Here is a 41,435-nt window from a genome sequence, read left to right on the forward strand (position 1 = left end):
AGAGCGCATTGGCTCCGCTTCTTCTTCATAGGTAAGCCATCAATTGACTTACACTAGTTCTTCACTGCATTGCGGCACTGGTTGACGGAAGCTCCGCGTCACAAACGCCAGATATAACAATCCGATCGTTGCCCACACCAGACCCAGCGTCATCGAGCTGGCTTCCAGATTGACCCACAGCGCGCCTACCGTCAACGCGCCCATCACAGGCAGTACGAGGAAGTTAATGGTGTCTTTCACGGTACGGTTACGGCGTTCACGAATATAGAACTGCGAAATCACCGACAGATTCACGAAGGTAAATGCCACCAGCGCACCGAAGTTAATCAGCGCCGTGGCCGTCACCAGATCGAACGAAACCGACGACAGTGCAATCACGCCAACCAATAAGACGTTCAAAGACGGCGTACGCCATTTCGGGTGGATATAGCCGAAGAAACGTTCTGGGAACACACCATCGCGTCCCATCACATACATCAGGCGAGACACGCCCGCATGTGCAGCCATACCCGATGCCAACACCGTGACACAGGAGAACACCAGAATAACGGACTGGAAGAATTTACCCGCGACATACAGCATAATTTCTGGCTGAGACGCGTCCGGCTCTTTAAAGCGCGAGATATCTGGGAAGTACAGTTGCAGGAAATACGCGACGGCAACAAAGATCACGCCGCCGATCAGCGCGGTTAGGAAGATAGCTTTTGGAATCACCCGACCTGCATCCTGCGTTTCTTCCGACAGTGAGCTGATGCCGTCAAAACCGAGAAACGAGAAGCAGAGAATGGTAGCCCCAGTGATCATGGGCACAACGTGGGCATTCTCAGACCAGAACGGACGCATACTGGTCAGCGTACCCGCACCTTCACCCAGATAAACACCGTGGATCACCAACCCCAGGAACACCGCCATGATAGCAACCTGTACCACCACGATGATGGAGTTCAGGTTAGCAACCAGATTGATGCCTCGCAGGTTAAACAGCGTCATCAGCCCGACCAGCGCCGCCACAAAAATCCATGACGGAACACCGGGGAAAATCGCTTCCAGATAGATTTTCGCCAGCAGGATGTTGATCATCGGCATGAACAAATAGTCCAACAGTGACGACCAACCGACCATAAACCCAACGTGTGGGCTGATCGCTTTCTGTGCATAGGTATAAGCCGAACCGGCGGATGGAAAACGTTTTACCAGTTTGCCATAGCTCAACGCCGTGAACAGAATGGCGACCAGCGCAAACGCGTAGGCAGTCGCCACATGACCGTCGGTCAGGCCAGACACGATACCGAAGGTATCAAAAATGGTCATCGGCTGCATGTACGCCAGCCCCATCATGACAACGGGCCACAGCGTGAGCGTTCTTTTGAGCTGAGTACGTTTGGTGCCAGTATTAGGCAGATGAGTATCAAGCGACATGACGCACACCTCTGTTCATCACGGCAGACGCAGCATTATCGTACTCAAACGTACTGAAAATAAGGGAGTGGATACAGGTCTCGCCTGAATCACGATGAGAAGAGGTGGCTGTAACAGCACCAGAGATAACCTGCGACTGCGTCGCGCCATAACCAATACCATTGCAGCACAAACCGGCGGGCACCGGTGCAAAACTTGCTAATTGACCCATCTTTCCTTTCCTCACTGTGCTCACAGGCACACACAAAATTATCTATCCGGATCGTTGTCCGGCCTCTTTGGTTGAAGACCCTATACCCAGCAAACCTGAGCGACAGAGAAAAGGTAAGAACCACACCAATACCCCTGTAACCTGAAGTATGACGAGCATAAATGTAAAAAAATAACCGACGCTATTAGACGTCGGTTATTTGCAAGGCGCGTATTCTGCCCCAGACGATCTCATCTGACAAGGCTCTGAGAACGTTGGAAACAATTTATTTATCCCATGATACTTCAAGCCGCCTATACGCGGACTTTCGTATTACCTATGGGTAAATAAGTCAGGTAATACGTTAATACTCGTAATGAAATACGTTGCTGTTATGTGTGAAGCCCAAAAAAAGGGTTGCACTTAAAAGTTACAACTCCTGAAACCGCTTTTTCTTTTCGTTTTGTAATCTTTCCAGCTCAAAAATAACCTGCTGAAGATCCCGTTCCTGTGTCGCGTTTAGTGACGGGAATTTGAAGCTCAAACGTTGCGTCAGTTTCAATTCGCCTTTGTTATCGACAATCTTCACCATTGCCTGACCGACAAACTGCAAATCCACGCAGAAGAAACCATGGTCAGCAAGATCCATTTCCACGCTCTTAATAATGTCGCCGTCGGTCAACAGCCCCGTGGTATCACGGTCGGTATAGAGGCTCAATCCCCCCAGAGAGAGATCTTTGATGGTGAACGTGAAAACACTCTCATCCGGCAGTTCACCACGGCACGTCAACGGCGGCCACAGTGGCGTATTGATACGAAAATAGGTTCTGCGTTGGATAAGATAAAGGAGTTCAGGAATCTGCGCGCTAAAAGCTGGCAGCCCGTCGTGATTCACCGTTTTCGCAATTTCAGCATTAAATTCAACTTTCGCGCCAGCAGGTTCGGCCACGAAAGACAACGCGCCCGCATACAGCGCACGGTTATTTTCACGCTCAATGCCGCCTAAATCGAAGACAAACAGGTTGTTATCGGGTACGACGTCAAGAATTTTACTGATGAACTGTCCGTGAGAATGATGTACCAGTAGAGACGTATCATTCTTCTTTAACTCGCGCAACGTTGCACAGATAGCCAGTTTGTTGCGCTTAACAAACTGCTCTTTTAAATTTTCATTCACCGCTCTCATCTCCACCATATTTACATGGATTATGTGTCAATGGCTTATATTGATGCACGCCTCTCCGTTATCTTTCAAGTCCCATGTGTGCCACATACGATGCCACAGCACTGGCTGCATATTGAAAACGATTACTCGGAGTACCTAAATAGCATGATACATACCCTAAATAATTCGAGTGACAAGATGATTGCAAGCCAAGAGCAAATTCGCCGAGAACGAATTTGACTAGCCAGCACATAGGTAACTCGAAGTATGACGGGTAGAAGTTGGTGAAAACGATATCGGCAATTTTCTCAATAACTTTAGTGGAACAATCGGAAAAGTGTTAACGAGCTGTCAAATGATGAAAATCATCGACGCTAACCATCACAAAGCCAGCTCGCTGTTTTACAACATACGTTAACTACTCAGTAGGATAGTGATACAGCAGCCAAGTCAAGGCCAATAAATCGGCACTACCACCTGGGCTAAGGTTTTTGGCAATTAGCGCTTCATCCATTTTTATCAACGCCTGACGATCCAGCGGGCCAGCCAGCAATCTCTGCGCATAGTCTTGCACAAACGCTAATCCGTCCATTCCGCCGCGCGAAACGACATTGGTGTCAGGATTGTGGGCCATCAGCACCAGCAGCGTCCGCAACAGCGCCGTTTCGTCGTCCATCCCCGCAGCAATAGCCTGCTGCAAAGCGGGCAAGGCGTGCTGGCATACGGTATTGAAACCGCTGGCGGCCTCTCCCCTCGCGCCCGTTAAGCCATGGCGCTGATAGAGATGTTCACCCGCCGTTGCAGCTCCAGAGCACGTCTCCAGCTCATTACGCACCAAATCGTGACACATTGTGGCAACGCTGTCGCACAGGCTACGCTGCGTCACCCGTTCTCCCCGTCCTGCCAGCCAACCAGCCGCGGTACACAGTAGACCAAACGCGAAAATCCCACCTTTATGGGTATTCACGCCTTTCGTTGCTGACAGCATAGCCTGCTCACAGGCGATACCAATAGGGCGAACCTGAGACAACAGCTGTGCGAGCGGCACGCTAGCATGCTGATAGCCCGCATCGGTAAAATGTCGGAACCAGGGAGAAATAGCCTGAATGCTGGTTTGAAACAGCGCGACATCCATATCGCGATGAGATCCGTTATTGGCGCAATCCACCAGTCCAGGTTTCGGCGTCAACATGACTTCCATCGTCAGCGCGTGCGCTACCCGCTGGTCGATATCCGGTAACGGGTAACGTTCCTGAGACTCGCAGGCAGCGGAACGAGAGACCGCGACCGACCGCACACCGTCAGGCTGGCGTAAAGTAGGCATTGACCTTGTCCTCAATGTGCTCAAGCAGTTCAGGCAGTGAATGACGACGCGAACGACTACAGGCATGTGCCATTTGATCGCACAACAGACAGGTGCGCCCACTGTGCGCAAGCATTGATCGACCAATCGATCCTTCGTCCGGGCTGAAGATATCGAAATCCCATAACCGCCCCAGTTCGTGGTTATCTTCCAGCACAATGGTCGCCGCTTTCACCGACAGCGCATCCTTGGTGATGGCCCACATCCCTTCCGCTCCTGTTGCCAGCCAGAATGTTTGCTGCTCCAGCACCGTCCAGCCGCGCGTCTGGCACAACAAGGTGAATGCCTTGACGGCTTCCGTCATCACCTGCCGATAGCTTTCACTATCTTTTACCGGCCCTGGCGTGACCAACGTCAGCGACACCAGCGTCGCACCGTGCCGAGCAAGCCATTCTTGCTGGCGAACTGCGCGGCGTTCCTTCGCCGCGAGTAAGGTTTCCAGAGTGATGGAAACAGCATTTGTCATCGTCGATTCCCTCATGCGTTTAGCGCTTATTCGTTGGCTTCTTTAACCTGACGAACAACGTCAATCACGCTACCATCGCGATAACGAATAACGCCGACGATGCGATCGTGAAATTCGATAGCGCGTGGTTCACCAACAAGCGCAATCGCACGTTGATAAAGTGCCTCAATCGTCATCACATTCAGCCCCGCCTGTTGCAGACGTTCAGCAACCTCTGGACGAGCCGGGTTTACGGCAATGCCGTGATCGGTCACCAGTACGTCGATGCTCTCTCCCGGCGTAACGCGCGTCGTCACCTGACGCACTACAGTCGGGATACGGCTACGAATCAGCGGCGCAACGACGATGGTCAGGTTCGCTGCCGTCGCAACATCACAGTGTCCGCCGGACGCACCGCGCATCACGCCGTCTGAACCAGTGATTACGTTAACATTGAAATCGGTGTCAATTTCCAACGCGCTGAGGATCACCATATCCAACTGATCGCAGCAGGCTGCTTTAGAGCTTGGGTTGGCATAGACGTTAGTGGAAATTTCAACATGATTCGGATTCTTCGCCAGCGATGCGGCCGCATTGGCATCGAAACACTGGGTGTCGATCAGCTTTTCGATCAGCCCTTTTTCATGCAGGTCGACAATACCGCCAGTGATACCACCGAGCGCAAAACGCGCCACGATGTTCTGCTGACGCATTTTATCTTCGAGGAAACGTGTACAGGCCGTAGAAGCCGCGCCGGAACCTGTCTGGATCGAGAAACCATTTTTGAAATAACCCGCATGTTCAATCACGTCCGCAGCGGAACGAGCAATCAGCAGTTCACGCGGGTTGCTGGTGACACGCGCCGCGCCTACGCTGATTTTGGCCGGATCGCCCACTTCATCGACCTGAACGATATAGTCCACCTGATCTTGCACGATACTGGCAGGCATGTTCGGGAACGGCACCAGTGCTTCGGTCAGCAACACCACTTTGCGGGCAAACTGCGCATCGACCATGGCATAGCCCAGCGAACCACAGCTGGATTTCCCAGCGGTGCCGTTGGCGTTACCAAATTCATCGCTGCACGGTACGCCCAGGAAAGCGACATCGATATTCAGCTCACCGCTTTGCAGCAGATGGACGCGACCGCCGTGAGAGTGAATCTGTACCGGTTCTTTCATTAATCCGTGGGAAATGGCATCGGCCAGCTTGCCGCGCATCCCAGAGGTGTAAATTCGGCTAATCACGCCCGCTTTAATGTGCTCGATCAGTGATGCGTTACAGCTCATCAGCGAGCTGGATGCCAGCGTCAGATCGCGAAAACCCATGCGCGCCAGCGTATCAATCACTCGGTTAATGACCTTATCGCCTTCGCGAAAATGGTGGTGGAAAGAGATCGTCATCCCATCTTTCAGTCCGCTGTGACGAATCGCATCTTCCAGATCGGCACACAGTTTGCGTTCATGTTTTTGTTCAACGTCATTCAGCCACGGCGTATTTTGATTGGCGTTGACGAAGGGTTGCAGATGACGTTTTTCCGGGAACTGCTTTTGCAGTGCTTCAATAAAATGACTCATTGTCTAATCCTGTGATTCCTGAGAGCGGCAATTGCGGTGTAATCACGCAACGGCTATTTGCGAACGCCGGAGGCCTGAGCACGTTCCAGCACTCTTCTTGCATGGTCGATAATTGGCCCGTCGATCATTTTTCCGTTCAGGGAAATGACGCCCAAACCAGCACGTTCGCCCTCTTCGGCGGCTTTGATCACCAGATGGGAATAGTCCACTTCATCCTGTGTAGGAGCATAGGCGTTGTGTAACAGCTCAATCTGGCGTGGGTTAATCAGGGATTTACCGTTGAAGCCCAGTCTGCGGATCAGATCGACCTCTTTCAGGAAGCCCGCATCGTCATTAACGTTGGGATAAACCACGTCAAAAGCATCAATTCCGGCAGCGCGAGCCGCATGCAGCACGGCGCAGCGAGCATAAAACAGCTCCGTACCATCGCCGCGTTCCGTTTGCATATCCATCACATAGTCAAACGCCGCCAGCGCAATCCCGATCATGCGTTCGGAAGAGCGAGCAATGGCAACGGCGTTAATCACGCCCACCGCAGACTCAATTGCCGCCATAATGCGAGTGGAACCGACTTCTCGGCCGCAGGCTTTTTCGATACGAACCAGATGGCGTTCCAGCTCATCTACATCATCGGTGGAATCGGTTTTTGGCAAACGAATAACGTCAGCACCACCGCGTACAGCAGCCTCAAGATCGAGCAGGCCAAACGGCGTACTGAGCTGGTTGATACGCACCACGGTTTCAATGTCGCGATACATCGGATGCTGGAGCGCATGGAAAACCAGCAGGCGCGCGGTGTCTTTCTCCCGCAGGGAAACCGCATCTTCCAGATCGAACATGATGGAGTCAGGCTTGTAGATAAACGCATTGGACAGCATGGCGGCGTTCGCGCCTGGGAGGAATAACATACTGCGGCGAAGTTTATTCATTATAATTTCTCCCATTCAATCTGCTGTCCGTCTGTGGCGCGCAGCACCGCGCTTTGCACGCGGGCACGGATGACACAATCCAATGCGCCTTTGTCATCCACAATGATCGTCCCTTCCTGTACGCCCAGTTCTTGCAGCGTGTCATTCACGACCTGTTTGATTTGATGACCGAACTGTTTAATCACTTCACTGTTGATGACCACGGTGAGCTTCCCGTCTGCCGGTGCCACTTTGACCAGCAAATCACTGGATTCAAAGGTACCCGCCAGGGACTCCTTAATAATCTTCATAGACTTATCCTGATTAATTTTAATTACGCGTATTCAGGTTCGTAATAGCGCTGTAAATGCTCAAAGGTTGAGGCTGGCACGATGTCCTGAATACGGCTGTACTGCCGAAGTTTGAGTAATTTCCTGACTTCCGAAGCGGAAATTGCCAGTCCTGAGGTTTGCCGTTTACGTTCAATTTCAACCACGCTTAACGCAGGGGAAGACACCGTCTGGTCTTTCTCCAGCCAGTAGTGCATGTCCTGATTGTATTGATACGTCACCGGGCAAAAGGGTTCGGTGCCGACGAAGCGCTGGGTAATACCGAGCGCTGGCGCGATATATTTCCTGAAAATGATTAAATCCAGCGCAGCATGAGCGCGGGTGATCAGTTTTTCTTCCTTCAGGAAATAAGCGGGGAACGTCGCTTTAGAGATCATGTAGTTCGAGCCAGCATGCACCGTTAGATTGGGAATGTGCTCCACGCCGCGTTGTACCATCTCCAGACGTTCGCTGAAGGGGAAAAACGAAACGTCTTCGCGCACCACGAATACGTGTAGCCAATCGCACGACTGCGCCGCGTGTTCCGCCAGATAGCGGTGGCCCAACGTGAAAGGGTTCGCATTCATGACAATAGCGCCAATCTTTTTATCTGCCCGTATCGCGAGCGCTTCGGGCTGCGCAAACGCCGCCAAAGACTGACAATACTGCTGAATACCAATCGGTGTGTTTTCCATCAGCACCGCGCTGTCCTGGAAGCACGCCAGCGGGTAGAACCCACATCCCCGGAAGATGTCGACATTTTCCGGTCGGGTATAAAGAAACAGATGGAAGTGGCCGCGCTGTGCCGCCTGCTGCATCACTTCATTCACCACCTGCACGCCTAGGTTGAGGTGTCTGAATTCAGGATCGACCGCAACACATTTAATGGTGTTGGAGGCAAGCCCCGCACAGGCGATCAGCCGCCCGCCCAGTTTGCCAACAACAACGATGTCAATATCGTCATCCATGCCGAGCTGGCAGTGTGCAAGGAACTGCCGCACAGCGTCCCTCTCCTGCTCCCGAAGGCGCACATCCAGCGTGTCAAAAAAGACGGAATCATTGGCATACATCACGGTTCTTCCTGCAACTCGAATTATTTAGGGCAATCATTGCAGGCTTGCCGGTTTTAACGCCGGCAGCCTTGTACTTACCTGGTACTTAGTGCACAGCGGCTACCGGAATCGACTTCAACGGCGCTGCGGCATCCACGATCGTGTTGCGCAAATGGCCAATGTTTTCGATTTCAACTTCAATGCAGTCACCCGCTTTCATAAACAGCGGCGGATTGCGTTTTTTACCCACGCCACCCGGTGAACCGGTAATGATCACGTCACCCGCACTCAGCTCGGTAAAAGTACTGATGTATTCAATCAATTCAGCAACTTTGTGGATCATGCTGCTGGTATTGTCGTCCTGCACCATGCGGCCATTCAGATACGTGCGGATTGCCAATACATGCGGATCGGGAATTTCATCCGTGGTGGTCAGATGCGGACCGAACGCACCGGTTTTCTGCCAGTTTTTGCCAGCAGTAAACCAGCTGTGCTGCCAGTCACGCGCCGATCCATCCATGTAGCAGCTGTAGCCTGCGACATGAGACAGCGCCACATCCCGAGAAATATTCTGTCCGCCTTTACCGATAATCACCGCCAGTTCGCCTTCGTAATCAAACTCGCTGGAATAATGCGGTTTGATGACGGGGGTAGCGTGTCCGGTTTGCGAATCCGCAAAGCGGACAAATAATGTTGGCGCAGGATTCTCTTCATTGAATTCCTGACGCTTAGCGGCATAATTCATCCCCACACACAGTATTTTCCCTGGTGCCGTAATAACAGGTAAGAACGTGACATCCGCAACCGCAATATCCGGCGTGCTCATACTGAATTCATGCGCGACGTGTAATGCATTCTGCGCCAGCAGCGTTTTCAGGTCAGGGTAACGATGGCCAACTTTACCGCCGAGATCGATTAATCCCGTTGGTGTATAAATGCCGTAACTGTCCTTACCGTTATAACGATAGCTTGCAAGTTTCATAATATTTCCTATGCAAAATAAACTCATGCCGATGGCAGTTTTATTTCGTTAATTCAACGCAACTTCTCTCAACACTCTATTTCTCAAGACACTATTTATTTGGTTCAACCGATTTTTATTTTCTGAATGACATCAGACTAAAAAGTTGGCGAGAACCAGTAGTGAAATAGAAACATTAATGGCACCGCCGATACGCGTGGCAATCTGCGCAAATGGCATCAGCATCATACGGTTACCTGCCGTCAGAATCGCGACATCACCCGTACCGCCCTGTCCACTCTGACAGCAGGAAATAATGGCCACATCAATCGGATGCATGCCAATCTTTCTACCCACTAAGAAACCGGTCCCAACCAGCGTCACTACAGTAGAAATAATTACCAGCAGGTTTTGAATCGTGAAGGCGTTCACCAGTTCCTGCCACGGCGTAATCGCTACCCCAACAGCAAACAGAATCGGATACGTCACCGAGGTCTGGAAGAACTTATAAACAACCTGAGAACCTTCCAACATTTTCGGTGAAACACCGTGAGCCAGCTTCACCAGTACAGCGGCAAACAGCATGCCAACCGGTGCAGGCAGGCCAATCATTTTGTGGCCTAGCATACCCACCATATACAGCAGGATTGCCAGCAGAGCGCCAGAGGCAATGGTCGTTACGTCTGCTTTACCGCTAAAGCCAGAAGCTGGGGCGCTGCTTTCGCTGCCACCTAGGCTATTGCCTTTATTCGGCATCAGTTCACCTTCGCCGGTCAGGTGTGGATAGCGTTTACCCAACTGGTTCAGAACACCAGCAAGGATGATCGCAGTCAGACTGCCCAGCATGACGATAGGCAAAACGCGCCCCAGAGCAACACCCTGATCCATATGCAGAATCGTGGCATAGCCGATAGACAGCGGGATTGCACCTTCACCCACCCCACCCGCCATAATCGGCAGAATCAGGAAGAAGAAGATTTGGAACGGATCCAGGCCCAGCGCAATACCCACACCCATGCCCACCAGCATCCCGGCGACTTCACCGCACAGCATAGGGAAGAAAATACGCATAAAGCCCTGAATCAGCGTCTGCCGATTCATACTCATGATGCTGCCGACAATAATGCAGCAGATGTAGAGATACAGAATGTTGGTACTTTTGTAGAACTTGGTCGTAGATTCAACGACAACGTCCGGCAGCAGGCCGTAATGCACCATCGCAGAAGGGATAAAGGTCGCACAAATTGCCGCCGCCCCCATCTTGCCGATAATCGGTAGACGCTTACCAAATTCACCACAGGCAAATCCGAAGAATGCCAGCGTCGCGACCATCACGACGATGTCGCTCGGCAACTTGCCACTCAGGCAATCAATGCCGATTAATACACCCGCTAACACGAAGAGTGGCACAGGAATAATACCTACTTTATAGGTATCCAGAACATGCCACCATTTTTCCTTTAATGAGGCCTTCCCAGCCGCCTCATTATTTACCACAATATATGAATCATCAGTCGTACTCATAACTCAGCCCCCGTTTTATTTTGTCCGCACATCATAGGGAACAGGATCATATTATTATGTGATTCCCTTCAAATTAAAAAACGAGTTTTAAAGGCGTTTATGGTTTCTATGGTTTATATTCAAAAATCGTTTATTACGCAGGCTATTAGCTGATTTTACGCTCAAAATAAACTTTAAGGTTTTTATGGCGTTTATGGTTTTTATTTCCTAAACATGATCATGTTGATAAAAAGTAATTAAGTTGTTTATTAAAGAAAGCAGAGTCGTTTAATTTTATCTATTTATTTTTATGGTCGTATTGGTAACAACATATTTAAACGTGTTATTGCTCACAAGTTTTTTTCTCTCAGTCCATTCTTATTACCATTCGTGATAAATTCAGCAGCTATTTTCGTTTATCCGCAGGCTACCGCATATCATGAGATTGAGACTTTCCTTTCATATCAAATTATTTATCTATTTGATCGTCTTCTTCTCTTCACTACTGCTAATGACGGGTATCTATTATTATCATGATATCGATAAGCAGCTGTATTCCGAGCTGGGTACACGAGCACAGGTGCAAGCCAGAGAAATCGCCATCATCCCGACGCTGATTGAATCGGTAAAAAATAGAGATATCAAACAGATATATTCTCTTTCGCAACAATTGAAACAGCGCAGCGATGCCAGCTATATCGTCATCGGCGACGATCAGGCGCGTCATCTGTTTCATTCTGAATACTCAGAAAGTGACAAACTCGTCGGTACACAGATGGTTGGCGGAGATAATTTCGACGTATTAGCCGGAAAAAGCGTGATTACCGTTCGCCATGGCAGCATCGGCATATCTCTCCGCAGCAAAGCACCTATCATCGCAGATGGTCAGGTGATCGGCATTGTCTCTGTGGGCTATCTGAAGACACACATCGACAACCTAACGTTCAGTAAACTGGCGCATATTCTGCTGGCGATTGTCGCGATGTTCGTCGCGCTGTTTATCTTTTCCTGGTGGTTCTCACGTAATCTGAAGAAACAGATGTTTGGCCTTGAACCCCTTGAAATCCGCATGCTGGTCAGGCAGCAGAAGGCACTGCTCGAATCGATCTATGAAGGGGTCATCGCCATCGATAAACAGCACCGCATTGCCGCCATTAATCATGCAGCCAAAGAGATCCTCGGGCTAAATGAACCTTCCCACCTGCTACGTGGCAAACCAATTGATACCGTGATTAAACCCGTGCCCTTCTTCTCCGGCGAAGCCATGTGGAGCAGCGACACCCACGATGAGATCTGTCGTTTCAACCATGCCACCGTCATTGCCAGTCGGGTACGGATTATGCTGGAAGATGAACTTCAGGGCTGGGTCATCAGCTTCCGTAGTAAAAACGACATTCATACGCTCAGTATGCAGCTCAGTCAGGTGAAGCGTTACGCGAACAGCCTGCGCATTCTGCGTCACGAGCAGTTGAACTGGACGGCGACGCTGGCTGGGCTGTTGCACTTAAAGCGCTATGACGAAGCCATCAAGTATATTGAGGCGCAGTCGGAAAGCGCGCAGGTGGTGCTGGACTTTGTTTCCAGTCGCTTCTGTTCACCCGCGCTGTGCGGGCTACTGCTGGGCAAGTACGCTACGGCACGGGAAAAAGGCATTGAAATTGTTTTTGACCCACGCTGCCAGCTCACGCATATTCCGGCCGCACTGAGCGAAACAGAGTTGATGTCCATCATTGGTAATTTGCTGGATAACGCCATGGAAGCCACATTGGCCACCACCGCGCCACATTATCCTGTCGAAGTGTACATCTATAACAGCGAACAAGAGCTGGTCATTGAAGTCGCCGATCAGGGAACAGGAATCGATCCAGCGATTGCCGATAGTCTGTTTGAGATGGGCGTGACCAGTAAAACACAAGGCGATCACGGACTGGGGCTGCATTTGGTCGCCAGCTACCTTAATCAGGCGCAGGGAATCGTTGAAGTCTCGGCCAATCAGCCGAATGGCAGCATATTTTCCCTATTTATCCCGCTATCCCCCCAATAATTTGCGTTGTCGCATGCTGAGCAACGCATAGGCAGCATGAGATATGACGGGTATAACGGATACGAGATCTTTTTTTATGCTTCAGACACTAACAGGGATTCACACCATGCCGCACACTGAACATTTCGATGTCTTAATCGTTGAAGATGAAAGTAAGCTGGCCACTATTCATGCTGAATTTATTGAAAAACATTTCAATCTGCGTGTCGTAGGGATTGCCGCTACGCTTTTTGAAGCCAAAAAACTCCTTCAGCAACACAAACCTCGTCTCATCCTACTTGATAACTATTTGCCCGACGGCGAAGGGGTTTCGTTGATTGAGAGCCAAGTACTCAAAGGAATGGACTGTTCCGTTATCTTTATTACCGCCGCCAGCGATATGAATACCTGCGCTCAGGCGATTCGCTGCGGAGCCTTTGACTACATAATCAAGCCGCTCTCTTACCCACGGCTGCGTTCTTCGCTGGAGCGATTTATTCAATTCGTGAAAACCCAGCACACGTACAAAATTGTCGATCAGCAGAACGTCGATATTCTCTACCAGCTGCAATCGTCCGGCTCGGCTTCCTCATCGTCCACAAAAGGCATTGAGGAGAACACGCTCGGGTTGATCAAACAGATTTTTGCCAGTGATGGTGGCGATACGCTCTATTCTGTCGATGATATCGTCGAAAAAACCGGACTCAGCAAAACGACGGCGCGCCGCTATCTGGAGTTCTGCGTTGAAAACCAGTTCCTCGATATCGAAATGCGTTACGGAAAGATTGGCCACCCACGTCGGCTGTATCGAACAAAGAGCAACCACTAGGTGCCGCAGCCCATACCCTATGGCGATGACATTAGCCGACATAGGGTATCCGGCACAGCCAGACGACAATGCACGATAAAAAGTCCGACAAAGTAATAACGTCATTAATTAATTTTTCAGATGTGCCAATATTAAGACTAAAGTTAACTATTCATGTTTTTCATCTCATTTATATTTCAATTTATTTCTAACAATAGTATTTTCCTTCCTTATTTTTTAAAGATTAAAAAAATAATCATAATCTCCTGTGTTTATTCCTAATTCAATTAACACTTCCGCTTATTGGTAATTCAACCGGCACCTGCTGTGCAGTTGTCCAACAGCGAGAGATAACCCTCACAAATTATTATTAGTTTCTGCACCCACACTAAAAAAAACCACCATGAATCCGATAAGCACTATGGGTCATATCGTTATTAATATCCGACACCAGTAATTTATCCCCGGAGAGACGTCATGTTCTTAGCCAAAAAAATCAGAAATCTTAAAATATCCCAAAAACTTTATCTTGGGTTCGGGGTCATCCTGCTACTGGTCATCATTGCATCGCTGCTCAGCGCAGGTCGCTTCAGGGAAATTCGTGATATCTATGAGAAAACCAACCTGATTTACAACATTAATATTGAGGTCTTTCAGGCAAAAATAAACCGCCTGAAATATTTTTATTCCTATGATGAAAAGTCACGCGAAACGATGGCAGGCTTTGTTAAACACGCCTCAGAATTAACTACTGAAGCAAAAACGCTCTCATGGAGTCCGGAAGGGGCAACGCTCGTCAATGATCTCGGCCAGCACCTGACCGAATTCCAGAACGCCATCACCGATATGGGCAAAGCCACGCAGCGCGTAGTCGAAAACAGAGACAAAATCAGCACCGCTAACGGGCAGAACATAACAACCGATTTTTACGCCAAACTGCGCCAGCAACCTTCGGATAGCGCAACGCTATATCAGGCAGAGGATCTGGCAACGCAGGTTTCAGAACTGAAGCAGGCATCCTATGAATTGCAACTGAAGCAAAATGCCGATGCGGCGAAGCAGTTCGATGCGGCTTTTAGTCGCTTTGACAGCAGCTATCAGGCCACCGTTCCGGCGTTAACGCCGGAACAAAAGGCGGCGGTAGAAAGCCTGGTCAGCTATGTCACTGGCTATAAAAAGCTCAACAACGACTACTTCCAGAGTATCAACGACCTGAAAAAAGCAGAAGACGGCGTGAAGGTCGGTGGAGACAAAAGCAGCGCTTCCATTAAAGCGATTATCACTATCGTCAAAGAGAAGAATGACGCACTGGCATACGGTTCTGCCACGATCACGATGATCATTGGCCTTATTGCTGTGGTCATCGGCATCATTATCTCACTGCTGATTACTCGCCAAATTACCCGTCCTGTCATTTATAACCTCTCTCTGGCGGAAAAAATTGCGGCTGGCGATCTGACCTCAACCATCACCCTTGACCGTGATGATGAACTGGGACAGTTAACGGCCGCCATGGGGAGAATGAACGAGAAGCTGCGCCATATGATCAGTGATGTACGGGACAGCGTGGACAGCGTTTCAACCTCTGCGGCCAAGATTGCTGCGGGTAATAGCGATCTCTCCTCACGTACCGAACAACAATCTGCTGCCGTAGTCGAAACCGCCGCCAGCATGGAAGAACTGACGTCGACTGTGAAAAACAACGCCGAGAATGCCAAACAGGCGAGCCAAATCAGTACCGAAGCCTCACAAAATGCGCACAAAGGCGGCGAAGTGGTACGAAATGTGGTGGATACGATGTCAGGTATTTCAGACAGTTCACGGAAGATTGCCGACATTACTGCCGTTATCAATAGTATTGCTTTCCAGACCAATATTCTGGCGCTTAACGCCGCAGTAGAAGCCGCGCGAGCCGGGGAACAAGGCCGTGGATTCGCCGTGGTAGCCAGCGAGGTACGGACACTTTCTCAACGCACGTCTCAGGCCGCGAAAGAGATCGCCAGCCTGATATCTGAATCGGTATCACGTATCAACGTAGGGACACAACTGGTGGCTAATGCGGGAACGGCAATGGATGAGATCGTCTCTTCCGTCTCACGGGTTAACGACATCATGGGGGAAATCGCTTCCGCCTCCGACGAACAAAGCCGTGGCATTGAGCAAATTTCCCGCGCCATCAGCGAACTTGATACCACTACGCAGCAGAATGCGGCGCTGGTGATGGAATCGTCAATCTCTGCGAACTCTCTGGAAGAGCAGTCGGCCATATTGGAAAGTATGGTCGCGAACTTCCGCCTGTCTGATAACGAGGGGCGTAAGCCAAAAACGAATGTCCCTGGTTTACCATCACAGCAGAAGCATCTACCACCTGCATCAAAGCAAACACAGGATTCCGGCTGGACAACATTCTGATAGTTAATCGCCCCGCCCTGATATTACGTCAGGGCGGGATTTAATGACCTAATGATATCTCGGCAATAAATAAATCGTTAAATAATCAGTACGCTACGCTATTTTGGCAGTATTACCATAAAACACTATGCATTTGCACAGCTCACCTTGATATCCATCACAGAATGTTATTATCTCCGATATCGACACTAACATAGCGATAACAAAATCCGATAACGCATAGGAGGTAGTAATAAAAGCCGTTGGCAATGAAATCGTGATCGTTATTTTTATTAAAAAAAGAGTCATACATGGAGAGTTATAATGCAGCATCTTGCTAGTCGAATTCGTAACACAAAAATCGCACATAAACTGTATGCTGGGTTTGGCATTATCTTATTGCTCGTTATTATTGCGTCATCGCTTAGCATGAATAGATTCGTTGCCATTCGGGACATTTATGAGAAAACGAACCTTATTTACAACATTAATATTGAAGTTTTCCAGGCCAAGATTAATCGCGTTAAATATTTCTACACCGCAGACGAAAAAACCAAAGACATACTCGCCGATTTTGTCAAAAGTGCATCAACGTTAACCAACAGTGCCAACACCCTCTCCTGGAGTGATGAAGAATTAGGTTTTATTAAAAACTTACATAATAACTTAGAAGATTTTCAACAGTCGGTGACTGCAATGTCTACCGCGACGCAAAAAATGGTCGGAACACGCGAAGCTATTAATACAGAAAATGCAAAAACAGTGATTGATACCTTCCGACAAACGCTCAACGATGCTCTCATCGACGGTGCAACCTATCATCACGCAAGCGACATTGCTTTTCTGTTAACCGATATACAGCATCTATCCTATGAGCTACAGATGAAAGGCACCGATAGCGCCTTAGCCGCTCTGGACTCGCGTTATAAGGCCGCAGAAAAAACCTATCAGTCATTATCGTCTTCAGTACTACCCGCCGACGTTAAAACACAAACTGATACGCTATGGCGTTACATTGGCCAATACATGCAACTTAACACGGCCTATTACGCGGCATTGAATGATGTAAAAAAAGCAGAAAATGACGTGATGAAAGCCGGTACTCGGAGCAGCGCCGACATCAAATCACTCATTACCGTCGTAAAAGCGAAAAACGATGAATTGGCCTATAACTCTGCCACGATTACGATGATCATCGGTCTCATCGCCGTCATTATCGGCATCATCATTTCAATCTACATTACTCGGATTATCACCAGACCCATTATCCATAACCTGTCGCTGGCGGAACGCATTGCCAGTGGCGACCTGACCACGACGATTCATACCGATCGCAATGATGAACTGGGAAGACTCACCCACGCAATGGGCACGATGAATGAACAGTTACGTCACGTTATTTCCGAAGTGCGGGACAGCGTAGGCAGCGTCAGCCAATCGGCGAGCAAAATTGCCACAGGCAATAGCGATCTGTCGTCACGCACCGAGCAGCAGTCAGCGGCAGTCGTTGAAACCGCAGCCAGCATGGAAGAGCTCACCTCAACGGTGAAAAACAATGCCGACAACGCCAAGCATGCCAGCCAGATCGCTGCCGATGCATCCAAAAACGCGCTTAAAGGCGGTGAGGTTGTGAAGCAGGTCGTCACGACGATGGACAATATCGCCGCCAGCTCCAGGAAAATCGCCGATATCACCACCGTCATCAACAGCATTGCCTTCCAAACCAACATTCTGGCGTTGAACGCCGCGGTAGAAGCTGCACGCGCCGGTGAACAAGGCCGTGGTTTTGCCGTTGTCGCGGGCGAAGTGCGCAGCTTGTCACAACGCAGTTCTCAGGCCGCCAAAGACATTGAGGCACTGATCGCAGAATCAGTCGAACGCACCAATGCAGGTAGCCATCTTGTTGCGGTTGCCGGAGAAACCATGGAGCAAATCGTCGATTCCGTTTCCCGTGTGAACGACATTATGGGGGAAATTTCATCCGCCTCTGAGGAACAGAGCCGAGGAATTGGGCAAATCGCGCAGGCCATCAGCGAACTGGACACCACCACACAACAGAACGCCTCGCTGGTAATGGAATCGTCCATTTCCGCCAATTCGCTAGAAGAACAAGCGGTGCTGTTGGAGAAGCTGCTTGAACACTTCCGCGTGTCTCAGTCTGACAACCACACAGCCCGACGGACATCATCCTCTACGCAACAGCACGCACTGCCAAAACGTGTGCAGACGGCAGACAAAAAAGCGGCTTCATCGGAAAGTGATTGGACGTCGTTTTAACACGCCCCTCCGCCCGGATAGTCTCACGCTCATCCGGGCGTATCAGAACCTTCTCGACGTAAAATCTTGTGGCCGCGCACTGCGGTTAGCCCTACGCTCCCTCGTTCAACGGCATCGTCGAGGGATTGGGATACTGATAGTCAAACCCAAGCTCATGGCAGATGCGCTGTCCATCCACAATCCGGCCCAGAGAGCTATCGGTTACGGGTGCAAACTGCGGCGGAGACACGTGTAATCTGCGCGCCTGTTCAGGATAGAAGTCCTGTCTGGCAGGATGTTCTGTCGCACACAGATTATAAATATGCCCACCGTTAGGTAGCTTAAGTAGCAGCAGGATCGCCGACAGCACATCTTCCTGATGCACCAGATTCACGCCATGATTGCCGCGCGGCAGATTGGTTTTACCCGCCAGGAAACGGCCGGGATGGCGATCGCCCCCCACCAACCCCGCAAGACGCAAGATATCGACAGAGGTATCGGGTAAATGCTGCAACCACTGTTCGAGGGACACCAGCGTCTTCCCTGCTACCGTTGTCGGTTGTAGCGGCGAGGTCTCTTTTACTGTACCGTCGTTATCGCCATAGACCGAGGTTGAACTGGTGAAGATAATGCGCGGAACATGAAACACACGCGCCATATCCACTAACTGTTGCACCGCTTGCACATATCCTTCACCGCCTTCCGCCGTTCGGCTAGCGGGTAACGTCACGATTAATACGTCAACCTGTAGTAATGCACTAAGCTCGTCAGAATCACATTCCAGCTCAGGCGTCAGCGTTAATTGATAGCATTCAATCCCACTCATCCGCGCCGCCTCAACGCCATCCTGAGTCGTTTTCGTTCCCGTCACATGGTAACCGTGTCCATTCAGCGCCAGAGCCAGCGGCATACCCAGCCAGCCCAATCCCACAATCGATACCTTTTTCATCTGCCGTTCTCCCCTGCAAGGAGCTTGTGATAAACACCCATGCCTACAGAGTAAACGGCTTTTTCCGCCATCGCTACGGAGCCTGCCTGATTTCAGCAGACTTTTCTGCCTATCAAGAACCGATATCCAGCGCGATTATGCTGGCGCATCGCCCAACCAAAACGAACTTCCCTTATCTGCTAAAAAAATGTTGCACAACGGGCCAGACATGGTTTAGGTTATTCGACAGATAAATCGCTATTGATTTAATAAACACTGACACCACAAAGAGACATTTTATGACACGCGTTCTGTTTAACCACCATCATCACCATCATCCTGATTAGTCTTCGGGCAGTTGGTGCTGGAAGACGTTCAGATCTTCCAGTGGCGCAGAACACAAAGAGAGCCCTCGGAAGATCACCTTCCGAGGGTTTTTTTATGCTCGCTATATTTCTAGAAATTTAAATTTGACAGGTTAATGAGGTTTCCATGCTGGATAAAACACGTTTACGGATTGCAATGCAGAAGTCAGGCCGCCTGAGCGACGATTCACGCGAGCTGCTGGCACGCTGCGGTATCAAAATCAACTTACAGCAACAGCGCCTGATCGCGTTCGCAGAAAATATGCCAATTGATATCCTGCGCGTACGTGATGACGATATCCCCGGTCTGGTGATGGATGGCGTGGTCGATCTGGGTATCATCGGTGAAAACGTGCTGGAAGAAGAGCTGTTAAACCGTCGTGCTCAGGGCGAAGATCCGCGTTACTTCACGCTGCGTCGTTTGGATTTTGGCGGCTGCCGCCTGTCGTTGGCAATGCCGCTGGACGAGGCTTATACCGGCCCTGAATGCTTGCAAAACAAACGTATTGCCACCTCTTATCCTCACCTGCTCAAACAATATCTCGACAGACAATCCGTTAATTTCAAATCCTGTCTGCTCAACGGTTCCGTTGAAGTGGCACCACGCGCGGGTTTGGCTGATGCCATCTGCGATCTGGTATCAACCGGTGCCACGTTGGAAGCCAACGGTCTGCGTGAAGTCGAAGTGATTTACCGCTCCAAGGCCTGCCTGATTCAGCGCGACGGCGAGATGCCTGCAGAGAAACAACAGCTAATCGATAAACTGCTGACCCGTATGCAAGGTGTGATTCAGGCGCGTGAATCCAAATACATCATGCTGCACGCACCTAGCGAACGTCTGGACGAAGTCATTGCCCTGCTGCCAGGTGCGGAGCGCCCAACCATTCTGCCGCTGGCTGGCGACCAAAGTCGTGTTGCCATGCACATGGTCAGCAGCGAAACGCTATTCTGGGAAACCATGGAAAAGCTGAAATCGTTGGGTGCCAGCTCCATTCTGGTCCTGCCCATTGAAAAAATGATGGAGTGATGACAATGGCTGACAACACCAATAGCACCGGCAGTTTCAGCACGCTTGTCGACTGGCAGCGCTGTTCGACAGAAGAACAGCGCCAGTTGCTGACTCGCCCAGCCATTTCTGCGTCAGACCGCATTACCGCCGTCGTAAGCGATATTCTGACCAACGTGAAAAGCCGTGGTGATAGTGCCTTACGCGACTACAGCGCACAGTTCGACAAGGTTCAGGTGGGTGCGATTCGCGTCACCAATGCCGAGATTGCCGCCGCCTCCGCCCGTCTGGGTGATGAGGTAAAACAGGCTATGGCAATCGCCGTGCGTAATATCGAGACATTCCACAACGCGCAAAAGTTGCCGATTGTCGATATCGAAACGCAGCCGGGTGTACGTTGCCAGCAGCTTACTCGCCCTATCGCAACTGTCGGCCTGTATATTCCTGGGGGCTCTGCCCCGCTGCCTTCAACCGTACTGATGCTGGGAACACCGTCACGCATCGCTGGCTGCGGTCGCGTGGTGCTGTGTTCACCGCCGCCGATTGCCAATGAGATTCTGTATGCCGCACAGCTGTGCGGTATTAAAGAAGTCTTTCAGCTCGGTGGTGCGCAAGCGATTGCCGCGATGGCGTTTGGCACCGATAGCGTGCCGAAAGTCGATAAAATTTTTGGTCCGGGCAATGCCTACGTCACCGAAGCCAAACGTCAGGTCAGCCAGCAGCTTGATGGTGCCGCCATTGATATGCCGGCAGGACCATCCGAAGTGTTGGTTATCGCCGACAGCGGTGCAACGCCTGCGTTTGTTGCGTCCGATCTGCTATCGCAGGCTGAACACGGCCCGGATTCACAGGTCATCCTGCTTACGCCCGATGCCGCCATGGCCAAAGCCGTCGCTGACGCCGTTGAAGAGCAGCTCACTCAGTTGTCTCGTGCAGATATCGCGCGTCAGGCGCTTGCCAGCAGCCGCGTCATCGTCGCGCGTGATTTGGCACAGTGTATTGAAATCAGCAATCAATATGGCCCTGAGCACCTGATCATCCAGACTCGCGATGCCGAATCACTGGTTGATAGCATTACCAGCGCCGGTTCGGTGTTCCTTGGTGACTGGTCGCCGGAATCCGCTGGGGACTATGCCTCTGGCACTAACCATGTTCTGCCGACCTATGGCTATACCTCGACCTACTCAAGTCTGGGTCTGGCCGATTTCCAGAAGCGAATGACCGTACAGCAGCTCACGCCGCAGGGGTTGCTGCAACTGGCACCAACAATAGAAATTTTGGCACAGGCTGAACAGCTGACCGCCCACAAAAACGCCGTTACCCTGCGAGTTGCAGCACTGAAGGAGCAAGCATGAGCAGTATTGAAGAACTGGCACGCGCCAACGTCCGTGCATTGACACCATATCAGTCTGCCCGCCGTCTGGGTGGCAACGGCGATGTCTGGCTGAATGCCAATGAATATCCTCAAGCGCCAGAATTTCAGTTAACGTTGCAGACGTTGAACCGCTACCCAGAATGTCAGCCGGTCATGGTGATCAACCGCTACGCCGAGTATGCAGGCGTAACGCCGGAACAGGTTTTGGTCAGCCGTGGAGCCGATGAAGGTATCGAATTGCTGATTCGCGCATTCTGCGAGCCGGGGAAAGACGCCATTCTTTTCTGTCCCCCGACCTACGGTATGTATGCTGTCAGCGCCGAGACGTTTGGCGTCGAACGCCGCACGGCGGCAAGCAAATCAGACTGGCAGTTGGATCTTGATGCGATTGAAGCACAGCTGGATGGCACGAAGGTCGTGTACGTTTGTAGCCCAAACAATCCGACCGGTAACCTGATTGCACGGGATGATTTACGCCAGTTGCTTACGCTGGCACAGGGAAAAGCGCTGGTCGTTATCGATGAAGCCTACATTGAATTCTGTCCGCAGGCTTCCACTGCAAGCTGGCTGGCTGAGTTCCCTCATTTGGTGATTCTGCGTACCTTGTCCAAAGCCTTTTCACTTGCTGGATTGCGCTGTGGCTTCACCCTGGCGAACCCTGAAGTGATTCAGCTTCTGTTGAAAGTCATTGCGCCTTACCCGCTGTCCACCCCCGTAGCGGACATCGCAGCTCAAGCATTGAGCCACGAAGGGATCGCAAAAATGAAGGCGAATGTTGCAGAAGTAACGGCCAACCGCCGCTGGCTGAGCGATATTCTGAAAAATATTCCCTGCATTGAGGAAGTCTTTCACAGCGAGAGTAATTACTTGCTGGTACGCTTTACCGCCTCCCCTTCTGTATTTAAAACGCTGTGGGATCAAGGCATTATTCTACGTGACCAAAATAAGCAACCCAGCCTTGCAGGCTGTTTGCGCATTACTATCGGCAACCGCTACGAATGTGAATGCGTTGTTGCTGCATTACAATCATTGCCGGGCATCAACGCTTAATTTTAAGGAGCTCACGTGGGCCAGAAATACCTCTTTATCGACCGTGACGGAACATTGATTGCTGAACCGCCTGAGGATTTTCAGGTTGACCGTCTGGATAAACTGGCGCTGGAACCAGATGTCATTCCGTCGCTGCTGGCACTGCAAAAGGCTGGTTATACGCTGGTGATGATCACGAATCAGGATGGGCTGGGAACTGATAGCTTTCCGCAAGACACCTTCGATCCACCGCACAACCTGATGATGCAGATTCTGACATCGCAGGGCATCCAGTTTGAGCACGTGCTGATCTGCCCGCATTTACCGGCAGATAACTGCACCTGTCGTAAACCTAAAACCGAACTGGTAACAGCCTATTTGAACGACGGCCTGATGGATACGGCAAATAGCTACGTCATCGGCGACCGCCAGACCGATATTCAACTGGCGCAGAATATGGGAATCACCGGCCTGCTCTACCAGCGTGGCGGGCTGAACTGGCAAGCGATTACCAACCAGTTGACCAAGCGTAACCGCCATGCACACGTCAACCGCGTCACGCGTGAAACCGCGATTGATGTGAACGTCTGGCTGGATCAGGAAGGTGGTAGCAAAATCAACACCGGCGTCGGCTTCTTCGATCATATGCTGGATCAAATCGCCACTCACGGCGGCTTCCGCATGAACATTGAAGTGAAAGGCGATCTGTACATTGACGATCACCACACGGTGGAAGATACCGGTCTGGCACTGGGCGAAGCCCTGAATAAAGCGCTGGGCGACAAACGCGGCATTGGCCGTTTTGGCTTCGTTCTGCCAATGGATGAGTGCCTTGCACGCTGTGCGCTGGATATTTCAGGACGTCCGCATCTGGAATATAAAGCCGAATTCAACTATCAGCGCGTAGGCGATCTGAGTACGGAAATGGTCGAACACTTCTTCCGCTCACTGTCTTATTCCATGGCCTGTACGTTACACCTGAAAACCAAAGGACGTAACGATCATCACCGTGTGGAAAGCCTGTTTAAAGTCTTCGGACGCACGCTACGTCAAGCAATTCGCGTCGAGGGTGACACGCTGCCGAGTTCGAAAGGAGTGCTCTGATGAAGGTCGTCATTCTTGATACCGGCTGCGCCAACCTCTCTTCGGTGACCTACGCCGTGCAGCGGTTGGGGTATACGCCTGTTGTCAGCCGCGAGGCTGAGATTGTCCTGCAAGCCGACAAGCTATTTCTGCCGGGCGTCGGCACCGCGCAGGCCGCAATGAATCAACTGGAAGAACGCGTTCTGATCGCGTTGATCAAGGCCTGTACCCAGCCGGTTCTCGGTATTTGCCTCGGCATGCAATTGTTGGGGACACACAGCGACGAAAATGGTGGCATCCCCACGCTGGGAATTGTCGATACGCCAGTGAAAAAGATGATAGACCACGGCTTGCCTCTGCCACACATGGGCTGGAATCAGGTGATTCCGAAGGCCGGACATCGTTTGTTCCGCGATATTGATGACGGTGCTTATTTCTATTTCGTTCACAGCTATGCCATGCCAGTTTGCGAAAACACGATTGCACAAGCCAACTACGGCGAAGCCTTCACCGCAGCGCTGGAAAAAGATAACTTCTTTGGCGTGCAGTTCCACCCCGAGCGTTCTGGTGCTGCGGGCGCACAGTTGCTGAAAAACTTTCTGGAGATGTAGAGCGTCATGATTATTCCCGCATTAGATCTGATTGATGGACAGGTTGTCCGTCTGCATCAGGGTGATTATGGCCAGCAGCGCCAATACGGAAGCGATCCGCTTCCCCGCTTGCAAGATTACCAACAACAAGGTGCTGGCGTACTGCATCTGGTGGATTTGACCGGAGCAAAAGATCCATCAGCCCGGCAGATTCCACTGTTAACCACGCTGTTGGCTGGCGTTAGCGTCCCGGTACAGATCGGCGGCGGCATTCGTACTGAGCAGGACGTAGAAGCGTTGCTAAAAGCCGGTGCCAGCCGTGTTGTCATCGGCTCTACCGCCGTTAAGCAACCGGAACTCGTTCAGCAATGGTTCACCCGTTACGGTGCAGAAGCACTGGTGCTGGCGCTGGATGTGCGTATCGACACTAACGGCACGAAGTTTGTCGCCATCAGCGGCTGGCAGGAAAATTCAGACGCCACACTTGAGCAGATCGTTGAACAATATCTACCGTTCGGCCTGAAGCATGTCCTGTGCACCGACATTTCCCGTGACGGTACGCTGAGCGGCTCCAACGTCGATCTCTATCGTGAAATCAGCCAGCGCTACCCGCAGATTGCCTTTCAGGCATCCGGCGGCATCGGCAATCTGACTGATATCGCCAATTTGCGCGACAGCGGTGTGCAAGGCGTTATCGTTGGTCGTGCGCTACTGGAAGGTAAATTTAACGTCGCGGAGGCTATTTCATGCTGGCAAAACGGATAATCCCCTGTCTGGACGTGCGTAACGGTCAGGTCGTCAAAGGCGTGCAGTTCCGCAACCACGAAATCATCGGTGATATTGTGCCGCTGGCGCAGCGCTACGCGCAGGAAGGCGCTGATGAGCTGGTTTTTTATGATATCACCGCTTCTTCCGATGGTCGCGTGGTCGACAAAAGCTGGGTGTCACGCGTTGCGGAAGTTATCGATATTCCCTTCTGTGTGGCGGGCGGCATTAAAAGCGTGGAAGAAGCCGGTCAAATCCTCTCTTTCGGCGCAGATAAAATTTCCATCAATTCACCGGCATTGGCTGACCCAGAGTTGATTACCCGATTGGCCGATCGCTATGGTGTGCAGTGTATCGTTGTTGGGATTGATACCTGGCACGATGCCGCCACTGGCCGCTACCATGTGAATCAATACACTGGTGATGAAACACGGACCAAGGTCACCACGTGGGAAACGCTGGATTGGGTAGAGGAAGTGCAAAAGCGCGGCGCGGGTGAGATTGTCCTGAACATGATGAATCAGGACGGGGTACGCAACGGCTATGATTTACACCAGTTAAATCTGGTGCGTGCTGTCTGCAACGTCCCGCTGATTGCTTCTGGCGGCGCAGGCACCATGGAACATTTTCTGGATGCCTTCCAGACCGCTCACGTCGATGGCGCGCTGGCAGCATCGGTGTTTCACAAGCAAATTATTAATATTGGCGAACTGAAACAATATCTTAAGCAACAAGGTGTGGAGATTCGAGTGTGTTAAGCGAAGAGTGCTTTCTAAACGACGAACAACGAAACCAACTCGATTGGGAAAAAACGGACGGCATGCTGCCGGTTGTCGTGCAACATGCGGTATCCGGTGAAGTGTTGATGCTGGGCTACATGAATCAGGATGCGTTGCAGGCTACCGAAGAGCGCGGCAAGGTAACGTTTTTCTCGCGAACCAAACGACGGTTGTGGACGAAAGGCGAATCTTCTGGCCATTTCCTCAATGTCGTTTCTATTACGCCGGACTGCGATAACGATACGCTGCTGATTCTGGTTAACCCTATCGGGCCGACCTGCCATCTGGGCACCAGCAGTTGTTTCTCGCCTGCTGCCAGCGACTGGACGTTCCTCTATCAGTTGGAGCAACTGCTGGCCGAACGCAAGCATGCCGATCCAGACAGCTCTTACACCGCACGTCTGTATGCCAGCGGTACCAAACGCATTGCGCAGAAGGTTGGCGAAGAAGGATTGGAAGCGGCATTAGCGGCAACGGTGCATGACCGTGAAGAGCTGACTAACGAAGCGGCTGATCTAATGTATCACCTACTGGTGCTGCTACAAGATCAGGACTTAGATCTGGCGACTATCATCAATCGCCTGAAAGAACGTCACAATAAATAAGCCTTTCCCCGTGTTATCGGTTATCGATAACGCGGGGCTTTAGCATGACGGTATCACGGTGTTAAGAATGATGCACTTTACGCCCCCCTTTCCAAGTTTCCAGAACCGAGATATCACGCATAGTGAGTATTTTGTTATCTTTTACTATCGGGTTATAGGTTAGCGGAGAATCTGCCAAAATAACAAAATCGGCACATTTTCCGGCGACCAGCGATCCAACCCATTGTTCTGCATGGCATTGCCAGGCGGCATCATAGGTCGCTGCTTTAAGCGCGGCGAAACGGGAAATCCGTTCTTGCTCATTCAACACATCAGAAGCCGTATCTTTAGGCGCACCTTCCATCACGCGATAAATAGCCTGCTCCATCATACGCAGAGGCCCAAGCGGTGTAACACCGTTATCGCTGTGCAGCGTGATTCTCATCCCATGATTAATAGCGGATTGGCAGCGATCGAGGTGATTAGCCCGATCCTCTCCCAATATGGTTTGCTGAAATGCCCAGCCCCAATATCCGACATGGCCAATTAAGAAACTAGGTGAAATGCCAAGCTGCTTCATTTCCAACAGGTGATCGTCAGTCAGCAGTGACGCATGCTCCAGACGATCGCGGCGCTGCTCGTAGGTATCTGAGGTTACGCCAGCCAGTTTAAATGCCGCTAACGTTAGCCTAATGGCTTCATCGCCATTGGTATGAATCATTAGCGGCCATTTATGCTGCACAACACTATCCACCAGCGTATTGATATCCGTGAGAGGATCGAAATTGAAAGCGCCGGTATTCGTCTCACTCGGCGTTTTTTCATAGCGGTTGTTACAACAATACGGCGTGGACTGATACCCCGTCAGCCCCTGATTAGAGCCATCCGAAATAATTTTGATGTACGGTAAGTGAAAGTGTTCATCGCCGTAGCCTGGGGTGTAAGAATCAACCACCTTACTATTGAAATCATCATCACTCGTAACGATCAGCGCACCACCTATCCGCACCGGACAACCCGGCAAATGTGCCCATTTTTCCAGCAAACTCGCTTGATCAAAAGCAGACGGGCCGCCTTTAGGTTCAATGCCAGCATCAAGCATATAAGTCACACCACGCTTGCTTGCCACACCAAACAGCGTGTGAATTGAGGCTATTAGCCTTACCGCTAATTCTGTTTTGGGATAACTGCTAACCATGGCATTCACGACAGGTTGTATACCCACGATTTCTTTCAGGATGCCATCTGGCGAAATATCGGGAACCGGAAGTCCCTGAGTTTGATAAAATGCTTTAACGGTTTCGATAGCCTTATGATTGATATAGGCTAGATGCATTGAAGCATTGATAACAAAAACGGGTCTTTTATCCGTCACACGCTCATCAAGAATAGTGGCATTAAATTCCTTATCTCCGCCAATAAACAATGAGGGATCGGCACCAAATCCAATAAGCCAGCCCGTATCCGGTTTTCCCGCCACTTTCTCAGCCAAGCAGGATGTCACACTGTTCCTGTTATAATCTTTGCGTAATATCTGCTCTTCAAATGGGCTGACATCATGTCCAATGGCAGATAACATCGCGGTGTTAACGATGTGCACATGCGGTTCAATCAGCCCCGGTAATAGCGTTTGCGTGCCTGATAATTGATGCTCCACCGTGCTTTTCGGCATTTTGGCCTTCACATCTTCATATGCACCTGTTGCTACCACCAACCCGCCATGAATTCCCATGGCTTCTACCGCAATTTCCTGTCCATCTTCCAATGTCAGAATCGCTTTTCCAGGGCTACCATCCTTATTTGGCGTAGAACGGAATAATTTCGTTTCTATCTGTAGGCTGTTCTCTATTTCCAGAATATCAATTGGTATATCGGGAAGAAATGATTTCCACAGAGGGCTACAGCAGGAACAACTGATGCTGCCGGAATGACTACACGCTTCACTCATACACTTTCCTTATTTAGAGATAACGCATTAGAAATGTTAATGCTCAGACTAGAAAATAGGCAACGACATTCAAAATTTCAACATGCAAGCGGTTGAAAACCAAAAATTCACATTTTGTATGTAGATGGCTACCTGGCAGGCCTAAGAACGATAAGAAAAGCGTATTACGTGGCAGATGGTGCTCTGATAAGTAATCAGATCATCAATAATGCGGATGTTTAGAGAGGTAAGATCGATAAATGTAAAAAAGCACCCAAGTGGGTGCTTTTATAAGGCTTATATTTATGACTACTGATTAGCCATAAATGTTAGCACGGTCGCGGAGTTCCTTACCTGGCTTAAAGTGAGGAACGTACTTACCTTCCAGCTCAACTTTATCACCCGTTTTCGGATTACGACCTACACGCGGTGCACGGTAGTGAAGTGAAAAACTGCCAAACCCACGGATTTCAATACGGTCGCCTTCGGCTAGCGTAGAGGCCATTTGTTCAAGCATTTCTTTCACTGCATCCTCAACCACTTTGGCCGGGATATGAGATTGCTGTCCAGCAAGCCTTTCAATAAGTTCAGACTTGGTCATAGCGCCTCCAAATGCGTGGCTATCAATAGCCAGGATAACTGACTACCGTTACAAGAATGAGCAACTTACGTTGCTCATTCTACCGTTGTGATTACTCGCCTTTAGCTGCTTTGAACGCTTCTGCCATCGCGCTGGAGAAATTGTTTTCTTCAGGCTTGTTGTTAACAGTTGCGATTGCATCTTTCTCGTCAGCTTCGTCTTTCGCACGGACAGACAGGCTAACAACGCGGTTTTTACGATCAACACCGGTGTATTTCGCTTCAACGCTGTCGCCAACGTTCAGTACCAGCGTTGCGTCTTCAATGCGATCGCGAGAGGCTTCAGAAGCACGCAGATAGCCTTCTACGCCGTCTGCTAATTCAACTGTAGCACCTTTGGCGTCAACTGCTGTAACTTTACCAGTAACAATAGCACCTTTCTTGTTAACAGACAGGTAGTTATTGAACGGGTCTTCAGCCAGTTGTTTCACGCCCAGAGAGATACGCTCGCGCTCTGCATCAACCTGCAGAACAACAGCGGCGATTTCATCACCTTTCTTGTATTCGCGAACGGCTTCTTCGCCAGCCACGTTCCAGGAGATGTCGGACAGGTGCACCAGACCATCGATGCCGCCGTCCAGACCGATGAAGATACCGAAGTCAGTGATTGACTTGATTTTACCTTCAACGCGGTCGCCCTTGTTGTGGGTTTCTGCGAACAGCTGCCATGGGTTGGATTTACACTGTTTCAGGCCCAGTGAGATACGACGACGTTCTTCATCGATATCCAGAACCATAACTTCCACTACATCACCAACGTTAACAACTTTGGATGGGTGGATGTTTTTGTTGGTCCAATCCATTTCGGAAACGTGTACCAGACCTTCAACGCCTTCTTCGATTTCAACGAAGCAGCCGTAATCAGTCAGGTTGGTTACGCGGCCAGTCAGACGCGTGCTTTCTGGGTAACGCTTAGCGATAGCGACCCATGGATCTTCGCCCAGCTGTTTCAGACCCAGAGACACACGGGTACGTTCGCGGTCGAATTTCAGCACTTTAACAGTGATTTCGTCGCCCACATTGACGATTTCGCTTGGATGTTTAACACGTTTCCAAGCCATATCAGTGATGTGCAGCAGGCCATCAACGCCACCCAGATCAACGAATGCACCGTAGTCAGTAAGGTTCTTAACGATACCTTTAACTTCCATGCCTTCCTGCAGGTTTTCCAGCAGTTGATCGCGTTCAGCGCTGTTTTCAGATTCGATAACCGCACGGCGGGAAACAACAACGTTGTTGCGTTTCTGATCCAGCTTGATAACTTTGAACTCAAGCTCTTTGCCTTCCAGATGCAGTGTATCGCGAACCGGACGAACGTCTACCAGTGAACCTGGCAGGAACGCACGAATGCCATTCAGCTCAACAGTGAAACCGCCTTTAACTTTACCGTTGATAATACCGGTAACAGTTGCAGCTTCTTCGTAGGCTTTTTCCAGCGTCAGCCATGCTTCATGACGTTTAGCTTTTTCGCGAGAAAGCAGAGTTTCACCGAAGCCATCTTCGATAGCGTCCAGAGCAACGTCTACTTCATCACCAACCTGAATTTCCAGTTCGCCCTGTGCGTTCTTGAATTGCTCTACCGGAATGGCAGATTCAGATTTCAGACCGGCGTCAACCAGTACGACATCTTTGTCAATAGCAACAACAACACCACGTACGATGGAACCAGGACGGGTTTCGATTTCTTTCAGGGATTCTTCAAAGAGTTGAGCAAAAGATTCAGTCATGTTTGATAATCTTAAGGGTTTCAATTTAACGTCCATCTGGCATCCTGCTCGATGGGGTTGTTTAACATGCCCCGCTGTGCATCCTTACAACGAGGTAAAAATTCAGTTTTCTGTGATTACGCTAAAATTTCGCGGGCATAAGCCAACGCGCGCGCTATCACTTCATCGATTGTCATTTCCGTTGAATCCAGCACCAACGCATCGGCAGCAGGCACTAACGGTGCAACGGGGCGGCTGCGATCGCGCTCATCCCGTTCTTTTATCTCAGACAAAAGACGTTCAAAGTTAACATTAAAGCCCTTCCCCTGCAACTGTAGCATGCGACGTTGTGCGCGTTCTTCCGCGCTGGCATCCAGGAAAATCTTCACCGGTGCGTCAGGAAAGACCACAGTCCCCATATCACGGCCATCGGCAATCAGCCCCGGAGCCTCACGGAAAGCACGCTGCCGACGTAATAATGCTTCACGAACACGAGGAAAAGCCGCTGCCTGAGAAGCTGTATTGCCCACCGCTTCGGTACGAATTTCGTGGCTAACGTCCTCGCCTTCCAGAATGACTTTCAACTGCCCATCTTCTGCAACAAAGCGTACATCAAGATGAGAGGCTAGCGGGACCAGTGCATCTTCAGAACTGATATCCACATGGTGGTGTAACGCCGCCAGAGCCAAAACACGATAGATAGCCCCCGAGTCCAGCAGGTTCCATTGTAAAGCTTCAGCCAATGCCTTACATAAGGTACCTTTGCCTGCGCCGCTCGGTCCGTCAACCGTAACTACCGGTGCCATCACCGTCATTTCTCTCTCCTTAATACTGGGAAGTTCCGCTTATGCCGTTTATGGCATCACGGAGCCTCATTATACGCATCAATACAGAGAAAGGTTACCCCAATGCCGGAATGGCGGGAAAAATAAGGCATTATCTGAACGCGCTACGCAATTTCGGAAGAAAAACAGCGTGGATGTAGCGGAAGGCGATCGAGGAAAAAGGCACGGAAACCGTGCCTAGAAGGGAATCAAGCCAGTTCGCTGAGACGAGCCAATTGCTCGAAGTAGTCAGGGAAGGTTTTAGCCGTACACTTCGGATCCAAAATCGTGACTGGCGTATCCGACAAGGCCACCAGCGAGAAACACATCGCCATACGGTGATCGTTATACGTACCGATTTCTGCCGCTTTCAGCTTGGCTGGCGGCGTAATGCGAATGTAGTCATTCCCCTCTTCCACTTCTGCGCCGACTTTGCGCAGTTCAATCGCCATCGCCGCTAAACGGTCGGTTTCTTTCACGCGCCAGTTATAGATATTACGCAATGTTGTGGTACCGCCCTGAGCGAAAAGCGCCGCCGTAGCAATAGTCATCGCAGCATCAGGAATATGGTTCATATCCATATCGATCGCGTGCAGTTCACCGCGTTCGCATTCAATGTAATCCTCACCCCAACGCACGATTGCGCCCATCTTTTCCAGGACATCAGCGAAACGGATATCACCTTGTACGCTATTACGGCCCACGCCAGTCACACGTACAACGCCACCTTTAATCGCCGCTGCTGCCAGAAAGTAAGAGGCCGACGACGCATCGCCTTCAACCAGATAATCATCCGGTGAACGGTACTGCTGGCGACCCGCAACGAAGAAGTGTTGGTAATTTTCATGGCGCACGTCAATACCAAACGCTTTCATCATATGCAGCGTGATATCGATATATGGTTTGGAAACCAGATCGCCCTGAATACTGATTTTCGTATCCTGCACGGCCAATGGCGCGGTCATCAAGAGAGCAGTCAGGAACTGGCTCGATACACTGCCATCTACGCTGATTTCGCCACCCTGGAAACCACCGTGTAAACGAAGCGGCGGATAGTTTTCCTGTTCCAAATAGTCAATTTTCGCCCCCCCCTGACGTAGTGCGTCGACCAAATGCCCAATCGGCCGCTCTTTCATGCGGGGTTCGCCTGTCAGAACAATATCACCGACGGTCAGACACAGAGCCGCAGCCAGTGGCCGCATCGCGGTACCCGCGTTCCCTAAAAACAGTTCCAGCGGCTGCGATGCTGTAAACGCACCACCCAGCCCAATAATTTCACACACGGTTCGATCAGATGACAGATGATATTCCACTCCCAACGCCGTTAACGCGGTCAACATATGGCGAACATCGTCACTGTCTAACAGGTTAGTCAGTCGGGTCTTTCCTTCGGACAAGGCAGCGAGCAAAAGCGCACGGTTAGAGACGCTTTTAGACCCGGGAAGGTTAAGGGTGCCGTTAATCAGCTTGATGGGGTGTAAGGTCAGGGATTCCTGCATGTGAAGCCTATTCTTTCAACGTGGACATAAAAACCCCGGAAAGCCCGGGGTTGATCAAAATGTGTAGCGAGGTTGGCGTGAATCAACCGTGGCGACGAGCGAAGTCGGCCATAAACTCAGTCAGCGCTTTCACGCCTTCCAACGGCATCGCATTATAGATAGAAGCACGCATGCCACCCACAACACGATGGCCTTTCAGCGCGTGCAGACCCGCAGCGACTGACTCCTCCAGGAAGACTTTATCCAGCGCGGAGTCCGCCAGCAAGAACGGTACGTTCATGCGAGAACGGTTCGCTACTGCAACGTCGTTACGATAGAAATCGTTACCGTCAATCGCGCTATACAGCAGGTCAGCTTTCTCTTGGTTACGTTTTTCCATTTCAGCCAGACCGCCATGCTCTTTCAGCCATTTGAAGACCATGCCGGACAGATACCAGGCAAACGTCGGTGGCGTGTTAAACATAGAGTCATTGTCCGCCAGAACCTGATAATCCAGAATCGATGGCAGTTCACGGCGCGCTTTACCCAGCAAATCCTCACGCACAATAACCAGCGTCAGGCCAGCAGGGCCGATATTTTTCTGCGCACCGGCATAGATCACACCGTAGCGGCTAACGTCAATGCGACGAGACAGGATGCTGGAAGAATAGTCGGCGACCACAATTTTATCGCCAAAATCCGGCTCTTCTTCAATCGCAACACCGTCAATGGTTTCATTCGGGCAGTAATGCACAAACGCGGCATCATCAGACAATTTCCACTCACGCATCGGCTTGATGCCACGCAGATCGTCTATGCGCGTTTTCACGTCAATCACGTTAGGCGTGCAATACTTTTCTGCTTCATTGATTGCGCTGTGTGCCCAATATCCACCGTCGATGTAATCCGCAGTTGAGCGGTCACCCAAGAGATTTAACGGCACTGCCGCAAATTGCGCACGCGCACCACCGTGGCAAAAAAGCACTTTGTAGTTGGAGGGGATTTTCAGCAAATCACGCAGATCTTGTTCGGATTCAGCGGCAACCTGCATAAACTCTTTACTGCGATGGCTGATTTCCATGACCGATGTTCCCAGGCCATTCCAATTACATAATTCCTGTTCAGCACGACGCAGTACTTCAACCGGCAGCATTGCTGGACCGGCGCTAAAATTAAAAATCTGAGTCATTTCCCCTCACCACACCTGAAAAATAGCGGCTGTTTTTATCACCGTTGTTACAAATACCATTTTTATAAACCTACCGGTTATAAAAATACCGCTGTTACAAGATCGTAGTTATAACGGAACGACCGCCATAACCACACTACTTTTACCCTGCTATCGGTTTTATCACTCGTCCATCGCGGCTGCAACGCTTATTGCGCTTTCATTATGCAAAACGACACGTTAGGTAGTCTGTTCTTTTTCGCTGCTGCCAATCTGTTATGAATAAATAGAGTCCAGACAGAAAAATCCGTATCATGCCGCTTCCGCTAATCTCGATAAGAGTGAACACCATGACTCAAACGTTTATCCCAGGCAAAGACGCCGCCCTGGAAGATTCCATCGCCCGTTTTCAACAGCAACTCCAGGACCTGGGGTTTAACATCGAAGAAGCGTCATGGCTGAACCCAGTGCCAAACGTCTGGTCTGTCCATATTCGGGACCGCGATTGCCCACTCTGTTTCACTAACGGCAAAGGCGCCAGTAAGAAAGCGGCACTGGCCTCTGCGTTAGGCGAGTATTTCGAGCGTCTGTCCACCAACTATTTCTTTGCTGACTTCTACCTCGGCAAAACTATCGCTAACGGCGATTTCGTTCACTATCCGAATGAAAAATGGTTCCCTATTCCGGAAGATGATGCGCTGCCGGAAGGTATTCTGGATGCCCGTCTGCACCAATTTTACGACCCAGAGCAGGAACTGAGCGCCAGCGATCTGATCGATCTGCAATCCGGTAATGCCGGCAGAGGCATTTGTGCACTGCCATTTACTCGTCAGTCCGATCAGCAAACCGTCTATATTCCGATGAATATCATCGGTAACCTGTACGTCTCTAACGGGATGTCCGCCGGTAACACCGCCAACGAAGCCCGCGTTCAGGGGCTGTCTGAAGTGTTTGAACGCAGCATCAAAAACCGAATCATTGCAGAATCCATCAGCCTGCCGGAAATCCCACAAGAGGTCCTGAACCGCTACCCAGGCGTGGTCGAAGCAATTGCGACACTGGAAAAAGAAGGTTTCCCGATTTTCTCTTATGATGCCTCACTCGGCGGGAAATATCCGGTCATCTGCGTAGTACTGTTTAATCCTGCTAACGGTACTTGTTTCGCTTCCTTCGGCGCGCATCCTGACTTCGGCGTGGCGCTGGAGCGTACCGTCACTGAACTGTTGCAGGGTCGTGGTCTGAAAGATCTAGACGTGTTTACTCCACCGACGTTCGATGATGAAGAAGTTGCTGAACACGCCAATCTGGAAACCCACTTTATCGATTCCAGCGGTCTGATCTCCTGGGATACGTTCAAGAAAACAGCGGATTATGAATTTGCCGACTGGAGCTTTAAAGGATCGACAGAAGAAGAATTCGCCACGTTGATGGCGATCTTCCAGCAGGAAGATAAAGAAGTCTACATTGCTGACTATGAGCATCTGGCCGTTTATGCCTGCCGCATCATCGTGCCGGGAATGTCAGACATCTACCCTGCCGACGATCTGCTATTAGCTAACAACAGCATGGGTGCTCATCTGCGTGACACTCTGCTGGCGCTGCCGGACGGCAAATGGGAAAAAGAAGATTATCTGGCACTGTTGCAACAGTTGGACGACGAAGGGTTGGATGACTTCACCCGCGTACGTGAACTGCTTGGTATTGCCACAGGAAAAGATAATGGCTGGCTCACTCTACGCGTTGGCGAATTGAAAGCCATGCTGGGTCTGGCCGGTGGCGATCTGGATCAGGCGCTGATCTGGACAGAATGGACGCAGGATTTCAACGACTCCGTCTTTACGGCACAGCGCAGCAATTACTACCGCTGCCTGCAAACCCTGCTGTTACTGGCACAAGAGCCTGAGCGCGATCCAGCAGAATATTACGATGCCTTTACCAAAATGTACGGCAGCGAGACGCTCGAGGCTGCCAGTGCTGCTGTTGCTGGCGGAGCCTGTTTCTACGGCCTGTTTGCCGTGGATGACACCTTTACGTCTTTACCTGCGCACCAGTCGCTGCTAGCCGCCTATGAAAAATTGCAACAGGCTAAACGTCGTTATTGGCAAGCCAAGTAATGTCTGAGTGATGCAGTTAGCACGTGTCTTATATCGATGCGTGCGATCTATTACAAATAGCAAACTGCACATCTCCACCTCTAATAGCCCTTTATTTTAAAGGGCTATTTTATTATCCAAGGGGCAATATTTATTATCCGTGATGCATAATCAGAATATTGTTATTGAATAGTGAATTTTTAATTAAATCACCTCGACAAGGTGGTACTGAAATTCTACAAAACATGATTTTCATTAACGCTAAATCGGTAGGTTTAACGTATGCCATTCAACTCTTTTTGTAAAATTTAAAATATTTTTTTATCATAAAATTCAATAAATTAACCACCAAACCCTACTATCCCACCCTACTTGCTGGCCTGTTAATTTCTTGCAATATGATCCACGTCAAATTTTACCGTATACTGCTTTGTTAGTATCTCAGCGCTGATAAATTTTAAGAGAGAGTTAGTGTGAAAGCTGACAACCCCTTCACTCTATTACTACCGGCCGCTATGGCAAAAGTTGCTGAAGACGCCGGAGTCTATAAAGCTACCAAACAACCGTGTACGACGTTTTATTTAGCGATCACAGCGGGTGTGTTTATTTCGATCGCTTTCGTCTTTTATATTACTGCCACCACCGGGACCGCGACGATTCCTTTCGGTATCGCGAAATTGATCGGGGGCATCTGTTTCTCCCTTGGCCTCATGTTGGTTGTCGTCTGCGGTGCAGACTTGTTTACCTCAACCGTTCTCATCGTGATTGCCAAAGCCAGTGGACGTATTACCTGGAAACAACTAGCCTTGAACTGGGCTAATGTTTATGTCGGTAACCTGATTGGCGCGCTTTTCTTCGTTGGACTTATTTGGTTCTCGGGAGAGCATATGGTCGCAAACGGTGCGTGGGGTCTGAACGTCCTGCAAACAGCTGAGCACAAACTTGAACATACGTTTGTTGAAGCATTGTGTCTGGGTATTCTGGCAAACCTGCTAGTCTGTCTGGCCGTATGGATGAGCTATTCTGGCCGTACACTGACAGACAAAATGTTTGCCATGATTCTGCCTGTCGCCATGTTCGTTTCCAGCGGCTTTGAGCACAGCATCGCCAACATGTTCATGATTCCTATGGGCATCGTTATCAAAAATTTTGCGGCCCCGGAATTCTGGAATGCCATTGGCATGGCGCCGTCTCAGTTTGAACATTTAACCGTTAGCCATTTCATTACCGATAACCTGATTCCCGTCACCCTAGGGAACATCATCGGCGGCGGCATAATGGTCGGTTTAACATATTGGGTAATTTATTTGCGCGGTGGAGACAAGCACCACTAAGGTGCAATCGGCCGCAACGTCGGGTTTTAAGAAATCCATATCAAAGGTAGGTGTAAAATGACCGAGCTGAATGAAAAATTGGCCAATGCATGGCAAGGCTTTAGCAAAGGTGAATGGCAGGATAACGTCAACGTTCGTGACTTTATCCAGAAAAACTACACGCCGTATGAAGGTGATGAGTCTTTCCTGGCTGGCGCAACCAAAGCGACCTCAGCGCTGTGGGACAGCGTCATGGAAGGCATCAAACAGGAAAACCGCACTCACGCGCCTGTTGATTTTGATACCAATGTTGCTGCAACTATCACGTCTCACGACGCGGGATACATCAACAAAGGTCTGGAAAAAATCGTTGGTCTTCAGACTGATGCTCCGTTGAAACGTGCGTTAATTCCGTTCGGCGGCATCAAAATGGTTGAAGGTTCATGCAAAGTTTACGGTCGTGAACTGGATCCTCAACTGAAAAAAATCTTCACTGAATACCGTAAAACGCACAATCAGGGCGTGTTCGATGTTTACACCCCAGACATTATGCGTTGTCGTAAGTCTGGTGTTCTGACTGGTCTGCCTGATGCTTACGGCCGTGGCCGTATCATCGGTGACTACCGTCGCGTTGCGCTGTACGGTATCGACTACCTGATGAAAGACAAGTTTGCTCAGTTCACTTCTCTGCAATCCAAACTGGAAAACGGTGAAGATCTGGAAGCAACAATTCGTCTGCGTGAAGAAATTGCCGATCAGCATCATGCTCTGAGCCAAATTAAAGAAATGGCAGCTAAATATGGCTGTGATATTTCTGGTCCAGCAGTGACAGCTCAGGAAGCCGTTCAGTGGACTTACTTCGGCTACTTGGCTGCGGTGAAATCACAGAATGGTGCGGCAATGTCCTTCGGACGTGTCTCAACCTTCCTGGATATCTACCTTGATCGCGATCTGAAAGCGGGCAAAATCACGGAAGAAGAAGCTCAGGAAATGATTGACCATTTGGTCATGAAACTGCGTATGGTGCGTTTCCTGCGTACACCTGAGTATGATGAGCTGTTCTCTGGTGACCCAATCTGGGCAACAGAATCTCTGGCTGGTATGGGTCTGGATGGTCGTACACTGGTGAGCAAAACCAGCTTCCGCTTCCTGAACACCCTGTACACCATGGGGCCGTCTCCAGAGCCGAACATGACCATTCTGTGGTCTGAAAAACTGCCACAGAGCTTTAAAAACTATGCGGCTAAAGTCTCCATCGATACCTCTTCTCTGCAATACGAGAATGACGATCTGATGCGCCCTGACTTTAACAACGATGACTACGCGATTGCTTGTTGCGTAAGCCCGATGATCGTTGGTAAACAAATGCAGTTCTTCGGTGCCCGTGCAAACTTGGCGAAAACCATGCTGTACGCAATTAACGGCGGCGTGGACGAAAAACTGAAAATGCAGGTTGGTCCGAAATCAGAACCAATCAAAGGCGACGTTCTGGACTTCGACGAAGTGATGGATCGTATGGATCACTTCATGGATTGGCTGGCTAAGCAGTATGTCACCTCTCTGAACATCATCCACTACATGCACGACAAATACAGCTACGAAGCGGCGCTGATGGCACTGCACGATCGTGACGTATTCCGTACCATGGCGTGTGGTATCGCTGGTCTGTCTGTTGCTGCTGACTCCTTGTCTGCTATCAAATATGCCAAAGTTAAACCAATTCGTGATGAAGATGGTCTGGCTATCGACTTTGATATCGAAGGCGAATATCCGCAATTCGGTAACAACGATTCTCGCGTAGATGAACTGGCTTGTGACCTGGTTGAACGTTTCATGAAGAAAATTCAGAAACTGAATACCTACCGTGGCGCAACACCAACGCAGTCTGTTCTGACCATCACCTCTAACGTGGTATATGGTAAGAAAACAGGTAACACGCCAGACGGTCGCCGTGCAGGTGCACCGTTCGGACCTGGTGCTAACCCAATGCACGGTCGTGACCAGAAAGGTGCTGTTGCCTCTCTGACTTCTGTTGCCAAACTGCCGTTTGCTTACGCGAAAGATGGTATTTCTTATACCTTCTCCATCGTACCTAACGCGTTAGGTAAAGACGACAACGTGCGTAAAGCTAACCTTGCGGGCCTGATGGATGGTTACTTCCACCACGAAGCCAGCATCGAAGGCGGCCAGCACCTGAACGTTAACGTCATGAACCGTGAAATGCTGCTTGATGCGATGGAAAACCCGGAAAAATATCCGCAGTTGACTATCCGTGTATCTGGCTACGCAGTGCGCTTCAACTCACTGACGAAAGAACAGCAACAAGACGTTATTACCCGTACCTTCACACAGTCAATCTAATTTCCATGGCTGTCTGAAAAAGCGTAAAATAAAGGCTCCACGTCAGTGGGGCCTTTTTCTCGCCCTCGCTTGTCGTTCAGATTGTTAGCCTGTTTTGCCAGCCCGCTATGTTGCCCTAATCATGTGGATGGCTTGCAAAACAGATTCGACGCAGCATCTGTCATACGGTGTTCTTCTGTCAGAAATTCCTGCCAGATAGGTACCTGCTTTCTCATGACTGCGCTCATAAAGACCGCTATTGTCCGGTCAAATTTGGAGAAAACCTCGCAATGTCAGTAATCGGTCGCATCCACTCTTTTGAATCCTGTGGCACCGTCGATGGGCCAGGCATCCGTTTTATTATCTTCTTTCAGGGCTGTCTGATGCGCTGCCTGTATTGCCATAACCGTGATACCTGGGATACGCACGGCGGCAAAGAAGTGACGGTTGAAGAACTCATGAAAGAAGTCGTGACTTACCGCCATTTTATGAATGCATCCGGCGGTGGCGTCACGGCATCAGGCGGCGAGGCTATTCTCCAAGCTGAGTTTGTGCGCGACTGGTTCCGTGCCTGTAAGGCAGAAGGTATCAACACCTGTCTGGACACCAATGGGTTCGTGCGCCGTTACGATCCCGTCATTGACGAACTATTAGACGTCAGTGATTTAGTGATGCTCGACTTGAAGCAAATGAATGACGATATCCATCAGAATTTAGTTGGCGTATCGAATCACCGTACACTGGATTTCGCTCGCTATCTGGCAAAACGTAACCAGCGTACCTGGATACGTTATGTGGTGGTCCCTGGCTGGTCTGATGATGATGAATCCGCGCACAAGCTGGGCGAATTCACCAAAGATATGACGAACATCGAGAAAATTGAGCTTCTACCGTACCATGAGCTTGGTAAACACAAGTGGATCGCGATGGGGGAAGAGTACAAGTTAGACGGTGTTAAACCGCCGAAGGCCGATACGATGGATCGTGTTAAATCGATTCTGGAAAGCTACGGTCACAAGGTAATCTACTAACCTCTGACGCTTTCTGAATAAA

The 41,435-nt window shown here is 50.2% G+C and carries 35 protein-coding genes and 1 other annotated feature; of the genes, 17 read left to right on the plus strand and 18 right to left on the minus strand.

Annotation, left to right across the window (positions count from 1 at the left end; all coding sequences use genetic code 11):
* Positions 1-48 precede the first annotated feature (48 nt).
* The 11 genes from A0G03_RS21545 to A0G03_RS21595 all read right to left on the minus strand — a co-directional run bounded on the left by A0G03_RS21545 (position 49) and on the right by A0G03_RS21595 (position 10,933).
* Positions 49-1,419, minus strand: a complete 1,371-nt coding sequence (locus A0G03_RS21545) for an APC family permease (protein WP_048259822.1) — start codon at positions 1,417-1,419, stop codon at positions 49-51.
* On the minus strand, positions 1,409-1,630 hold the full coding sequence (locus tag A0G03_RS21550; RefSeq protein ID WP_048259821.1) for a hypothetical protein: 222 nt from the start codon (positions 1,628-1,630) through the stop codon (positions 1,409-1,411). The genes A0G03_RS21545 and A0G03_RS21550 overlap by 11 nt, the downstream gene beginning before the upstream one ends.
* Before the next feature lie 409 nt (positions 1,631-2,039).
* Entirely contained in the window at positions 2,040-2,795 is a 756-nt protein-coding gene (locus A0G03_RS21555; RefSeq protein WP_048259847.1) for a flagellar brake protein, read from the minus strand.
* A gap of 397 nt (positions 2,796-3,192) precedes the next feature.
* A complete protein-coding gene (citG, locus tag A0G03_RS21560; protein ID WP_048259820.1) occupies positions 3,193-4,098 on the minus strand; it encodes a triphosphoribosyl-dephospho-CoA synthase CitG in 906 nt (301 codons plus the stop codon).
* Entirely contained in the window at positions 4,076-4,603 is a 528-nt protein-coding gene (citX, locus tag A0G03_RS21565; protein ID WP_080965233.1) for a citrate lyase holo-[acyl-carrier protein] synthase, read from the minus strand. Before citX ends, citG begins: the two co-directional genes overlap by 23 nt.
* Positions 4,604-4,629: 26 nt before the next feature.
* Positions 4,630-6,159: a citrate lyase subunit alpha gene (gene citF / locus A0G03_RS21570; protein ID WP_048259818.1), complete on the minus strand. Its 1,530-nt coding sequence runs from the start codon at positions 6,157-6,159 to the stop codon at positions 4,630-4,632.
* A 53-nt stretch (positions 6,160-6,212) separates the two neighbouring features.
* On the minus strand, positions 6,213-7,088 hold the full coding sequence (citE, locus tag A0G03_RS21575; protein WP_011094117.1) for a citrate (pro-3S)-lyase subunit beta: 876 nt from the start codon (positions 7,086-7,088) through the stop codon (positions 6,213-6,215).
* Complete coding sequence (citD, locus tag A0G03_RS21580; protein ID WP_048259817.1) at positions 7,088-7,378, minus strand: citrate lyase acyl carrier protein; 291 nt, start codon at positions 7,376-7,378, stop codon at positions 7,088-7,090. Before citD ends, citE begins: the two co-directional genes overlap by 1 nt.
* 23 nt (positions 7,379-7,401) lie before the next feature.
* Entirely contained in the window at positions 7,402-8,466 is a 1,065-nt protein-coding gene (gene citC / locus A0G03_RS21585; protein WP_048259816.1) for a [citrate (pro-3S)-lyase] ligase, read from the minus strand.
* Positions 8,467-8,554: 88 nt separating this feature from the next.
* The gene (locus A0G03_RS21590) at positions 8,555-9,430 is read right to left on the minus strand and encodes a fumarylacetoacetate hydrolase family protein (RefSeq protein WP_048259815.1); all 876 of its coding nucleotides are present in this window, start codon (positions 9,428-9,430) and stop codon (positions 8,555-8,557) included.
* A 132-nt stretch (positions 9,431-9,562) separates the two neighbouring features.
* On the minus strand, positions 9,563-10,933 hold the full coding sequence (locus A0G03_RS21595; protein WP_048259814.1) for a 2-hydroxycarboxylate transporter family protein: 1,371 nt from the start codon (positions 10,931-10,933) through the stop codon (positions 9,563-9,565).
* Between the two features lie 418 nt (positions 10,934-11,351).
* Here A0G03_RS21595 and A0G03_RS21600 point away from each other — a divergent pair, with 418 nt between their 5' ends.
* The 4 genes from A0G03_RS21600 to A0G03_RS21615 all read left to right on the plus strand — a co-directional run bounded on the left by A0G03_RS21600 (position 11,352) and on the right by A0G03_RS21615 (position 18,411).
* The gene (locus A0G03_RS21600) at positions 11,352-12,956 is read left to right on the plus strand and encodes an ATP-binding protein (protein WP_048259813.1); all 1,605 of its coding nucleotides are present in this window, start codon (positions 11,352-11,354) and stop codon (positions 12,954-12,956) included.
* A 106-nt stretch (positions 12,957-13,062) separates the two neighbouring features.
* Positions 13,063-13,764, plus strand: a complete 702-nt coding sequence (locus tag A0G03_RS21605; protein ID WP_048259812.1) for a response regulator — start codon at positions 13,063-13,065, stop codon at positions 13,762-13,764.
* Between the two features lie 456 nt (positions 13,765-14,220).
* Positions 14,221-16,155, plus strand: coding sequence for a methyl-accepting chemotaxis protein (locus tag A0G03_RS21610; RefSeq protein WP_048259811.1), 1,935 nt, complete (start codon positions 14,221-14,223; stop codon positions 16,153-16,155).
* A 303-nt stretch (positions 16,156-16,458) separates the two neighbouring features.
* Complete coding sequence (locus A0G03_RS21615; RefSeq protein WP_048259810.1) at positions 16,459-18,411, plus strand: methyl-accepting chemotaxis protein; 1,953 nt, start codon at positions 16,459-16,461, stop codon at positions 18,409-18,411.
* 91 nt (positions 18,412-18,502) lie between these two features.
* Here the strand turns inward: A0G03_RS21615 and A0G03_RS21620 are convergent, their stop codons facing one another.
* Positions 18,503-19,339, minus strand: coding sequence for an SDR family oxidoreductase (locus A0G03_RS21620; RefSeq protein WP_048259809.1), 837 nt, complete (start codon positions 19,337-19,339; stop codon positions 18,503-18,505).
* A gap of 278 nt (positions 19,340-19,617) precedes the next feature.
* On the opposite strand from A0G03_RS21620, the gene hisL reads away from it, so the two are divergent.
* The 9 genes from hisL to hisIE all read left to right on the plus strand — a co-directional run bounded on the left by hisL (position 19,618) and on the right by hisIE (position 26,915).
* Positions 19,618-19,665 carry a his operon leader peptide gene (hisL, locus tag A0G03_RS21810; protein WP_106389040.1) on the plus strand — a complete coding sequence of 16 codons (48 nt, stop codon included), beginning with the start codon at positions 19,618-19,620 and terminating at the stop codon, positions 19,663-19,665.
* Positions 19,641-19,761, plus strand: a sequence feature (His leader region). (Overlaps the previous gene by 25 nt.)
* A gap of 49 nt (positions 19,762-19,810) precedes the next feature.
* A complete protein-coding gene (gene hisG, locus A0G03_RS21625; protein ID WP_039300620.1) occupies positions 19,811-20,710 on the plus strand; it encodes an ATP phosphoribosyltransferase in 900 nt (299 codons plus the stop codon).
* A gap of 5 nt (positions 20,711-20,715) precedes the next feature.
* Positions 20,716-22,044, plus strand: a complete 1,329-nt coding sequence (gene hisD, locus A0G03_RS21630) for a histidinol dehydrogenase (RefSeq protein ID WP_048259808.1) — start codon at positions 20,716-20,718, stop codon at positions 22,042-22,044.
* Positions 22,041-23,114: a histidinol-phosphate transaminase gene (hisC, locus tag A0G03_RS21635; RefSeq protein WP_048259807.1), complete on the plus strand. Its 1,074-nt coding sequence runs from the start codon at positions 22,041-22,043 to the stop codon at positions 23,112-23,114. The genes hisD and hisC overlap by 4 nt, the downstream gene beginning before the upstream one ends.
* Before the next feature lie 15 nt (positions 23,115-23,129).
* Positions 23,130-24,197: a bifunctional histidinol-phosphatase/imidazoleglycerol-phosphate dehydratase HisB gene (hisB, locus tag A0G03_RS21640; RefSeq protein WP_048259806.1), complete on the plus strand. Its 1,068-nt coding sequence runs from the start codon at positions 23,130-23,132 to the stop codon at positions 24,195-24,197.
* Positions 24,197-24,787: an imidazole glycerol phosphate synthase subunit HisH gene (gene hisH / locus A0G03_RS21645; RefSeq protein ID WP_048259805.1), complete on the plus strand. Its 591-nt coding sequence runs from the start codon at positions 24,197-24,199 to the stop codon at positions 24,785-24,787. Before hisB ends, hisH begins: the two co-directional genes overlap by 1 nt.
* A gap of 6 nt (positions 24,788-24,793) precedes the next feature.
* Positions 24,794-25,531 (plus strand): 1-(5-phosphoribosyl)-5-[(5-phosphoribosylamino)methylideneamino]imidazole-4-carboxamide isomerase, encoded by a 738-nt coding sequence (gene hisA / locus A0G03_RS21650; protein WP_048259804.1) that lies wholly within the window; start codon positions 24,794-24,796, stop codon positions 25,529-25,531.
* A complete protein-coding gene (hisF, locus tag A0G03_RS21655; protein ID WP_048259803.1) occupies positions 25,513-26,289 on the plus strand; it encodes an imidazole glycerol phosphate synthase subunit HisF in 777 nt (258 codons plus the stop codon). Before hisA ends, hisF begins: the two co-directional genes overlap by 19 nt.
* A complete protein-coding gene (gene hisIE, locus A0G03_RS21660; protein WP_072062020.1) occupies positions 26,283-26,915 on the plus strand; it encodes a bifunctional phosphoribosyl-AMP cyclohydrolase/phosphoribosyl-ATP diphosphatase HisIE in 633 nt (210 codons plus the stop codon). Before hisF ends, hisIE begins: the two co-directional genes overlap by 7 nt.
* A 61-nt stretch (positions 26,916-26,976) precedes the next feature.
* On the opposite strand, the gene A0G03_RS21665 is transcribed toward hisIE, so the two are convergent.
* The 6 genes from A0G03_RS21665 to serC all read right to left on the minus strand — a co-directional run bounded on the left by A0G03_RS21665 (position 26,977) and on the right by serC (position 34,657).
* Positions 26,977-28,842 carry an amidohydrolase gene (locus A0G03_RS21665; protein ID WP_048259802.1) on the minus strand — a complete coding sequence of 622 codons (1,866 nt, stop codon included), beginning with the start codon at positions 28,840-28,842 and terminating at the stop codon, positions 26,977-26,979.
* A 295-nt stretch (positions 28,843-29,137) separates the two neighbouring features.
* A complete protein-coding gene (gene ihfB / locus A0G03_RS21670) occupies positions 29,138-29,422 on the minus strand; it encodes an integration host factor subunit beta (RefSeq protein ID WP_005967571.1) in 285 nt (94 codons plus the stop codon).
* 91 nt (positions 29,423-29,513) lie between these two features.
* Positions 29,514-31,187 (minus strand): 30S ribosomal protein S1, encoded by a 1,674-nt coding sequence (rpsA, locus tag A0G03_RS21675; RefSeq protein ID WP_039357911.1) that lies wholly within the window; start codon positions 31,185-31,187, stop codon positions 29,514-29,516.
* Positions 31,188-31,303: 116 nt separating this feature from the next.
* On the minus strand, positions 31,304-31,981 hold the full coding sequence (gene cmk, locus A0G03_RS21680; RefSeq protein WP_014699662.1) for a (d)CMP kinase: 678 nt from the start codon (positions 31,979-31,981) through the stop codon (positions 31,304-31,306).
* A gap of 218 nt (positions 31,982-32,199) precedes the next feature.
* The gene (aroA, locus tag A0G03_RS21685; protein ID WP_048259801.1) at positions 32,200-33,489 is read right to left on the minus strand and encodes a 3-phosphoshikimate 1-carboxyvinyltransferase; all 1,290 of its coding nucleotides are present in this window, start codon (positions 33,487-33,489) and stop codon (positions 32,200-32,202) included.
* A gap of 82 nt (positions 33,490-33,571) precedes the next feature.
* Positions 33,572-34,657: a 3-phosphoserine/phosphohydroxythreonine transaminase gene (gene serC, locus A0G03_RS21690; protein ID WP_048259800.1), complete on the minus strand. Its 1,086-nt coding sequence runs from the start codon at positions 34,655-34,657 to the stop codon at positions 33,572-33,574.
* 329 nt (positions 34,658-34,986) lie between these two features.
* On the opposite strand from serC, the gene ycaO reads away from it, so the two are divergent.
* The 4 genes from ycaO (at position 34,987) to pflA (ending at position 41,413) form a co-directional block, all read left to right on the plus strand.
* The gene (ycaO, locus tag A0G03_RS21695; RefSeq protein ID WP_048259799.1) at positions 34,987-36,750 is read left to right on the plus strand and encodes a 30S ribosomal protein S12 methylthiotransferase accessory factor YcaO; all 1,764 of its coding nucleotides are present in this window, start codon (positions 34,987-34,989) and stop codon (positions 36,748-36,750) included.
* Between the two features lie 452 nt (positions 36,751-37,202).
* A complete protein-coding gene (gene focA, locus A0G03_RS21700; RefSeq protein ID WP_048259798.1) occupies positions 37,203-38,063 on the plus strand; it encodes a formate transporter FocA in 861 nt (286 codons plus the stop codon).
* A 57-nt stretch (positions 38,064-38,120) separates the two neighbouring features.
* A complete protein-coding gene (gene pflB / locus A0G03_RS21705; RefSeq protein WP_048259797.1) occupies positions 38,121-40,403 on the plus strand; it encodes a formate C-acetyltransferase in 2,283 nt (760 codons plus the stop codon).
* Positions 40,404-40,672: 269 nt separating this feature from the next.
* On the plus strand, positions 40,673-41,413 hold the full coding sequence (gene pflA, locus A0G03_RS21710) for a pyruvate formate lyase 1-activating protein (protein ID WP_048259796.1): 741 nt from the start codon (positions 40,673-40,675) through the stop codon (positions 41,411-41,413).
* Positions 41,414-41,435 lie beyond the last annotated feature (22 nt).

Origin of the sequence: Pectobacterium peruviense, from assembly GCF_002847345.1 — a bacterium.
Lineage (GTDB): Bacteria > Pseudomonadota > Gammaproteobacteria > Enterobacterales > Enterobacteriaceae > Pectobacterium > Pectobacterium peruviense.

Excerpts from the sequence above, each read along its gene's own strand:
- A0G03_RS21545 (WP_048259822.1), bottom strand. The coding sequence starts at position 1,419 with ATGTCGCTTGATACTCATCTGCCTAATACTGGCACCAAACGTACTCAG.
- A0G03_RS21550 (WP_048259821.1), bottom strand. The coding sequence starts at position 1,630 with ATGGGTCAATTAGCAAGTTTTGCACCGGTGCCCGCCGGTTTGTGCTGC.
- A0G03_RS21555 (WP_048259847.1), bottom strand. The coding sequence starts at position 2,795 with ATGAGAGCGGTGAATGAAAATTTAAAAGAGCAGTTTGTTAAGCGCAAC.
- citG (WP_048259820.1), bottom strand. The coding sequence starts at position 4,098 with ATGCCTACTTTACGCCAGCCTGACGGTGTGCGGTCGGTCGCGGTCTCT.
- citX (WP_080965233.1), bottom strand. The coding sequence starts at position 4,603 with ATGACAAATGCTGTTTCCATCACTCTGGAAACCTTACTCGCGGCGAAG.
- citF (WP_048259818.1), bottom strand. The coding sequence starts at position 6,159 with ATGAGTCATTTTATTGAAGCACTGCAAAAGCAGTTCCCGGAAAAACGT.
- citE (WP_011094117.1), bottom strand. The coding sequence starts at position 7,088 with ATGAATAAACTTCGCCGCAGTATGTTATTCCTCCCAGGCGCGAACGCC.
- citD (WP_048259817.1), bottom strand. The coding sequence starts at position 7,378 with ATGAAGATTATTAAGGAGTCCCTGGCGGGTACCTTTGAATCCAGTGAT.
- citC (WP_048259816.1), bottom strand. The coding sequence starts at position 8,466 with ATGTATGCCAATGATTCCGTCTTTTTTGACACGCTGGATGTGCGCCTT.
- A0G03_RS21590 (WP_048259815.1), bottom strand. The coding sequence starts at position 9,430 with ATGAAACTTGCAAGCTATCGTTATAACGGTAAGGACAGTTACGGCATT.
- A0G03_RS21595 (WP_048259814.1), bottom strand. The coding sequence starts at position 10,933 with ATGAGTACGACTGATGATTCATATATTGTGGTAAATAATGAGGCGGCT.
- A0G03_RS21600 (WP_048259813.1), top strand. The coding sequence starts at position 11,352 with ATGAGATTGAGACTTTCCTTTCATATCAAATTATTTATCTATTTGATC.
- A0G03_RS21605 (WP_048259812.1), top strand. The coding sequence starts at position 13,063 with ATGCCGCACACTGAACATTTCGATGTCTTAATCGTTGAAGATGAAAGT.
- A0G03_RS21610 (WP_048259811.1), top strand. The coding sequence starts at position 14,221 with ATGTTCTTAGCCAAAAAAATCAGAAATCTTAAAATATCCCAAAAACTT.
- A0G03_RS21615 (WP_048259810.1), top strand. The coding sequence starts at position 16,459 with ATGCAGCATCTTGCTAGTCGAATTCGTAACACAAAAATCGCACATAAA.
- A0G03_RS21620 (WP_048259809.1), bottom strand. The coding sequence starts at position 19,339 with ATGAAAAAGGTATCGATTGTGGGATTGGGCTGGCTGGGTATGCCGCTG.
- hisG (WP_039300620.1), top strand. The coding sequence starts at position 19,811 with ATGCTGGATAAAACACGTTTACGGATTGCAATGCAGAAGTCAGGCCGC.
- hisD (WP_048259808.1), top strand. The coding sequence starts at position 20,716 with ATGGCTGACAACACCAATAGCACCGGCAGTTTCAGCACGCTTGTCGAC.
- hisC (WP_048259807.1), top strand. The coding sequence starts at position 22,041 with ATGAGCAGTATTGAAGAACTGGCACGCGCCAACGTCCGTGCATTGACA.
- hisH (WP_048259805.1), top strand. The coding sequence starts at position 24,197 with ATGAAGGTCGTCATTCTTGATACCGGCTGCGCCAACCTCTCTTCGGTG.
- hisA (WP_048259804.1), top strand. The coding sequence starts at position 24,794 with ATGATTATTCCCGCATTAGATCTGATTGATGGACAGGTTGTCCGTCTG.
- hisF (WP_048259803.1), top strand. The coding sequence starts at position 25,513 with ATGCTGGCAAAACGGATAATCCCCTGTCTGGACGTGCGTAACGGTCAG.
- A0G03_RS21665 (WP_048259802.1), bottom strand. The coding sequence starts at position 28,842 with ATGAGTGAAGCGTGTAGTCATTCCGGCAGCATCAGTTGTTCCTGCTGT.
- ihfB (WP_005967571.1), bottom strand. The coding sequence starts at position 29,422 with ATGACCAAGTCTGAACTTATTGAAAGGCTTGCTGGACAGCAATCTCAT.
- rpsA (WP_039357911.1), bottom strand. The coding sequence starts at position 31,187 with ATGACTGAATCTTTTGCTCAACTCTTTGAAGAATCCCTGAAAGAAATC.
- cmk (WP_014699662.1), bottom strand. The coding sequence starts at position 31,981 with ATGACGGTGATGGCACCGGTAGTTACGGTTGACGGACCGAGCGGCGCA.
- aroA (WP_048259801.1), bottom strand. The coding sequence starts at position 33,489 with ATGCAGGAATCCCTGACCTTACACCCCATCAAGCTGATTAACGGCACC.
- serC (WP_048259800.1), bottom strand. The coding sequence starts at position 34,657 with ATGACTCAGATTTTTAATTTTAGCGCCGGTCCAGCAATGCTGCCGGTT.
- ycaO (WP_048259799.1), top strand. The coding sequence starts at position 34,987 with ATGACTCAAACGTTTATCCCAGGCAAAGACGCCGCCCTGGAAGATTCC.
- pflB (WP_048259797.1), top strand. The coding sequence starts at position 38,121 with ATGACCGAGCTGAATGAAAAATTGGCCAATGCATGGCAAGGCTTTAGC.
- pflA (WP_048259796.1), top strand. The coding sequence starts at position 40,673 with ATGTCAGTAATCGGTCGCATCCACTCTTTTGAATCCTGTGGCACCGTC.